Here is a 55,646-nt window from a genome sequence, read left to right on the forward strand (position 1 = left end):
GATCAGGACGAGGGTATTCGACGACATGCGGGTGGGGATCCGGGTGGGGCCGGAGCCGTGATCCGGCTCGGCGCGTCGTGAGGGTGCGGACGCTCAATTGCGGCGGAGCAGGCGCTCGAAATAATCGAGTTCCTCGCGGGGGCGGGTCGGGTCGCCGAGTTTGCGCCGCAGCTCTTCCATGATGCGCCGGGCGCGCTGGACCGCTGATTCATCGGCTGTCGGCACCCGGACACGTCCGTCGCTCATATCGCGGCCGCGCGTCGGACGTCCGAGGGGATCGTCGTCCCGTGCCCCGGCCTGGCCCTGCTGCCCCGGCTGCTGACCGCCGTCCTGCTGGCCTTCGCCCTGGCCCTCGGCCATGTCCTGCATCTGCTGCGCCATGCCGTCGGCGCCGCGCTTCAGGCCGTCGAGGGCGCGCCCCTGCGCGTCGACCGCCCCGCTCGAATCGCCGTCCTTCAGGGCGTTCTCGGCCTCGCGCATGGCTTCCTCGGCATCGGCGAGGCCTTGCTCGCCGCGCATGCCGTTCTCCTTCATGCGCTGCTGGAGATCCTCCAGCCGCTGCCGAAGCGCCTGCTGCCGCTCTCCGACATCGCCCTTCTGGCCCTGCTGCCCTTGGCCCTGCTGCCCCTGGCCCTGCTGTCCTTGGCCCTGTTGTCCTTGGCCTTGCTGACCCGGCTGTCTCTGGCCCTGCTGTCCGCGCTGGCCTTGCTGCGGCTGCCCGCGATTCTGCTGGCGCTGGCCGCCGCGCGGCTCTTCGCCGTCCTTGAAGGTCTCGTCGCGCAGGCCCTGCTGCTCGCGGGACATGGCGTCGAGATCGCGCATCTGCTTCTGCATCTCGCGGGACGCCTGATCCGACCGGTTTCCGCGTTCGGCCGTCTGCAGGTTCTCCAGGATGTTGCGCAGCTGTTCCATCAGGCGCTGTGCCTCGGCGGTGTCGCCGCGCTTCATCGCCTCCGCCATGTCCTGGATTATCTTATCGAGATCCTCGGGCGTGACGGTCTTCGACTGAGCATTGTTCTGCCCGCGATCGCTCTGCTCGCGAGGCTCGCGGCCCTGCTTCTGCGCCATCTCCGACAGGAACTTGTCGAGCGCCTGCTTCAGATCCTGGGTCAGGCGCTTGATTTCGTCGTCGGGCGCGTTGCGCTCCATCGCCTCCTTCAAGCGATCCTGGGCCTGGCGGAGCTGCTTCTCGGCATCCGAAAGGTCACCGTCCTCGATCTTCAGGGCCATCTCCCACAGGAGATCGGCCACCGCGATGAGATCGGCGTCCGTCCGGGCGCGGCGCAGCCGCTCGGTGGCCGTCCGCAGGCCCAGGAAGATGGCAGGCTGCGGCGTGTACGTGTCGGGCGCGACCAGGAGGGCGTCCAGGGCCCCCTGAACCCACCGGCGATCCGTATCGGGTGCCGTCACGAGGCGGCGACGTTCCTCGGCGAGCGCCCGCGCCAGCGGCTCGCGGAACGGGCGCGCCGGCAGGACGATCTCGGCATCCGGCGTCCGGCCTTCCTGACCGGCCTCGTCCTTGACGACGATGCGATAGCGGACTCGCGCCCCGGACCATGGGCTGTCGGTCAGGTCGACCAGGGTCTTGGTGTCGGACTCGCCGTTGGCGTCCCCGGGCAATGCCAGATTGATGTGGGGAACCGGGACCAGAGCACGGGCCGATTTCAGCGGCTCGATCACGGCCTCCGCCGAACTGAGCCCGTAATCGTCCTTCGCGCGGTAGGTCAGGTTGAAGGTACCGCGGCCGTTCACTTCGGGGCCGCCGACGGCCGTCACCTCCGGCGGCCGGTCGGGGATCGCGTCCACGGTGAGGCGTTGCCGGCCTGCGGGGGTCACGATCGTCAGTTCGGCGTCGCCAACGATGCGATAGCGCTCCTCGCGCAGGTCGGGCCGCGCCTCCTGGCCCGGGACGGGGACTAGGCCGGCATTGGGTGTCAGCGTCGTCTCGGACGCGGCCTTACCCTGACCGGCGATCCGCACGATCAGCTGCGCGTTGACGGGGGCGCGCAGGCGCTGATCGCTTCCGTCCATGGCGATCAGGAGGGGCGGAAGCCGCGTGTAGAGCGGCGGGTCGATCCAGCCGTCCACGCGGAAATTGGGGCTTTGCGCCGCGGGCTCCTGCCAGTCGAACGCCGCGCCAAGGCGCTGACGCCACTCGGGCCCGGCGACGAACAGGCTGGCGATGGCGGCGACCACGAGGCCGGCGCGAAGGGCAAACGGATCGTGCCGGACCATGCCGGGCCTCGGCAAACCGACCCGCAGGGCCGAGACCGCCTGCGCGGCCCGCCGTTGATGGAGGTCCCAGAGCGTCCGGCTTCCCGGATCGGCGGCACCCACGGCAAGGCTGTCCTGCGCCGCGGAGGCCGGTCCGTGACACAGGGCCGGATCGCGGGCCGCCGCCTCGCGATCGAGCCGTGCCAGGGCGACGCGCCGATCGGGCCGGGCGATATGGATCAGCGGCACGAGCGCGGCGACGAGGAGAAGTCCCAGGATGCCCAGACCGATCTGGCGCCAGATCGGCGTGAGATCGAGCCACAGCCCCGACCAGGACAGCATGAGGAAGATCAGTCCGACCCCGATCCCCCGCCAGAGGACAGGCCAGGCTTGCTCCCAGAGGGCTGCCGCCCGGGCGCGAGCCACCAGCCGGTCGAGCCGTGCGGAGACCGTTGTCGGGCCGTTCGCGCTGGTCTTGTTCTCGGTGCCGATCACGCCGACCGTTCCGCCTCACGCCGCAGGAGTGGCCCCAGGAACCACGCGAACCGGGCTCCCATCAGAAGACGGTAGCATGGTGGGCCGCGCGGGTCGGCGGGTCAAATCGGCGCGACGCTTCCCCGGTCTCGCGGTCAGTTGTGCGCCTGGATGAAGTTGCGCACCTGCGGGTAGATCTGCGACTCCCAGCGCCGCCCGGCGAAGACCCCGTAATGGCCGACGCCCGCCTGGAGGTGATGGGTCCGCATGTAGGGTGCGAGGTCCGAGCACAGATCATGGGCCGCCATGGTCTGGCCGACCGCGCAGATGTCGTCGCGCTCGCCCTCGACGGTCATCAGGGCGGTGCGGCGGATTGCCCGCAGGTCGATCGGTTCCCCCCGATAGCTCACCGCATTCCGAGCCAGGGCGTGATCCTGGAACACGGTCTTGACCGTTTCCAGGTAGAATTCGGCCGCGAGATCGAGCACGGCGAAATACTCGTCGTAGAAGGTCTCGATCGCCTCGGCTTTCTCGCGCTCGCCGTTGGCCATGTGCCAGAAGAGATCGGCGTGACCCTGGATATGGCGCTTGGCGTTCATCGCCATGAAGGCCGAGACCTGCATGAAGCCCGGATACACCTTGCGGCCGGCGCCCTTGTGGCGCGTCGGGACCGTCGCGATCAGGTTCTTCTCGAACCAGTCGATGGGCTTGGAGGTCGCGAGTGCGTTCACGCCCGTCGGGTTGATGCGGCAATCCACCGGGCCGGCCATCAGGGTCATGCTGCGCGGGGCGGCGGGATCCTTCGCCTGCGCCATCGCGGCTGCCGCCACGAGGGCCTGAACGGCGGGCTGGCAGACCGCCACCATGTGGGCGCCTTCACCCATCGTCTGCAGGAAGTGGATCAGGTGGCCCACGTAGTCGTCGAAACCGAACTGGCCTTCCGACAGCGGCACGTCGCGGGCATTGTGCCAGTCGGTGATGTAGACGTCGTGGTCGGGCAGCATGGTGCGCACGGTGGCGCGGAGCAGCGTGGCGAAATGGCCCGACATCGGCGCGACCATCAGCACCTTGGGCTGCTCGGTGTGAATGTCCTTCTTGAAGTGCAGCAGCGTCCCGAACGGCGTGACCTCGACCGGCTCCTCTGAGACCGGGACGCTCCGGTTCCCGACGTTGACCGTCTCGATGCCGTAGGGCGGCCGCGCGAAGGTCAGACCGGCGCGCATCATCATCCGGGCGCCGGCGGACATCCAGGTGACCGGCTCGCCCAACCCGATCCAGGGCGACCAGATGTCGTTCAGCAGCCGGCCCCATGCCCGGGTCTGGGCAGCGATGTCGGTCTGCAGGTCGAACGCGTCGTACAGCATCGGGCAGGCACTCGCTGGAGCCCTGCCCGGCACGCGGGCCATCGGGGCGGCAAAGGTGGCGGATGCCGGGGTTTGAATTGCATCAGCGTGGCCGTGCAGGATGGGTCCCGTTCCCGGAGGCGGCAACTGTCCGAACGGCGGATGCGAACAAGAAAAATCGTGACGTGGCTTTGATGCACCAGACCAAATCGCGGCCGGGCGCGACGGTACGGACACCGCCGACGCGCCCGGCCGCGTCAGGACGCGCGCCGGACGACCGTGCGGGGTTCGCCTTCGGTCCGGCGATGCTCGCAGGCGATCTTGAGATACCGGTCGCTGCCCCCCGGCAACCCGGCCTGGGCTGCCATCGTCTGGGCGTGCATCAGGCACTCCATCGGCGTGTGCGCCGGGGCGATGATGACGTCCAGCGCGGTGTCGCGGGAGCAATCCTGAGCCAGGAGCGTACCGGCACAGACCAAGGCAACAGAGAGCAGTTCCGACATGACGGACCTCAGCTTCGAGCGATCGAAAGGTCCGCGGGGTGCTCTGGCGTGCGAGCCGCCGCGTTGTCGTTGCCTGAGTGCTTCCTCCCGGTTGCCGGACCCTTCAAGCACGTCGTGTGCCAGTTGGGCGGACGGCCGAAGACTTGATCTGCGCGCCCTCAGTCGCGGGACGACAGCCAGTGCGTTTCCGGTTCGTCGGCGGGCAGGAGGGCCGCGACGGCGTCGAGATCGACGACGTACCGCTCGGTGAGACGCTGCCACATCTCGACCGGCGACGTGACCTGCGGCCGGAGCCCGTCGAGGGCACGGGCGAGCAGGGTCGTGGTCACCAGCGTCGGGCGCTGCAGGAGCGGATCAGCGTTCAACATCGATGTCGATCCTCTTCGGAGGACAACACTCTCAGCCGCACGTAGTTAACGGTCGGTTACGATCGCGGACGACGTCTTGCTCTAAGCTTGCCAGATCGCCGGGCCGCACCTCTAGTCTGGCTTGCCGCGCCGCGATCACAGTGCCGGCCGCGGCGCCCGGTCGGCCTACTCTTGCCGGCGGGCGGGCGGGGGTATCCCGGATCATGACCCGGGCCGGCCAGGGTCTGGGAGATCTGCCGAAGCCCCTCCGAGTTCACAAGCCCGACCCCATCCCTTATCAGGCGGGTGGATCGAGCCTGTCCCGGCCGACGAAGGGCCGCCGCGCAGGGCGCGCACGGCTCCGGTCGATTGTGCGAACGGAACATCATGGACGCCAAACCTGAAGCGATCGGCGCGACGCAGGGGCCGACGGCGCGACTTGTGCTCGCCTCCGCTTCGCCGCGCCGCCTCGCGCTGCTGCAGCAGATCGGCATCGAACCGGCGGCTCTCCTGCCGGCCGAGATCGACGAGACGCCCCGCAAGGCCGAGCCGCCCCGCGAACTGGCACGCCGCCTCGCCCGGACGAAGCTCGCGACGGCCGAGGCGGCGCTGCACCTCCAGGACACCACCACGCCCACTTGGCTTCTGTCGGCCGATACGGTTGTGGCGGTCGGGCGTCGGGTCCTGCCGAAGGCCGAGATCCCTGACGAGGCCGCGGATTGCCTGCGCCTGCTCTCCGGACGTCAGCATCGCGTCTACACGGCGGTGTGCGTCCTCTCGCCCCGCGGGCGCAGGGAGCGGATCGTGGAGACCCGCGTCCGATTCAAGCGGCTCTCGGGCCGCGATATCCAGGGCTACGTGGCGTCGGGCGAATGGCGCGGGAAAGCCGGCGGCTACGCGATCCAGGGCCTGGCGGGGGCGTTCGTCGTCAAACTGGTCGGCTCCTACAGCGCCGTGGTCGGGCTGCCCCTCTACGAGACCCTGAGCCTCCTCGACGGGGAGGGGTATCCCGTGCGGGCTGGCTGGGGCGCCCTGGCATGAGAAGCGAGCGCCGGCCGCCCTGTCCGATCTGTCGGCAACCGTCCACACCGGAATTCCAGCCGTTCTGTTCTCAGCGGTGTGCCGACGTCGATCTCGGACGGTGGCTCAACGAGCGCTACGCGATCCCCGAGGACCTCGATTCCGACGAGGTTCCGCCCGAGCCCGATCCGGAGCGATGAATTTTTCCGGCATTTCCGTCGTGTCGACGTCACGGCAAGGCTGGACAGGCCGCGAAGCACTGACTATACCCCGCGGCGTCCGAGGCCGACACCGGCGCGGACGACGCCCAGGTAGCTCAGTTGGTAGAGCATGCGACTGAAAATCGCAGTGTCGGTGGTTCGATTCCGCCCCTGGGCACCATCTTCCCGCTGAGCGCCCGTTCCGGCAACGGTTAGCGAAAACGGCGCCGCGTTACATTCTTGCCGATAGATCCAGACTGCAGTCCCGCGACGGCTTGGCTTTGGCTTTCGACGGCCGGCGATACATCGGGCAGGGCGACAGCGCGCCCTCGTCGGCTCGAACGCCGGCGGTCTGCCGACTGGCTCAGCGAGTCTCCGCATCCCGCAAATGCAGATAGGCCGGATCGAATCCGGCCGCGGCCTGCAGTCCCGGCCAGTCGTGGACGGTCAGGCGGCGGTCGCGCAGCGTGATCAGCCCGGCCGATTTGAGATCCCGGATCGTGCGATTGACGTGAACGGACGTGATGCCGAGGGCGTCTGCGAGTTCGGGCTGCGTCATGGGCAGCTCGCAGGTCCGATCCGGTGCAAGCCCGACCGCGCCAAGGCGGGTCACGAGTTCGCAGAACAGGTGGGCCATCCGCGCGTAGGCGTCGCGGCGACCGGTGTTGAGCATCCACTCTCGGACCAGAGCGGCATCGATGAGCGTGGCGCGCCAGAAGACCTCGGTAAGGCGCGGATGCGCACGCATCAGTCCGCGGACCGCCTCATGCGAAACGAAGCCGAGCCTGCAGGCGCTGACCGTGGCGATGTTGATGTCGAGCACCTCCAGATACAGGCTCTGGAAATCGGGCACATCGCCCGGGACGTGGTAGGTCATCACCTGCCGCTTGCCGGCCAGCGTCGACTTGTAAGTGCAAGCGATCCCGCTGAGCAGCGTGAAGCTTCGGGTCGGGCGGTCGCCCTCCCGAACGATGTCCTGATTGGGCTCGAACTGCGCCACCTGCATCGGCAGCGCGACGAGGGCGGCCCGCTCCGCATCGCTGAGCGTGAACAGGGCGACGGTCTCGATCCGGCGCAGGAAAGGTTGTCGGCTTGCTTGGTGCGGTGTCTCGAACATTGCGCCTCGGCCGTCCGGCGGCACCGGCCGGCATTTCGCAGTCGGCAATTCACCGTCTGCCATCCGCGGCAAGGATAGGGCCGACAGCCGGGCCCGGCCAGAGCGGCAGGGCCGCTCGCCCCCAGCCGCGGGGGTCGGGGTGGCGGCTGGGGCTGCGCGCCGGGCCTCGGTGAAACCCGGGACTGGAATTCTCCGCCCCATCCGCGCACAGAGATCAGGCGGCGCGGTCGCCGCACAGCCTGACGGAAAGCCCGATGAAGACGGCAGATCTCGCCCCGCACGCGCACCAGGTCCTGCGCGACGCGACCCTGCCCGAGCTGCCGAACCATTATCGCGGCAAGGTCCGGGACAATTACGACCTGCCCGACGGCCGGCGCATCCTCATCACCTCGGACCGGATCAGCGCCTTCGACCGGGCGCTCGCGGCGATCCCCTTCAAGGGCCAGGTCCTGACCCAGACCGCGCGCTACTGGTTCGAGCGGACGGCCGACATCTGCCCGAACCACGTCATCGCCTATCCTGACCCGAACGTGGTCGTGGGCCGGCGTCTGGAGATCCTGCCGGTGGAGGTGGTGGTTCGGGGCTACCTCGCCGGCACCACCTCCACGTCGGTCCTGACGCGCTACCGCGCCGGGGAGCGGGATATGTACGGTCACCGTTTCCCGGATGGCATGCGGCCGAACGAGCGTCTGCCGGAGGCGATCATCACGCCGACCACCAAGGCGTTCGACGGTGGCCACGATGAACCGCTGACCGAGACCGAGATTCTGGAACGCGGGCTGCTCACGTCCGAGCAGTGGCGCACCGTGTCCGACGCGGCGCTGGCGCTGTTCGCCCGCGGCACGGCGCTGGCGGCCGAGCGCGGTCTCATCCTGGCCGACACGAAATACGAGTTCGGCACCGATCCCGAAGGCCGGATCGTCCTCGCCGACGAGATCCATACGCCCGACAGCAGTCGATACTGGTTCGCGCAGAGCTATCCGGAGCGCTTCGCCGCGGGTTCAGCGCCGGAGAGCTTCGACAAGGATTTCGTGCGCAATTGGGTCGTCGCCCGCTGCGATCCGTACAAGGACCCGATTCCGGAGATTCCCGCGGAGGTCGTCCTGGAGACGGCCGCGGTCTACATCCGCGCCTACGAGACGATCACGGGGGCGCGCTTCATCCTGCCGGATCCGAGCGAGGAGCCCTTGGAGCGCATCCGGCGCAACATCGCCGCCTATCTCGCGGGCTCCCCGCAGTCCTGAGGGGAGGGCGGCGCGCGCGGCGCCGCACTCCGTCGAGAGGATCAGGCCGCGGCCGCGATCGGGGCCGGCGAGGGCGCATCCATGGCGCGCAGGTAGACGTCGAGGAGCGTCTCCTGCTCGTCGCGCTCATCCTTGTCCTGCTTGCGGATCTTCAGGATCTCCTTGAGCACCTTGACGTCGAGACCCTCGCCCTTGGCCTCGGCGAAGACCTCCTTCTTGGCCTCCATCAGGTCCTTGATCTCCTCCTCCAGCCGTTCCACGCGCTCGATGATCGAGCGGATGCGGTCGCCCGCGACGCCCACGGTGTCGGTCATGTCGGTCATGCATTCCCTCGTCGGATGACGGCGGCACCCTCGCCGGGACAGGGTAAGCGACCGGTTAAGGACGGCCCGGCGCGTGGACCCGGTCCTCGATCCAGCCGACGATCGCATCCGCCACCGCATCGCTGTTCGATTCCAGCATCATCATGTGGCCGTTGCCGTGGATGCCGTGCTCGGCGAGCGCTAGCCGGTCCGGTTTCGCGCCCGCCTGGGCCAGGAATGCAGCCGTGCAATCATCCATGGTGGCGCGGAACGAGGCTTCGGCGGTGACGAGCACGGCGGGCACGCGGGCGAGGTTCGGCAGCGTTCGAGCGGGCTCGGCCTGAAGCCAGCAACGGATCTTGTCGGGTGCGGCGGCGCGGTCGTCCTGAACGACCGTCAAATCGGCCGGGCTGCTCACGGGGGGCTCGAAATGCAGCGGCACCCGGGTGATGCCGTAGGGCCGGGCCCGCGCCTCCCCGACGCGCTCGTACCAATCGGCGCCGCCCTTGAAGCGGATGTCGAAGAAGGTCGGCCCGTTGGGCTCGACGGCGACATGCGCCTTCACGAGGTCGGGGCGCTGATCGGAAACCGCCCAGCCGAAGACGCCGGCCTGCGAATGCGTCAGCAGGATCGCGGGGCCGATCTTCTCCAGAAGGGCGATCAGGGCCGGATCGACCAGTTCCTCGCTCTTCAGCGCGCTGGCGATGTAGGGCACCTGGGACAGGTAGAACTGGTCGAAGGCGGCGTTGCCGCGCACCCCCGGGCCCCCCGGCCACTGGCTGTGCAGCTTCGCCTGCGGGTAGAGCGGGACGCGTTCCTGCCCGGTGAACACCGTCTCCAGATCCTCGACGGGCAGCCGGGCATAGGGTCCGTAGGTCTCCGGATCGCCGCCCGAGCGGCCACGCCCGACCTGATCCACAACGTAGACCGTGAAACCCTTGGCGGCGAAGCGGTCAGCCCAGCCAGGCCGTCCGTCCGGCGTGCCGAGGAAGTTGGTCCCGGTCTGGGCGGTGCCGTGCACCAGGACGATCGGATAGGGCTGCGTCACCCGCGCCGGTGCGCGATACTCCACGAACATCTGCCCGGAGGCCGTGGTCTTGCCTGCCGCCGTCGCGGAGCGGCCGCCGACGAAGAAATAGCCCGCGGGCTGTTTCGGCTTGAACGGCGTGTCGCCGGAGCCCCCCTCGGTGGCCTCGGATGCCGAAGCGGTTGCGAGGCAGAGCAGAGTCAGTGCCCCGGCGGCGGCCTTCCTGAGCATGGCGTCCTCCCGCGGACGTCTGGCGCGTCCGGCGGGAGGCATATCAGCGTGAAAGTCGGGCCCGGTCCAGCCGGACGGCCCACCGATCAGGCGTGTGCGAGGCCGCGCTTCTTCCCCAGCGCCTCCTCGACGGTGCCGGCGCCGTCGAGATAGCCGTGGACCTTGGGGTTCGGCATGATCAGCGAGGCCACGAAAGCGATCGCCATCAGGACGGTGACGTACCAGAAGAACGTGCTCTCCATCCCGTTGTCCTTGAACCACAGGGCGACGAACTCGGCGGTGCCGCCGAAGGTGGCGTTGGCCACCGCGTAGGAGAGGCCGACCCCGAGGGCGCGGATGTTGGTCGGGAACAGCTCCGCTTTCACGATGCCGCTGATGCCCGTGTAGAACGACACGACCGCGAGCCCGAGGGTGATCAGCGCGAAAGCCAGATAGGGATCCTTGTTGGTGCCGAGCGCCGTCATCAGCGGCACCACCATGAGAGTGCCGAGGCCGCTGTAGAGCAGCATGTTCGCCTTGCGGCCGATCTTGTCGGACAGCGCGCCGAAGATCGGCTGGATGATCATGTAGACGAAAAGCACCACCGTCATCGTCTGCGACGCCGAGGTCTTCGGCATGCCGGCGGTGTTGACGAGATACTTCTGCATATACGTCGTGAAGGTATAGAAGCTCAGGGAGCCGCCCGCCGTGTAGGCCACGACGACCAGGAACGCCCGCCAGTGCTTCGACAGCTCGGCGAAGGTGCCGGCGGTCTCCTTGTCACTGCTGTCCTTCGTCTCGGCCAGGGAGCGTCGCAGATAGAGTGCGACGACCGCCAGCCCGGCGCCGATGAAGAACGGGATGCGCCAGCCCCAGGCGGTCAGTTCCGGGCCGGTCATCACCGCCTGGAGCAGGACCAGGACCAGCGAGGCCAGGAGCTGGCCACCGATCAGCGTGACGTACTGGAAGGAGGCGAAGAAGCCGCGTCGGCCCTTGATCGCGACTTCGCTCATGTAGGTTGCAGAGGTGCCGTATTCGCCGCCGACGGACAGGCCTTGGAGCATGCGGGCGAGGAGCAGCAGCACCGGGGCCAGGGTACCGACATGCTCGTAGGTCGGCAGGATGCCGATCAGCAGCGAGCCGAAGCACATCAGCAGCACCGAGACGACCATCGAGGTCCGGCGTCCGACACGATCGGCGATGCGCCCGAACAGCCAGCCGCCGACCGGTCGCATGAAGAATCCGACCGCGAAGATGCCCGCGGTCTGGAGGAGCTGGCTGGTGGAATCGCCCTTCGGAAAGAAGGCCGGCGCGAAGTAGAGGGCGAAGAACGCGTAACAGTAGAAATCGTACCATTCGACGAGATTGCCCGAGGACGATCCGACGATGGCCCAGATGCGGCGCTTGCGGTCTGCGGCGTCATCGTGGGCGCTCGGTGCGATACCGATCGTATCGTCGCGCGAGGCGGACATGGCGTCTCCGTCGATCAATCTCGATGCCGGCCTGGGCCGGTCTCTACTTGGTGCGGCGCGACGTTACAGGTGACGGGCCTGATCGCAAGACCGTGAGCGGACTTAGCCGAGGACAGCGCGCGCGGGTGTCACCAGCCGCATGGCCACGACGCCGCGGGACGGAACGGTTCGCCCCGAGGCCCGTTGCGGGCCGGCATGGGCGTCGGGGATGGTCCGACGGCCGCAGGAGGAGAGGCCATGAAGCGCATTCTGAGAGACACGGTTGCGGCGGCCATCGTCGTGGCCGGAGCGGCAACGGCATTCGCGCAGGGCGGCCCAGGCGGCGGGGGCGGCCCAGGCGGCGGCGGACCCGGCGGTCCCGGTGGAGCTGCCGGCGCGGGCGCCGGTCCGGCCGGTGGCGGCGGCGCTGGCGGCGGCGCTGGCGGCGGAATGCGGGGCGGTGCCGGCGGCGCGGACGGCGGCGCGATGCGCGGGCCTGGCGGTGCCGAGGGCGGTCCGCGCGGCGCCGAGCCGGGTGGACCGGCGGGTCGCGGTGCCGAGGGACCGGGCCGCCCGGGTGGCGCCACCGAGCGCAACGGATCGTCCGATCGGGCTGGCCCGGCCGCGAAGCCCGATGCCGGTGATCGCGGTGATCGCGGTGACCGGGGCGAGCGTGGTGCCCGTGAACCCGGTGCCGGCGGCGAGCGCGGCAATCGCGACGCAACCGGCCCCGATCGGGGCGGCCGCGGTCCGGCTGGCGAGCGGGGCGGACGTGCCGGCGCCCGCGAGGGCGGCGCCGTTCGCGGTGCGGTCGGCCGCCTCGATACCCGGCAGCGGACCGAGTTCCGCAGCTCGATCACCCGCCTGGGCGTGTCGCCGCTCCGGGACGTGGCCTTCGGTCTCGCGGTCGGAACCGCGATCCCGCGGTCGGTGACCCTGCACCGGCTGCCGCCGGCGATCATCTCGATCGTGCCGGAATACGAGGGCTACGAGTTCATCCTCGTGCGCGACGACATCGTGATCATCGACCCCGACACCTACGAGATCGTGGACGTGATCCCGGCCTAACGCCTGGCCGCGCGTCGGTCGAAACGGCTCTTCCGGCCGCCGACACACCGGCGCAAGCAAAGCACACGATCATCACCGTCGATCCGGTCCGCGCCCGACAAGGCGCGGACCGGCTTTGCGCGGGAAATGGTGTCGCGCCCGATCGACGTCCTGATCCATGCCATCCACGATCTGATAAAAAGAACACAGACGCCACAGGTCGCGGTTTAGGTTTGAATTTGGCCTCGTCAGGCGCGACTCCTGAAGATCGGGGTGTGCATGTCGATTGAAATCGGTGGCTTTTCTGGAGCGGCACGCCAGGTACGCGTCGGGATATCGGGTCGCGCGACACTCCTGATTCTCGCGATCGTATCGGCGGCCCTCGTCGCCTGTTCGTCCTATCTGTACCTGTCCCAGTCCAGCACCCTGCAGGGCGACGTCGACGCCAACATGTCGAGCCTGAGCGGATCTGCCGCCCGTAGTGTCGGCAACTGGCTGCGCGGCAAGCTCGATCTGACGCAGATGATGGCTCAGCAGATCACCGCTGGCGGCCGTGAGTCGGACACGGATCGTGTGCTCGACGCGCCCATCATCCGCGACTCGTTCTACGTCAGCTTCTTCGGGCGTCCGGACGGGTTCTACACCAAGATGCCCAAGGCCGAGATTCCGCCGGGTTACGATCCGCGTCAGCGTCCGTGGTACAAGCAGGCCGCCGCGACGGACGGCCCGATCCTGACCGAGCCGTACATCTCCGCCAGTCGCGGTACCATCATCATCACGGCGGCGGCGCCGGTGAAGGATGCGGCGCACGGTCTCGGCGGCGTGGTCGGAAGCGATTTCGACGTCTCGGCTCTTGCCCGGATGATCACCGAGGTCGCGCCGGGTGACGGCGGTTGTGCCTATCTGGTGTCGGGCGCTGGCACGATCCTGATCCACCCGCGGGCCGCGTTCATCGGCAAGCCCCTGTCGGAGCTGATCGACGGTCCGGTTCCCGGCATCGGCGCCGGTCGGGCGGCGGACACGCGCGAGGCGGGACGGTCCGTCCGCACGGTCTTCGCGCGCGTCCCAAACCTGCCGCCGGCGCTCGACTGGTACATCGCGCTTTCGGTCGACCACGCCACCGCGTTCGCACCCATCACGCACCTCGCGCAGAACTTGGCCATCGCAACCGCGATCACGCTGCTTCTGCTGGCCGTCACTGTCAGCCGGATGATGGCCGCGACTGTCGCACATCCCCTAGACCGACTTGTGGAAGTCCTTCAGCGCATGAGCCTCGGCGACCTCGATACCGAGATCGCCGAGGCCAGGCGCCGGGACGAGATCGGGATGGTCGGGCGGGCGGTCGAGGGTATCAAGGCCGTTGTGGCGCAGAAGGCACGTGAGCAGGAAGAGACTCGGCGCTCGGCCGAGGCGGCGGCCGCAGCGGAGCGCAAGCGGGCCATGACGGCGCTCGCCGATGGTTTCGAAGAGGCCGTGGGCACGATCGTCGGTTCGGTGTCGTCCGCGGCGTCCGAGCTTCACGCCACCGCCCAAGCCCTGACAAACACCGCCACGCAGGCCGCGGCACGATCCAGCAGCGTCGCTGCGGCCGCCGACCAAGCCTCGACCAGCGTCCGCACCGTCGCGGTTGCGGCCGAGGAGCTCGGCGCGAGCGTGCGCGAGATCGCCGGGCAGGTCGCAGGCTCGTCACGCCTCGCCCGGACGGCCGTGGACGAGGCCGACGAGACGGGACACCGCGTGCAGGCGCTGTCGGAGGCGGTATCCCGGATCAGCGACGCCGCCGGGTTGATCGCCTCGATCGCCGCGCAGACCAACCTGCTGGCCCTCAACGCCACCATCGAGGCCGCGCGGGCCGGCGAGGCCGGGCTCGGCTTCGCCGTGGTGGCGGCCGAAGTGAAGGATCTGGCTGCGCAGACCGCCCGCGCCACCGAGGAGATCAACGATCATATCGCGCGCGTCCAGGGCTCCACCGGCGAAGCCACCCGGGCACTCGACGGTATCGTCACGCGGATCCGGGACATCAACGCGGTCGCCGCGGCCGTCGCCGCCTCGATCGAGGAGCAGGGGGCGGCCACGCAGGAGATCGTCCGCAACGTGACCCAGGCGTCAGACGGGACCGCGGACGTGACGGTGAATATCGCCGGGGTGGCCGGAGCCGCCGCGCAAACGGGCGAGGCCGCGCGACAGGTCCTGGGCTCCGCATCGGATCTGTCGCAGCACTCCGCGCGCCTCGGTGTCGAGGTCGCACGATTCCTGGATTCGGTTCGGGCGGCCTGAGGGCCGACAGGACCTACCGGCCACCGTCCAGAAGCTTCGACACCACCCGCGCCGTATAATCCACCATCGGCACGATGCGCGCGTAGTTGAGGCGGGTCGGACCGATGACCCCGACCACGCCGACGATCTTCTGCGATCCGTCGCGGAACGGCGCCGCGATCAGCGATGACCCCGAGAGGGAGAACAGCTTGTTCTCGGAGCCGATGAAGATACGCACGCCCTCGCCGCCCTCGGCACGGGCCAGCAGGTCGATGACGTCCTTCTGGGTCTCCAGGTCGTTGAACAGCAGGCGGATCCGCTCCAGATCCTCGACCGCGCGCAGGTCGTCGAGCAGGTTGGCCTGGCCGCGAACGATCAATTGGCGCGCTTCCGTCGGCCCCACCGGCGTGGCGAGCCCCGCATCGACGAGGCGTTCGGTGATCGCGTCGAGCTCGCGCTTCATGGCCTTGCGGCCGGCCTCGATCTCGGCGCGCAGCGACCCCAGGGTGCGGCCCTGCAGGCGCGCGTTGAGGAAGTTCGTGGCCTCCTGAAGCGCACCCGCCGGAAGTCCGGGCGGCAGATCGACGATGCGGTTCTCGACGGAGCCGTCATCCGAGACGAGGATGACGAGGGCGCGGGCCGGATCGAGCCGTACAAACTCGATGTGCTTCAGATTGACGTTGGCCTTCGTGGTCAGCACCACGCCGGCCCCCCGCGAGACGCCCGACAGCATGGTCGAGGCCTCGGCCAAGGCGGAATCGAACGTGTGGCCCGAGGCTGCGGCCCGCATCTGTGCCTCGATGCGCGCCTGCTCGTCCTGGCTGACGTCGCCGAGTTCCAGCATCGCGTCGACGAAGAACCGCAGCCCGAGTTCGGTCGGGAGGCGTCCGGCCGAGGTATGCGGCGCGAAGATCAGGCCGGAATGCTCCAGATCCGCCATCACGTTCCGGATCGAGGCCGGCGACAGCGCCATCGGGAGGATCCGAGCGAGATTCCGGGAGCCCACCGGCTCGCCGGTCGTGAGATAGCTCTCGACGATCTGCCGGAAGATCTCGCGGGCGCGCTCATTGAGGGCGGCGAGGGCCTGCATGGATTGGCCGTTGGCAAAGTTGGGACTGGGGTGTGTCACGCGGTCATCCTGTAGTCCGATCATGCGCAACCGACCCGCGCGGATCAATCCGTACGGCGATGCTTGCCCGTGATGTCGCGGCGGCCTAAGAGCCCGGCCCTCGACACTCTCGACAGAAGGGGCCCGCGATGCGGCCTTCCAAGCGTGCCGCCGACGAGTTGCGGCCCGTGAGCCTGGAGCGCGCGGTTTCGCGCTACGCAGAAGGCTCGTGCCTCGTCAGCTTCGGAAATACCCGGGTGCTCTGCACCGCGTCGCTCGAAGAGCGTTCGCCCCCGTGGCTGCGCGGCTCGGGCAAGGGCTGGGTCACGGCGGAGTACGCTATGCTCCCGCGTGCGACGCACGAACGCACCCGCCGCGAGGTTGGTTCCGGGAAGCCGTCGGGTCGAACGCAGGAAATCCAGCGGCTGATCGGCCGGTCCCTCCGGGCCGTCACGAACCTGCCGGCCATGGGCGAGCGTCAGGTGACGATCGATTGCGACGTCATCCAGGCCGATGGCGGCACCCGGACGGCGGCCATCACCGGCGCCTGGGTGGCGCTGCACGATTGCTTCGCCTGGATGCGGACGCGCTCGATCATCTCGGTCGATCCCCTGCGCGACCATGTCGCTGCCGTCTCGTGCGGCCTGTATAAGGGCATGCCGGTCCTCGATCTCGATTACGCCGAGGATTCCGCCGCCGAGACCGACGCCAATTTCGTGCTCACCGGGCGGGGCGGCATCGTGGAGGTGCAGGGCACCGCCGAGATGGAGCCCTTCACCCAGGAGCAGCTTCTCGAACTTCTCGGCCTCGCCCGCGCCGGCACCGAGCGGCTGGTCGCCCTGCAGAAGGAGGCCATCGCGTGAGCCGCCGCCTGACCGGGAAGGTGGTCATCGCCACGCACAATGCCGGCAAGCTCACCGAGATGCGCGAGCTGCTCGCGCCGTTCGGGGTCGAGGCGGTGTCGGCCGGCGAACTCGGACTGCCCGAGCCCGAGGAGACCGGCACGATGTTCGCCGAGAATGCCGCCATCAAGGCGAAGGCGGCGGCCGACGCCACCGGACTGCCCGCCTTCGCGGACGATTCCGGCCTGTGCGTCGACGCCCTCGACGGAGCGCCGGGCATCTTCTCGGCCCGCTGGGCCGGCCCGAACAAGGATTTCGCCGCCGCGATGGCGCGGATCTTCGCCGAGCTCGACGACCGTGGCGCGGCCGACCGCCGGGCCCGTTTCGTCTCGGCCCTGGTCCTGGCTTGGCCGGACGGCCACACCGAGCTGTTCGAAGGGCGGGTGTTCGGCGACCTCGTGGCGGCGCGGGGCACCGCCGGCTTCGGTTACGACCCGATCTTCCGGCCGGACGGGCACGCGCGCACCTTCGGCGAGATGAGCGCCGAGGAGAAGCACGGCGTCGACTGGCAGAAGGGTCAGGGGCTCTCGCACCGGGCCCGGGCCTTCGTGGCGTTGAGCCGGGCCTGTCTGGCCTCCGGTTCCTGATTGCCAAACGGCGCGGCCGCGCTCACATCCCGGTCATCATGGTATCGACCGGCCCGGACCATCCGACCCGCGACGTGGGTTTCGGAATCTACCTGCACTGGCCCTTCTGCGCGGCGAAGTGCCCGTATTGCGACTTCAACAGCCACGTCCGCCACGCGGGCGTGGACGAGCCGCGCTTCCTCGCGGCCTTCCGGGCCGAGATCGCCCACACGGCCGCCCGCACGCCGGGGCGGACCGTCACCAGCATCTTCCTCGGCGGCGGGACACCCTCGCTGATGCAGCCTGCCACCGTGGCGGGCCTGCTCGACGCCGTCGCGGAACACTGGCCGGTGGCTCAAGGCGCCGAGGTCACCCTCGAGGCCAATCCGTCGAGCGTCGAGGCCGGGCGCTTCCGGGGCTACCGCGCCGCCGGGGTCAACCGGGTTTCCCTCGGCATCCAGGCCCTCGACGACGCGTCGCTTCGGACCCTCGGGCGCCTGCACGACGCCGCACAAGCCCTGGAGGCGATCACGCTGGCGCAGTCGGCCTTCGAGCGGACCTCCTTCGACCTGATCTATGCCCGGCCCGGACAGACTCCGGCGCTGTGGCGGGCGGAGCTGAAAGCGGCGCTGGCGCGGACCGCAGAGCATCTCTCGCTCTACCAGCTCACCATCGAGCCGGGGACGCCGTTCTACGGCCTCGCCGCCGCCGGCAAACTGGTGACGCCGGACGACGAGGTCGGACGCGCCCTCTACGACGTCACCCAGGAACTCTGCGCAGAGGCCGGCCTGCCGGCTTATGAAATCTCGAACCACGCCCGGCCCGGGGCGGAGTCGCGGCACAACCTGCTCTATTGGCGCTACGGCGAGTATGCCGGCATCGGTCCTGGCGCGCACGGGCGGCTCGTGACGGCGGGGGGACGGGTCGGGACCGTCACCGAGCGGTCGCCGGAAGCCTGGCTGGCCCGGGTCGAGCGCGACGGACACGCCGTCGTCGAGACTGAAACGCTCACGGCCGCCGACCAGGCCGACGAGTTCCTGGTGATGGGGCTTCGCCTTCGCGAGGGCATCGATCCGGATCGCTACGCCGCCCTCAAGGGCCGGCCGCTGAACGGCAACCGCATCGGCATGCTGATCGGCGATGGCGTGCTGGAGCGGCTTCCCGGCGGCCGCATCGCCGCGACCGCGAAGGGGGCGCCGGTGCTCAATGCCCTGGTTGCCGAACTTGCGGCCTGATCAGATCCCGGGCTTTGCCAGCACCCGCGGCGCGGGGCTGACGGGTATCGCGGCATTGTTGCGGATCTCATAGACCGCCAGGGACCGCTCGCTCTGCCCGTCCGGCCGGAAGCGGAAGGTCCCGTCGATGCCGGCGAAGCCGGAGCCGTTCGTGAGGGTGGTCTCCGCGAAGCGCTGCGAGCCGTAGCGTCGGGACAGGGCGGCCGCGAGCATCACCGCATCATAGGCCAAGGATGCGACGCGCGGCGGAACGGTGCCGAACCGGGCTTGGTAGCGGCCGCTGAAATTCGAGAACCCGGTGCGGTCCGGCGAGGCGAAGCGGCCGCCCTGCAGGGCGGGAAGGGCGAAGAGCGACGGCTCGTTCCAGAGGGCGGTGCCGATGGGGCGTATCCGGGCGGGCGAGAAGCCCGCCTTGGTCAGCGCCGCGGCCACGCCCGGCAGCGCGTCGGCGGTTTCGGGGATGAACAGCGCGTCGGCGGTGGCACCCGGCCCTGCGATGACCCGGGTCAGCCGTTCCACCGCCGGACCCGGCGCGCCGGCCGGGTAGCGTTCGACGGCGGCGACCCGCGCGCCCTTCCGGGCAACGGCCTCCCGGAACTCCGCCTCCACGGCATTGCCGTAGGCCGTCTCGGGGATCAGAGCCGCGAAAGAGCGTCTTCCGCCGGCGACGGAATCCTCGACCACGCGGTCCACCTCCGGTTGCGGCAGGAAGCTCAGGAGGTAGACGCCCCGGCTGGCCACGGTCACGTCGGTCGAGAAGCCGACCACCGGCTTGCCCGCCGCTCTGGCCGCGGCCGCCGCCGTCTGAACATTGCCGGCGAAGAGCGGACCGAGCACGATCTCGGCCCCCTGGCGCAGCGCCTCCTGCGTCGCGTCCCGGGCGCCGTCCGGGCTGCCTCGGTCATCTTCCACCAGGAGCGTCAGGTCGGGTTGCTGTGCCTCGTCGTAGGCGAGTTGAGCCGCGTTGCGCATGGCGGCGCCCACCGTTGCCCCCTGGCCGGTCAGCGGCAGCACCAGGGCAACCTTGACGGCTCCGGAGCCGATGCGCCCGATGCCACCCGCCGCCGGCATCGGCGGCGCTGCGGGTGCGGGCGGCGGTGCCCCGGGAACGGCCGCCGGCGGCGTCAGCTCGGCCTGTGGCGCCGTCGCGCGCCGAGCGATGTCGGTGCCGAGGCAGCCGCCCAATGACAGCAGGACGGCGCACAGCGCAGCGGTCGGGGCGGTGACGCGCACGAGACGGTCCCGCATGCTCGTCGGGCGCGCCATCGCGCGGACTCCTCTCGGCAGGCACCGCAGCCTGACGATCGGAATCCGAATTGTAAACGCGGAGCGGCAGAGTTGCCCCCGGTCGGACGCCTTCACCGCGACGGGAGACGGCCGGTGTGGCAAGATCACCGATGATGACACGCCGATTCGATGCCCCGGGGCCCGCCGCCCCGACCCGAGCTCCGTCCCCGAAGCTCGCCCCCGATCGGCCGCGCAAAACCACCTTCACGGCCTTCGGTCTGGCGAGCGAGACCGAGCCCCTGTCGCCGGGCCTGCACATTGTGGCGACGCCCATCGGGAACCTGCGCGACATCACCATCCGGGCCCTGTCCACCCTGGCGGCCGCGGATGCGGTCCTGGCCGAGGACACCCGCGTCACCCGGAACCTGCTGGCGCATTACGGGATCACGACACCGCTGCTCGCCTATCACGAGCATTCCAACGATGCCGTGCGGGAGCGGATGATCGCGCGGCTGCGCGCCGGCGAAGCCCTGGCTCTCGTCTCGGATGCCGGGACGCCGCTGGTCTCGGATCCCGGCTACAAATTGGTCCAGGCCGCGATCGAGGCGGGGATCGCCATCACGCCGGTTCCGGGCCCGTCGGCGGTGATGACGGCCTTGGTCGCGGCAGGTCTGCCGACCGATCGTTTCTTCTTTGAGGGCTTCCTGCCGCAGAAGGCCGGCGCCCGGCGCAACCGCCTGGAGGCACTGGTCCAAGTTCCCGGCACGCTGGTCCTGTTCGAATCGCCGCATCGCCTGCCCGACATGCTGGCCGATGCCGCCGCGGTGCTCGGCCCGGAGCGCCCGGCCGCCGTGACACGGGAATTGACCAAGCTCTACGAAACCATCCGGCGCGATACCTTGGGCAGCCTGAGCGAGCGCTTCGCCCAGGAAGGACCGCCCAAGGGTGAGATCGTGGTGATCATCGGTGCGGCGACGACGCCGGAGCGAACGATTGATGCGGATGCCGCCCTCGACGCGCTGATCCTGTCGGCGCTGGAGCGGCACTCGATCAAGGATGCCGCCAGCCTCGTCGCTGACGAGACCGGACAGCCGCGGCGTCAGGTCTATTCGCGGGCGCTGGCTTTGGCGCGGGGCCAGGGATGAACGGGGCTGTGCCGGACCGGACCGGCCGGCGCCGCGCCGCCTATCGGCGCGGCCACCACGCCGAATGGCTGGCGCTGGCCGCACTGATGCTCAAGGGCTACTGGCCGATCGGCCGGCGCGTGAGCATGGCCGGGGGCGAGATCGACCTCGTCGTCCAGCGCTGGAACACCATCGTGTTCGTGGAGGTGAAGGCGCGTGCCAAGCGTGACGACGCGCGGGAAGCGATCGATGCCGCCAAGCGGCGGCGCTTCTCCCGCGCGGTCAGGGCGTGGATCGGGCGCAACGCGTGGTGTGCCGGTGCGACGTTCCGTGCCGACGCCGTTTTCGTCGGGGCCCGCGGGTGGCCGGCCCATGTCGAGCAGGTCTTCACGATCGAAGGGCTCTGAAGCCGCGGTCAGGAACCGCGGCGTCTCGCCTCACCCGACAGCCGCCGTGCTGGGGACGTGCCGGTTACCCGGCGTGCGTCAGGCGCGGGCGGCCCGGATCGCGCCGATCAGCGTGCGCTTGAGATCGGCTTGGCTGAAGGGCTTCTGGACGACGGGCCGGTCGCGGAACGGCTCGCGGATCCCCGCGCCGCCGTACCCGGTGGAGAAGACCAGCGGCAGGTCGCGCTTGGCGATGGCCTCGGCCACGGGATAGATCGGCTCGCCCGCCACGTTCACGTCGAGGATGGCGACCTCGAACGCTTCCTGCGACGCCATTTCCAGCGCGGAGGAGAGCCGTGCGGCCGGTCCGACTACGGCACAGCCGAAATCGAGGAGCATGTCCTCCAGAAGCATGGAGATCGCGGCCTCGTCCTCGACGACGAGAACGCGGACACCGTTGAGAACGTCGTCGTTGGAGTCAGCAATCACGCCGGGCCGTCTTCCCTTCGAACGCCCCGTTTCCGGGGATTATGCCGTGCGGTCGGTCGAGCCCCGCGCACCGCGACAGCAGCGCTCGTATGAACGAGCACGGCCCGAAGGATGGCCCGCGAGACAACCTGTGGCGTCGCCCGTATTCCGCAACGTGTCAAGCGTTCCCGGCCCGTTCCGATGGCACGACCGCGCGCTATGTTAACGCCTGATACATTTTTGTCCGCCCGGCAGCCGGGCGGATCGAAGCCGGGTGATCAGTCTTCCTTGAAGACGACCTCAGCACCGCGCGTGACATGCGCGGCAAGGTCGCGGGCATTCCAATTGGTCAGCCGGATGCACCCATGGGATTCGGTCTTGCCGACCTTCTCGGGCTCCGGCGTTCCGTGGATGCCGTAGCTCGGGATCGCCAGATCGATCCAGACCAGACCGACCGGGTTGTTGGGACCGGATTGGATGGTGAACTTGTGCTGCGCTTTCACGCCCTTGAATGCGTATTTCGGATTGTACGTGTAGTCGGGATTGAACGCGACGCCCTTCACCTTGGTGTCGCCGCTAGGCGCTGGCTTCTCGGAGCTGCCGATCGAGGCGGGGTAGTAGGCCAGCAGCTTTCCGTCGGCGCCGAAGGCCCGGACGTCGCGGCTCGCCTTGCCGACCTCGATGCGCTCGACCTTCGGACTTTCGGGGAGGTCCTTGGCCTTCGGCTTGTCGGTCCCCATCGGCTCCACGGCCGCGACGGCGATGACCGTGCCGGCCTTGTCCAGGGACTTGCCGGGATTGAGCTCGCTGACGAGGTCACGGCCCATGTGGAAGCGTTCTGCGAGCATCTCGCGGGCATTGGTGTACCCCAACGTCTTGAGCTCGGCCTGCTGCTCCATCTTGGGCGGGATCCGCTCGACATAGGGCCCCGAGGCGTCGGACTCGGTGATCGTATAGTCCGTGACGACGGGTTTATCGCTCGTCGCCTGGAGCTTGTCCCAAACCTCAGGATTCAGGCTCTGCGTCGCCGGAAGCCCCTGCGCCACAGCGTAGGCGGAGAGCGCGCGTTTATAGTTTTCGCCGGTCCGGCCGTCGATCGCGCCGGGATAGAAATGCGCCCGGTCGAGCAGCACCTGCGCCTTGACGATCAGCGGGTCGGGCTTCTCCGCGGACGCAGCGGCCCGGCGCGCCTTCGTGTTCGGCTTGGCATCCCGATCCTTGCCCGCTTCCGGGGGCGCCAGGGCGGCGGCGTTCACGGTGTCGGCGGTGAGCGCCGGCGACTGCGCCGCTTCGGTCTTCCGGTCTTTCTCGGGCTTGGCCGCCGCGCCTTGCACGACGAGACAGCTCGCCACGAGAGCCGCGCCAACGGGCCGCCAGGATTTTGGGATCATCGACGTCGCAATTCCGGAGAGCGGAGGCGCTCCCGTGCCAAAAAGCGCCGAGCCGGCCGGAACGTTCCACGCGAGGCTACTCGCACAGCCGGTGGCCCGCATTGCGCTCCCGCTGGTCCACATGAAGATGATTGGCGTGGGCGGCGTTCGAACCCGGCCCCAGGACCGTGCGGAAGAAGCCGCAGGCCTTGGTGCGCACCGCGCCCAGGAACTGCGCCTCCTCGGAGCCGTCCGGCATCGCCTTCACGGGGATGCTTGCGCGTCCGGCGAAGGCGAAGCCCATGATGTCGGCGGCATTGGCGAAGGCATGCTCGCTCAGCTTGGCATCGATGTCGTGATTCTGGCCTCGGCAGACATAGGAGCCGCCCAGTTCAAGGGCGGTCAGGGGATGCTTTAACGTCCGCTCGGCCTCGACCTGCACCTCGGTGACCCAGCGCGCCAGGGCTTCGGCGGCCCGGCAGGTCAATGTCGCGCCCTGCGGCAGCGCCACGCCGTCGGCGAATTTCGTCACCTTAAGCGGCAGCGGAGCGGTGCATTGCCCTTCCGCGATGGGCGCCAGCGGCTCGAAATCGACGCCGAGTCGCTTCAGGCGCGTCCGGCAGGCCGTATCGTCCGGCGGCGAGACCTTAAGGGCCAGGGCCGCCCCGCCGGACAGTTCCGGCGGGCGCTCGGGCGGCGCGGGTGGCGGCGTCGGGATCTCGGGTTTGGACGCCTCCTTCGCGGATTCCTTCGAGCCTTCCTTCGGGCTTTCCTTCGCGGATTCGGAGGCCTTTTCCCGGCCGGGATCCTTGACCGGCTCCTTCGCCGGCTCCGCGACGGCAGGCTTCAGTTCCGGAGGCCGGGCCGGCGGGGTCGGCGGCGCCGGCTCCGCAATGGGTGGCTTCAGCGTCTCAGGGCGTTCGGGCGGCAGGGGCGGGGGCGTCGGCACCGTGGCGGCGGGCGTTTCGGCGGCCCCGACCGGATCGGCGGCGAGCAGGCCGAGCGCCAATGCAAGGGCCACCCCGGCGCGCATGACGGACGGAGGGCGGATCGACAGAGTGCATCCCGGCATGGGGCCTCGAAGCGTGGGCGTTGGCCTCTACAACGGACGAGACGCCATTCGGATCGCGCCCATGTGGTTGACGGACCCGTCGAACGGGCCACTGTCTTTCCGATCGCGCCGGCAGACCCCATGTCGGCGCACCGGCGGCGCGGACAGACGCGGCGTCGCGTGGACGTATCGTTGAGGACCGCATGTCGGACGCAGCTGATGCCGGGCTCCCGAGCCTGCCGCAGGACAATCCCTTCCGCGAGGCGCATTGGAGCACCCCGCACGGCCTTCCGCCGTTCGAGCGGATCCAACCGCAGCACTACGGGCCGGCCTTCGCAGCGGCGCTAGAGGCCCACGCTTCCCAGATTCGCGTGATCGCGAGCCAGGACGCTCCGGCCACCTTCAGCAACACCGTGGAGGCCATGGAGCGGGCCGGCCTCGCCCTCGAGCGCGTCGCCGGCGTCTTCTACAATCTGACCGGCAGCCATACGAATCCGGAGCTTCAGGCCATCGAGCGCGAGATCGGCCCCAAGCTCGCCCGGCATGGAAGCGCCATCTACCTGAATCCCGAGCTCTGGTCCCGGATCTCGGCGATCGCGCCCGAGGGCCTGGAGCCGGAGGAGCGCCGGGTCCTCGACCGATACCGGATCCGCTTCCGGCGGTCGGGGGCCGATCTCGCGCCCGAGGACAAGGCCCGTATGGCGGAGATCGCGGCACGCCTGTCGGAACTCGGCACCCGGTTCAGCCAGAACCTCCTGGCCGACGAGAGCAGCTTCATCCTGCCGCTTCGAGGCGAGGAGGATCTGGCCGGCCTGCCGCCGTTCCTGCGGGCCGCCGCCGAGAGCGCCGCCAAGGAGCGCGGCCTCGACGGGCACGTCATCACTCTGTCGCGCTCGCTGATCGAGCCTTTCCTGGTCTTCTCGACCCGGCGCGACCTGCGCGAGCGCGCCTATGCGGCCTGGACCCGGCGCGGCGAGAACGGCGGCGAGACCGACAACCGTGCGATCCTCGCCGAGATCATCCGGTTGCGCGCGGAGCGGGCGCGGCTTCTCGGGTTCGCGAGCTTCGCCCATTTCGCCCTCGACGACACGATGGCGGCGAGTCCCGAAGCGGCGACCGGGCTCTTGCGCGACGTCTGGACGCCCGCCCGGGCGCGGGCGGCCGAAGAGCGGGACCGCCTCCAGGCGACGATCCAGGCCGAAGGCCACAACTTCGCGCTCCAGGCGCACGATTGGCGGCACTACGCCGAGAAGGTGCGTCGCGCCGAGCACGACCTCGACGAGAGTGAGATCAAGGCCTACCTGCCGTTGGAGCGGATGATCGAGGCGGCGTTCGACACGGCCTCGCGGCTGTTCGGCCTGACCTTCACGGAACTCTCCGACGTCCCCCGGTATCATCCCGATGTCCGGGTCTGGCGGGTCGGCAATCCCGACGGGTCCGAGGTGGGCCTCTTCCTCGGCGATTATTTCGCCCGGGCCTCGAAGCGGTCCGGCGCCTGGATGAGCGCCTTCCGCTCGCAGGAGCGCCTGAACGGCCCGATCACGCCGATCATCGTCAACGTGATGAACTTCGCCAAGGCGCCGGACGGCGAGAGCACGCTGCTGTCCTTCGACGACGCACGCACCCTGTTCCACGAATTCGGCCACGCCCTGCACGGTCTGCTATCGGACGTGACCTACCCGCTCCTGTCCGGGACGGCCGTGTCGCGGGACTTCGTCGAACTGCCCTCGCAGCTCTACGAACATTGGCTGGAGCAGCCGGAGGTCCTACGCGCCCACGCGCGGCATCATCGGACCGGCGAGCCGATGCCCGACGCCCTGCTGCAGAAGCTGCTGGCGGCACGGACCTTCAACCAGGGTTTCGCCACGGTGGAGTACACCGCCTCGGCCATCGTCGACATGACGCTGCATCTCTCGGCGGAGGGCGAGGCCGGGCTCGACGTCCCCGTCTTCGAGTCCGAAGCGTTGCGGCGGATCAGCATGCCCGCCGAGATCAGCATGCGGCACCGGACACCGCACTTCGCCCACATCTTCTCGGGGGACGGCTACGCGGCCGGGTACTACAGCTATCTCTGGTCGGAGGTGCTCGATGCGGACGCGTTCGACGCGTTCCGCGAAGCGGGCGACATCTTCGATCCGGAGACGGCCAAGCGGCTGCGGACCTTCGTGTACGGTGCCGGCAACCTGCGCGATCCGCGCGAGGCCTACACGGCCTTCCGAGGGCGGATGCCCAGTATCGAACCGCTGTTGAAGAAGCGTGGTCTGGCGGCCTGAGCCACGCGCCCACGGTAAGGGTTTCGTAAACAAACGTCCTTAACGAACGCTTGCAGCGCGAGGCCGCGTGCGGAGTTCGGGGCGATGACGAAGATCCAAGCCAAGCAGGCCGTTTCCGAGGGCATCTCGCCGGCGGATCTGCTCAAAGCTGTGGTGACCGGAAAGGCGGAAGTTGCCCCGGCGGCGACCGCGTCCGTGGAGCCTCCCGCGGGCAAGGGCTTCGCTCGTCCGTTCCTGTCGCGCCTCGATCATAAGCGGCTCGCGCTCCCAGGCGCGGCTTTGGCCGTCGGCGCAATTCTGGGCGGGAGCGTGATGGTGCTCTCCCGCCCGGCAGCCGTGCGGCCCGATGCGATTGCGGCTCTCGAAACCACGCTCGATGCCGGCCGGACCGAAACCGTTCGGCTGGCCGGCGACATCGCGCAGCTCCACACCGTCCTCGCCGACCTTCGCGCCTCAACCGACGCCGCGCGGAAAGAGGCCGCGACCCGCAGCAGCGCCCTCGGCGAGCGTCTGGCGCAGGTGGACAAGACTCTCAATGCCAAGGTCGCGGCGCTCGGCGAGCGCCTTGAGCAGGTCGAGCGCGAGCACACCGCCCGGCTCACCGGCCTTGCCGCGCAGCTTGAGCGCCGGACAGCCGCGACACCGGTCGCCGCGAAGGCAGAGCCGACCCAGACGGGAAGCATCGGCGAGCCCGCCCGCGCCAGCGAGGGGAAGCCCGAGGTCAAGGCGGCGGACGCCAAGGTGGGCGAGGCCAAGGCAGGCGAGGCTAAGACAGGCGAGGCCAAGATTGGCGAGACCAAGCCGAAACCGGCGGCCTTCGACAGGCCGCCGGTGATCGAAGGCTGGGCTCTGCGGGACGTCTACGAGGGCACGGCGGTTTTGGAGAACCGGCGCCGCCGCTTGGTCGAGGTCTCGCCCGGCGACATCCTTCCGGGCGTCGGTCGCGTGGAAGGCGTCGAGCGACACGGACGGGAATGGGTGGTCGTGACGCGCCAGGGTCTCGTCACGTCGCAGCCCTGGTAGGCTGACCGAATCCGAACAGCCTCAGCGGCTGGGACAGCCGGTCGGGGCCAGTTCGCCGGGCGCAATCGGGAAACGCGGCTCGATCGTCATCGGATCGGCCAAGGCCGCCGCGCGCTCCGCCCGTTGGCGCCCGTGCCTCAGAGCGCGGGTCTGCGCCGCGCGGGTCGGATGCAGGATGGCAGCGAGCAGGGTCTGCCCTTCAAACTCGCTGTCCAGGTTTTTGGCTTCGAAGACGGGCATGGCCGGCCTGCTTGAGAGCGGAACTGGACACTGCCAAAGGCGTCGATCCAGCCCGCATCCCTAATAACGGGGATCGCGTGGACAGGTTCCGTCAAGCTTTCGCCTCGAAACCTCTTTTTTACCTTCGTCCAGGCGGCACCCGAATGCAGTGCGACCGCGCACATCGATGGGCGTCAGACGAATTGGTTCAAGCCGGGGATCGAGCCGATGATCGGGCCCATCGCGTCCTCGCCCACCTTCTCGCGACCGAAAGCGAACAGCTCCTGGCCGAGGGGCTGCATCTGACCCATCGGGACACCGGCGGCCATCAGCTTCTGACCCAAAGCCATGACGCCGCCGCCGCCCATCATGCCGCCGAGCATGCCCATCAGACCGCCGCCGCCGCTCTCGCCGGCATTCGACTCGGCGATCAGGGACTCGGAGCCCGGCAGGGCAGCCAGGAGTTGACCGACCTCGGTCGCCGGCCCTTCCTTCTGCAGGAAGGCCAGGATGTGCCCGATGGCGGTCTGAGCGGTCGCGGCGTCGAGCCCGGTGCGGGTGGTGACGCGGGCGAGCAGTTCTTCCATGGTGATGATCTCTTCGGAACGCTTCCAGACGTCATTCGACTCTGAGGCGTCGGAAATCAAGCGCGCGGCCCAGCATCCTCGGGAAACTCTCCGGCTGCGCACGGAGGAGCGTCACCCCTCGACCGGATCGACGACGCCGACCGCCAAGCCCCGGGAACGACGTCCCCTGACCGCGGATCCACGGCCTGGAAGACGGAGGGGCTGCGGACCCCGCATCAACGGCGCGCTGCGTTACAGCGGGCCCGGTGACGCAGTGTCCGATCTCGCCAAGATCAGCGACATCCGGTAGACCCACCACCAATCTTGAACCGTTCCAGATCGCCGCGCGGCCGATCTTCAGGGAGTTGTCGCACCATGCGGGTCGGCCTGTTCGTGCCGTGCTACGTCGACGCCTTCGAGCCCGAGGTGGGGATCGCCACCCTCGAGCTGCTGGAGCGGCTCGGCTGCACTGTGGAATACCCTTACGATCAGACGTGCTGTGGTCAGCCGATGGCCAATACCGGTTGCCACGCCGAAGCCGCCGCCACCGAAGCGCTGTTCGTGAAGAACTTTTCCGGCTTCGACTATGTCGTCGCGCCATCGGGGTCCTGCGTCCACCAAGTCCGCGAGCATCTCACCGCGATCCCCCAGACCGACGCGGTGCGCCACGTCCGCGCCAGCACCTACGAGCTGGTGGAATTTCTGCACGACGTGCTGAAGGTCGAGGACCTGCCCTGGACGAACTTCCCTCATAAGGTCGCCTATCACACCAACTGCAACGCCTTGCGTGGCATCCATCACGCGCGGCCATCCGAGTTGGTGAAGCCCTACTATTCGAAGCCCCTCGACCTGCTGCGCCTCGTCAAGGGTGTCGAGCTCGTCGATCTCGCCCGGCCGGACGAGTGCTGCGGCTTCGGCGGGACCTTCTCGGTGTTCGAGCCCGCCGTCTCGGCCAAGATGGGCTACGACAAGGTGGCCGACCAGAATCGCGCCGGCGCCCAATATGTCGTCTCGGCGGATTCCTCCTGTCTCATGCACCAGAAGGGCTGCGCCGAGCGCCTGGGCCTGCCCCTCAAGTACATCCACATCGCCCAGGTGCTGAATGGAGCCACCGCATGAGCGCCGAGGATCTGAATCCCCGCGAGCGCGACGGCGTCATCCACCCGGAGGTGCGCGCCAGCCACGACGAGAGTGAACGCGCGCAGGACGGACGGCGCCTCCAGCACGCCGAGGCGGCCTCGAAGCCGATCCGCGCGCCCCAGGTCCGTGAGCCGCAGCCCCGCGGCGCGAAGATCCGGGGTGACCGTCCGATCAATCAGTCCGAGGCCGCCGAGCGCTTCCTCGCCGCGCCGCTGCACCAGGCTGCCCACGACGAGCGGCTGTGGGACCTGCGCAAGAAGCGCGACGTCTCGGCCCACGGCATTCCCGAATGGGAGGAGCTCCGCGAGCTCGCCTCGCAGATCAAGACGCACACGCTGAGCCATCTCGACCGCTATCTCGAGCAGTTCGAGGCAGCCGCGAAAGCCAACGGCGTCCATGTCCACTGGGCCAAGGACGGGGCCGACCACAACCGGATCGTCCTGGAGATCCTGCGGAGCCACGGCGCCAAGACGCTGGTGAAGTCGAAGTCGATGCTCACCGAGGAGTGCGGCTTCCGCCACCACATGGCGGCGAACGGGATCGAGGTGATCGAGACCGACCTCGGCGAGCGGATCCAGCAGCTCGACAACGAGGAGCCGAGCCACGTCGTCGCGCCGGCGGTCCACAAGACCCGGATGGACGTGGCCGAGGTCTTCGCCAAGACGCTCGGGACGGACCCGGACAACGACGACGCCCACTATCTCGCCGAGAGCCAGCGGGAGACGACCCGCCCCTATATCCTGAAGGCCGATGCAGGCATGACCGGCTGCAACTTCGCGATCGCGGAGACCGGCTCGGTCGTCACCTGCACCAACGAGGGCAATGCCGACCTCTCCGGCAACGTGCCGCCGCTGCAGATCCACTCAATCGGCATCGAGAAGATCATCCCGAAGGTCGAGCATCTCGGCGTCTTCATCCGCCTGCTGTCGCGCTCGGCGCTCGGCTCGCCGATCACCCAGTACACCTCGCATTTCCGCGCGCCGCGGGCGGGCACCGAGATGCATATGGTGCTGGTCGACAACGGCCGCTCCGAGCGCCTCGGCATGGAGGAGTTCTGGACATCCCTGAAATGCATCCGCTGCGGCGCCTGCATGAACACCTGCCCGGTCTACCGGCGCTCGGGCGGCCTCTCCTACGGGGCGACCTATTCGGGACCGATCGGGCTGATCATCGATCCGACCTTCAACAAGCGCAAATACTCGACGCTGCCGTTCTCCTCGACGATGAACGGCTCGTGCACCAACGTCTGCCCGGTGAAGATCAACATCCACGAGCAGATCTTCGCGTGGCGCAAGGTGCTGGTCGAGGAGCACCAGATCCCGGCGCTCAAGCAGGGCATGATGAAAGCCGCCGGCGCGGTCCTGTCGCGCCCGGCCGCCTACCGGGCCGCGATCGGCGCGGCGGACTCCGCCCTGAAGGTCCTGCCGCGTTTCGCCGTCTACAATCCGCTCAACACCTGGGGGAAGAAGCGCGAGATGCCCGACGCACCGCGCCAGACCTTCCACGCCTGGTACAAGCAGAACCGCATGAAGGACACGCGTCGATGAGCGCCCGCGACGCGATCCTGGACGGCATCCGCAGGAACCGGCCAGCCGGCGATTTCCCGCTGCCGGAGGTGCCGCTGTTCATGCCCCTCGTCGGCGACGACCATGTGGCCGAGTTCGGCGAGCGGCTGAAGCGGATGGGCGGCCGGGTGGCGGAGCCCGGCGCCGGTGATGTCTTCGCGGGGGTCCGCGAGCGACTCGATGCAGCCCAGGTGATTGCCTCCGCGGTACCGGAACTGACCGGCAACCGGGACCTTCGGAGCGTCCGCGCCCCGCAGGAGGTCGAGGACGTGGACGTGGCGGTGGTGCGCGCCGTGTTCGGCATCGCCGAGACGGGATCGGTGCTGTTCACGGAGGATCAGCTGATCGTCAACGCGGTCGCCTATCTCGCGCAGCACCTCGTCGTTCTGCTCGATCCCGCCGATATCGTGCCCAACGTGCAGGCCGCCTATCGCCGGCCGGAATTCGGCCGCTCGGCCTACGCGGTGCTGCACACCGGACCGTCGGCGACCGCCGACATCGAGGGCGTGCTGATCCACGGCGCGCAGGGCGTGCGCTCGCTCACGGTGCTGATGCTGCCGCGGCGCGCCTGATCCGGAACCCACGATCGGGCGCGCCCCTTGCTTGGGCGGCGGATAGGCCGTCATCCGGCAAGGAGATCCGATGCGCTACATCCTCGGTTGCAGCCTGTCCTACAATATCCTGTCGGACACCACCTTCATCTTCAATCTGGAGGTGGCGAAGCTGAAGAGCGTCGAGATCCTGACCGAGAGCCTGGTCCTGACGCCGAACCTCAAGCGCGACCTCTACACCACGCCCGACCACCAGAACCGCTATCTCGCGGTCAACGTGCCGACCGGCCAGTTCGCGCTGGAGTACAATGCCGAGGTCGATCTCACGGTGCATCGGGCCGATCCCGCGACGATCAACGAGACGCCGATCGGGCAATTGCCCCTCGACATCCTGCCCTTCCTGCTGCCGAGCCGGTTCGTGTCCTCGGACCGGCTGACGCCGTTCGCTCTGGCCGAATTCGGCGCGCTGCCCAAGGGCTATGCCCGCGTGAACCAGATCTGCAACTGGATCCACGACCACATCGCCTATCAGCCGGGCTCCAGCGACGGCGAGACCACCGCGCATGAGTCGCTGCTCAAGCGCGCCGGCGTATGCCGCGATTTCGCGCATCTCGGCGCCGCCTTCTGCCGGGCTCTCGGCATCCCGGCCCGGTTCGTGAGCTGCTACGCCCACGGGCTCGTTCCGAGCGACTTCCACGCCGTGTTCGAAGCCTATCTCGACGGCCGCTGGTGGCTGTTCGACGCCACACGGCAAGCCGACCTCGACGGGCTGGTGCGGATCGGCGTCGGACGCGATGCCGCCGAGATCGCCTTCTCGACGCCCTTCGGCAACATGCAGCCGGTCAACCAGCAGGTGCGGATTCAGCGCGCGGACGGGCAGGGCAGCCCGATGCCGCGCACGGTCGACGCCATCTCCACCGAGATCCCGGCGCCGCAGAGCGGAGCGGCCTGAGCCGCGACCCGCCTGGGATCAGGCCATCCCGTGATCCTGTGATCCCGTCCGGCCGTTCGCCGGCGGACGCCGTCACGGGATCGTCTTCCCGCATCCGAAAGCGTGCCCACCGGTGGGGTCGCCTGGACATACGCCCTGTCCCGGGCGGGCTATGGTGCGGTCCTGCAGGGCCCGCGTTCGAGCGAGCCGCGGATCCGGTCCCACGGGTTATTTCCCGATCCGCCCAGGTCTTTCCGGCGCAGACCGCGCACGGCGATAATGCTGCGCCGACGATCTCCGGCCGGTTTTGCCGCGGCGCGGCCGGATTCCTCTGCGGAGATCCGCGCTGATCCTGAAGACTAGACGGATCGAGGCGGATCACCGGGCGGTGCCGTCGCGATTGTCCTTCTTTTGGTCCTGGCGAGCGAAATGGCTGCAAGCGTGGCTGTGGCGGGGTCGCAACACCGTAAAACGATCCCGGCTCCGCCCCGAGACCTGCCTGTAAACGCCGCGATCCCGCCATAGTCCGGGCCCACCTCAAGATCCGCGGTAAACGGCAATCTCGACAACGATTTACCGATCGGAAACGAGGACTTCCCGAGCACGCGGATGAATATCCCGGCGCTTCGCGAACGGCGACGCGCCGCGGTTCAGCGCACCCTCGGGATCGGCTGTGCGAAGGCTTGGTCTGAAGTCATGGTGACGCGTTTGAACGACAAGTCGAAGCTGCCGAGCCGCCACGTCACAGAGGGGCCCGACCGCGCCCCGCACCGCTCCTATCTCTATGCCATGGGTCTGACGCGCGAGCAGATCCACCAGCCGCTGGTCGGCGTCGCCTCCTGCTGGAACGAGGCCGCGCCCTGCAACATCTCGCTGATGCGCCAAGCGCAGGCGGTGAAGAAGGGCGTCGCCGCCGCCAACGGCACGCCGCGCGAATTCTGCACCATCACGGTGACCGACGGGATCGCCATGGGCCATGGCGGCATGCGCGCGTCGCTGCCGTCCCGCGAGGTCATCGCCGATTCGGTCGAGCTGACCATGCGGGGCCATGCCTACGATGCCCTGGTGGGACTTGCCGGCTGCGACAAGTCCCTGCCGGGGATGATGATGGCCATGGTGCGCCTCAACGTCCCCTCGATCTTCATCTACGGGGGCTCGATCCTGCCGGGCTCGTTCCGCGGCAAGCCCGTGACCGTCCAGGATCTGTTCGAGGCCGTCGGCAAGGTCGCCGTCGGCGACATGAGCCTGGAGGATCTGGACGAGCTGGAGCAGGTCGCCTGTCCGTCGGCCGGCGCCTGCGGCGCGCAGTTCACCGCCAACACGATGGCAACCGTCTCCGAGGCGATCGGCCTCGCGCTGCCTTACTCGGCCGGCGCCCCGGCCCCGTACGAGATCCGCGACAAGTTCTGCGCCACCGCCGGCGAGAAGGTGATGGAGCTTCTCGCGAATCGGATCCGCCCGCGGGACATCGTCACCCGCAAGGCGCTGGAGAACGCCGCCACCGTGGTGGCCGCCTCCGGCGGCTCCACGAACGCCGCCCTGCACCTGCCGGCCATCGCGCATGAATGCGGCATCGAATTCACGCTGTTCGACGTGGCGGAGATCTTCCGCCGCACGCCCTACATCGCCGACCTGAAGCCCGGCGGGCGCTACGTCGCCAAGGACATGTTCGAGGTCGGCGGCATCCCGCTGCTGATGAAGACGCTCCTGGACCACGGCTTCATGCACGGCGACTGTCTGACGGTCACCGGCCGCACCATCGCCGAGAACATGGACCGGGTGACCTGGAACCCGGACCAGGACGTCGTCTACCCGGCCAACCGGCCGATCACCCCGACCGGGGGCGTCGTGGGCCTGAAGGGCAACCTCGCCCCCGAGGGCGCCATCGTGAAGGTCGCGGGCATCCCGGCCGAGAAGCAGGTCTTCACCGGCCCGGCCCGGGTGTTCGACGGCGAGGAGGCCTGCTTCGCGGCCGTGCAGTCGCGTAGCTACAAGGAAGGTGAGGTTCTCGTCATCCGCTACGAGGGGCCGCGGGGCGGTCCCGGCATGCGCGAGATGCTGTCGACCACCGCGGCGCTCTACGGGCAGGGCATGGGCGACAAGGTGGCGCTGATCACCGACGGGCGTTTCTCGGGCGCGACACGCGGCTTCTGCGTCGGCCATGTGGGACCCGAAGCCGCCGTGGGCGGTCCGATCGGCCTGATCCGCGACGGCGACGTCATCACCCTCAATGCCATCCAGGGCACGCTCAGCGTCGCTCTCTCGGACGAAGAACTCGCCGAGCGGCGGAAGGCCTGGACGCCGCGTCCGAACTCCGCGGCCTCCGGCTACCTCTGGAAATACGCGCAAGGCGTCGGCCCGGCGCTTTACGGCGCCGTGACCCATCCGGGAGGTGCCAAGGAGACGCAGAGCTATGCGGACGTCTAGGACTGACCTCAGCCGGCGCAGGGCGCCGGTCGGGGCCGATCCCGGTCGGTTCCGGTTCGCCCGCGGCCTCGCCGTCGCGACCTGGGCGCTCGCTTTGCTTGCGCTTCCGGTCGAGACCTCGCGTGCGCTGGACGCCAATGTCCGCACGCCCGTTCAGGTGCCGGTCGCCGACAAGAGCTATCGCTCGGCCAAGGACGCGCTCCGGGCCGGCATGCGGGAGTACAATGCCGGCGACAAGCAGGGCGCGGCCCGCGCCCTCGAATACGCGGCCGGCCAGGGCCACGCCCTGGCTCTGTGGAAGCTCGGCCGGATGTATGCCGACGGCGACGGCGTACCCCATGACGACTTGAAGGCGTTCGAGTTCTTCTCCCGGATCGCCGATGCCAGCACCGATGACGGACCCGACCCGCAGAACTCGGCGGTTCTGGGGAGCGCCTTCACGGCTCTGGGCACCTACTTCCTGGAAGGGATCAAGGGCACCTACGTGCGCCCGAATCCCGAACGTGCTTACGACATGTTCAACTACGCCGCGTCGTACTACGGAGATCCCAACGCGCAGTACAATCTCGCCCGGCTCTACCTCGACGGCACGGGCGTCGAGGCCGATCCGAAGCAGGCGGCGCGCTGGTTCAACCTCGCGGCCGAGAAGGGCCACCATCCGGCGCAGGCACTGCTCGGGGACATGCTGGTCAACGGTCTCGGCGGGATCCCGATCCAGCGGGTGAGGGGCCTGATGTGGCTCTCCCTCGCGCGGGAAGGGGCAGAAGCGCGGAAGGACGACTGGATCGTCGCGCTCTACGACAAGAACTGGGCGGCCGCGAGCGAGGACGACCGCGCCGAGGCGCAAACGCAACTGCAAACCGTGGGCTCGATCCGGCGGCGGCGCTGAGCGCCGCCGCCGGACCGCCCGGCCGGTTCAGCCCTTCTTGGCCTCGAGTGCGGCCTTGAACGACGGCCGCGCCAGCGTGGCGTCGACATAGGCCGCAAGCTTGGGCCAGCGGTCGGCATCGACCTTCGCCTGCGCCAAGTGCAGATTGTAGAAGCTGGTCGCGATGGAGATGTCGGCGATGCTGAACGCGTCACCGACCAGATACGGGCCCGAGATCTCGCGCTCCAGATAGTCGAACAGCGGCGGCAGGTCCGTGTCGAGCGCCTGGGCGACCGCACCTTCGTCGGTCGGCTGCTTCATCATGTTGGGTTTCAGCACCCGCTGGACGAAAGGCACGATCAGCTTCGCGAACAGTTCGGTGTCGCCGAACTTGTCGAACCAGACGGCGCGGCCGAGCGCCTTCGGTTCGGTCGGAACGAGGGCCGGCGTCGGGTGCTTCCGCTCCAGATACCAGAGGATCGCCGATGAATCGGCAAGGCGGAAACCGTCGTCCTCGATGGCTGGGATCTTCCCGAGCGGGCTCGCCGCCTGGAAGTCGGCATCCGGCGCGTGGAACATCACAGGCCTGTGCTCGTAGGCGATGCCCTTCTCGGCAAGCGAGACTAGGACCTTGCGGACGTAGGGCGAATAGCCGGTACCGTAGACGATCAAGCGTGGCTCCTGAGCTGAAAGACGGGCGGCGACCGGTCTGGTCGCTGCGCCCGCCAACATGGGTTATCTTTTCAGCCGGCCGTCAGTTCCACCGTCACCGGCACATGATCCGACGGCTTATCGAGCCCGCGCAGATGCTTCTGGACCGAGGCCGAGACCAGGCGGTCGCCGGCCTGGGGCGACAGCAGCACGTGATCGATGCGGATCCCGGCATTTCGCTGCCAGCAACCGGCCTGGTAATCCCAGAAGGTGTAGAGCCCATCGCGCGGGTCGCAGGCGCGCAGCGCATCGGTATAGCCCTCGGCGAGAAGCGCCCGGAACGCCGCGCGGGTCGTCCCGAGAAAGAGCGCGTCGGAGCGCCAAGCCTCCGGATCGGCCGCGTCGGCAGGTTCCGGGATGACGTTGTAGTCGCCCGCCAGCACCACCGCGATCTCGTCCTGCAGGAGTGCCCGGGCGTGGAGCCGCAGCCGCTCCATGAAGGCGAGCTTGTAGGCATATTTCGGGCTGTCCACCGGATTGCCGTTCGGCAGATAGATCGACGCCACGCGGACCGGGTGCGTCTCCGCGCCGGAGATGAGCGCCTCGATGTAGCGGGCCTGCTCGTCCGACGCATCGCCCGGAAGCCCGCGCCGGATCTCGGAGAGGGTGAGCGGTTCCCGGACGAGGAGCGCCACGCCGTTATAGGCCTTCTGGCCCAGCGTCTCGACCGCGTAGCCCGCCGCCTCGATGTCGGCCCGCGGGAAGGCCTCGTCCTGGCACTTGAGTTCCTGCAGGCAGACCACGTCGGGCCGAGCCTCCTCGAGGAAGGCGAGAAGATGCGGGAGCCGCTGCTTGATCGAATTGACGTTCCAGGTGGTGATCCGCATCGCCTCGCTTCCGGTCGCCGCCGGGCCGTCATCCGCGCTTCGCGTCGCGCTGACAAGGCCATCCCGGCGCAAGGACGGGGATCTAGGGTCGGCGGATGGACTGGTTCGAGCCGGTGAGAGCCTATTGCGAGCGCGGCGGTCCGCAATTCTGGGCCGAGCCGGCCAACGCCCTGTCGAACGCGGCTTTCCTCGTGGCGGCTGCCGCTGCCGCACGACGCGCCTCCGCAGCCGAGCCGCCGGACCGAGCCGGCCTCGCCCTATCCGCCCTGGTCGCGGTGGTGGGCATCGGCTCGTTCCTGTTTCACACGCTGGCGATCTACTGGTCGATGCTGGCCGACGTGATCCCGATCGCCCTGTTCATCTACGCGTATCTCGCGCTCGCCCTGCGGCGATTCCTGAGGCTGGCGCCGATCCGGGTCGCTGCGGCGACGGGGGGCTTCGCGCTCCTCGGCTTCGCCCTCACGCCCGTGCTCGACGGGCTTACCGGCCTCGACGTCGCGCGGCTCACCAACGGATCGGTCGACTACCTGCCCGCTCTGCTGGCGCTGTTCGGGATTGCGGGCGCGGTCACGCGTCGGCCGGAGGAGCGCTTTCTCGGGACCGGGCGGCGGCTCGCCGGGATCGGCCTCCTGTTCCTGATCTCGCTCGCCGCGCGGACCGCCGATCAGGCCGCCTGCACGCTTCTGCCGACCGGCACCCATCCGCTCTGGCACGTGCTGAACGCCGTCATCCTCTACGCCCTGGTGGCGACGGCGGTGCGGCACCGCGAGTCCGCCGGGTGAGCCGTCCGGCGATCCGGGGCCGTTTCCTTGCGGGCGGTGCGGAATTCTTGCAGAAGTGCGCCGCATCGGGCGCCCGGCCCATCACGGTCGCCCGGGTACGGAAGGGGTCATGACAGTGAGCTTTCGCCTCGGGATCGCCGGACTCGGGACCGTCGGTGCGGCCGTGGTCCGGATGGTCGAGCGCCGCCGCGCCGCCTTCACCGCCGCGGGCCTCGATCTCCGCGTCACGGCGGTGTCCTCGCGCGACCGCACCCGGGACCGCGGCCTCGACCTCGCCGGCATCGAATGGTTCGACGATCCGGTGGCGCTCGCCCGGTCCGGTTCCGTGGACTGCGTGGTCGAGCTGATCGGCGGCGCCGAAGGACCGGCCAAGGCGGTGGTCGAGGCGGCGCTGGATGCCGGCAAGCCGGTGGTGACCGCCAACAAGGCGCTGCTTGCCCGCCACGGTGCCGCCCTCGCCACGCGCGCCGAGGACAAGGGCGTAGCCCTCGCCTTCGAAGCGGCGGTGGCCGGCGGCATCCCGGTGATCAAGACCCTCCGCGAGGGCCTGCCGGGCAACACGATCTCCCGCGTCTACGGAATTCTCAACGGCACCTGCAACTACATCCTCAGCCGCATGGAGCGCGAGGGCCTGACCTTCGAGGCCTGCCTGAAGGATGCGCAGGCCCTGGGCTACGCCGAGGCCGATCCGACCTTCGACGTCGAAGGTTTCGACACGGCCCACAAGCTCGCGATTCTGACGAGCCTGGCCTTCGGGACCGCAGTCGACGCCGAGGGCGTGTCGGTGGAGGGCATCTCCCGGGTGCAGCCTCTCGACCTGCGCATGGCGGACGAGCTCGGCTACCGGATCAAGCTCCTCGGCGTCGCGCAGGCGGCCGAGGCCGGCATCGAGCAGCGGGTCCACCCGACGATGGTGCCGAAATCCTCCGCCATCGCGCAGGTCATGGGCGTGACCAACGCCGTGACGATCGACGCGGATGCGGTGGGCGAGCTGACGCTGATCGGTCCCGGTGCCGGCGGCGAGGCGACGGCCTCCGCGGTCGTGGCCGACATCGCCGACGTGGCGCGCGGCGTGATCCGCCCGACCTTCGGCAATCCGGCCGCCGCGATGCGCCCCAGTGAGCGCGTGGAGATGCAGCGGCACGAGGGCGGCTACTACATCCGCCTCACCGTCCATGATCGCCCGGGCGTCGCGGCGGGTGTCGCTCAGCGGATGGCCGAGCGGGAGATATCCCTGGAGAGCATCCTGCAACGCCGCATCGAGGGCGCGGAGACGGATCCGCACGGCCGCTCCGGACGGCCCGTGCCGCTGGTGCTGATCACCTATGCGGCGACCGAGGGTAACATCCGGGACGCCCTCGACGCGATCGGCGCCGACGGCCTGCTGGCGGAGCCGCCGCAGGTGATCCGGATCGAGCGCGAATAACAGTGCATGCCGGACGGTGATCCGCGAGGCCTTGATGCAGGATAGTGGGCGCCCGCGAACAGGGGTATAGGCTTGGCGGCCGTCATTCGACGGCGTCCACCCGGGATCCGACTTCAAGATCGGGCTCGGACAAAGGCAGGAAACCATGGCTGAGGCCCCCAAGTCGGCATCGCGCGGCGTCCCGCGCACGCTCGCCCTCGAACTCGCCCGGGTCACGGAGCGCGCCGCCATCGCCGCCGCGCGATTGCGCGGCCAGGGCGACGAGAAGGCGGCGGACCAGGCGGCGGTCGACGCGATGCGCGACGAGCTGAACAGCCTGCCCATCCGCGGAACCGTGGTGATCGGCGAGGGGGAGCGCGACCAGGCGCCGATGTTGTTCATCGGGGAGCAGCTCGGTCTCGGCGAGGGGCCGGAGGTCGACATCGCGGTGGATCCGCTGGAGGGAACGACCCTCTGCGCCAAGGACATGCCCGGGGCGATCGCGGTCATGGCGATGGCCGAGCGCGGCTCGCTCCTCGCGGCCCCCGACGTCTACATGCAGAAGATCGCCATCGGACCGGGCTATCCGCCGGGTCTCGTCGATCTCGACGCCAGTCCCACCGACAACATCGCTGCCCTGGCCCGGGCCAAGGGGGTCGAGCCGAAGCAGATCACGGCCCTGATCCTCGACCGGCCCCGGCACGCCGCCCTCGTGGCCGAGGTGCGGGCGGCCGGCGCGGCGGTCCGCCTGATCTCGGACGGCGACATCGCGGGGATCATCTTCACCGCGAGCCCCGAGGAGACGGGCATCGACCTTTATCTCGGAACCGGGGCGGCTCCCGAAGGCGTCCTGGCCGCCGCGGCGATGCGCTGCATCGGCGGCCAGATGCAGGGACGCCTGATCCTCGACACCCCCGACCGGCGGCGCCGGGCCGCCGAGATGGGCATCGAGGATCTCGACCGGAAATACGATCTGACCGACCTCGCGAGCGGCGACGTCATCGTGGCCGCCACGGGCATCACGGACGGGGCGCTTCTGCGGGGCGTCCGATTCCGACCGGACCGGATCCAGACCGAGACGCTGGTCTACCGTTCCGAGGCCGGCACGGTCCGGCGAATCCTCGGCGAGCACCGCCGCGGCTTAACCTGAAGCCGCAGGCCGCTGCCGCCGGTTCTACCGGCGGCGCGGCTGATCGCGGTTCAGCCGGGCATCAATTCAGCACGACCACCTTGGTGCCGACATTGACGCGGCTGAACAGGTCGATCGCGTCCTGGTTGATCATGCGGATGCAGCCCGACGACACGCTCTTGCCGATGGAGAAAGGCTCCAGAGTCCCGTGGATGCGGAACAGCGTGTCCTTGTTGCCCTGCCAGAGGTACATGGCCCGGGCGCCGAGGGGATTGCGCAGGCCGCCCGAGACGCCGAGGCCGCTCTGCAGCTTGTCGACCTCGCTCGCGAGCTTCGGGCTGCGGGCAATCATCTCCTTGGGCGGGTACCAATCCGGCCAGGCCTGCTTGGAATTGACCGTCGCGGTGCCCGACCACGAGAAGCCTTGCTTGCCGACACCGACGCCGTAGCGGCGGGCCCGGCCGTTGCCTTCCACCAGGGTCAGTTGGTGGGCCCGCGGGTCGACGATGATCGTCCCCGGCTCGTAGGGCCCGTGATAGGCGATCTCCTGGCGCAAGAAGGCCGGGTTCATTTTCTTGTAGTTGAACGCCTGCACCGGGAACACGTCGTCGGTGATCGGGCCATAGATCTTGGCGTAATCGATCGGCTCGTTGTCGGGCGCGCGCAGGATGGCCTTCGCCTTCGCGGCCTCCAGGGGCGAAAGACCTTCGGCGGGCGGTGCCCCGCCCGGACGGGCCGGGACGGTCGCGTCGGGGTCGAAGCTGGCGGCTGGAGGCGCGACGGGCGCCTGGACCGCCGGGGCGGGGCGCACGAAATCCGTGCGGCCCGTATAGGGCAGGTAGCGGCCGCCGCGACGCACATAGAGCGCACCGCTCTGATCCTGATAGAGCTGGCCGTCATCGCCGAACCCGTCGATGCCGGCATCGCCGACCGGGCCGCGGCCCTGGGCGTGAACGGTCGAGGCAAAGGCGAGGACTGTGAAGCCGGCCAGGAGAAGGCGACGGATCGAGGCGGACATGGATCGAAATTCCTCGGGAGGCGACACCGGGACTTGCCGCGGCGCGCAATCGAGCGGGCCTGCACGAAGTCGCGGCGGAGCTCGTCCCGGGGCTTAGCAAAACTCACGCTTTGCCGCCAAGTTGCCGACCGTGATCGAAGGCAATTTACTGGGTCTTCCGGACCGTTTCTCCGCCCCTGTGTTGCGCGCATGCAGCAACCATTACGAGCTGCGGCGCTCACCGATCCGTGATGGCGCCGTCCGGCCGCCCGTTTACTCGGCAGGCCTGCCTCGATGAACGGCAGCGGTTGGATCGATTCCGACCCGATCCCGGGCCCGCCCGTTTGGGGCGATCGGCGCGTCGCGCATCAAACCCGACGTGGCACGCATGCTGCATTGCTCGATCAGCCGCGCCTGCTGCGGCGGCGGAGCAACGGCGCTCCAAACAGCGGACGGTGTGAGTCCGGATCCCCGGCATGAGCGACCGCGCAGCGGTTCGCCTCCTTTCGACGAGCACCAGCTATGGCCAGCTTCAAAACGGTGATGAAGTCGGGTCACCCCCCGACGCTGTTCGCGGCATTCCTCTATTTCGACTTCTGCTTCGCCATCTGGGTCCTGAACGGCGCCATGGGCCCGTTCATCACCGAGACCTTCAAGCTCACGCCGGCCCAGACCGGCTTCATGATCTCCCTTCCGATCCTCGCCGGGGCGCTGATGCGCTTCCCGCTTGGGATCCTGGCCCAGTATATCGGCCGCAAGAATGCCGCGATCACCGAGATGAGCGTGATCATGCTGGCGATGGCCTACGGATATCTCTTCGTCTCGTCCTACAACGACGTGCTCGCCATGGGCGTCCTGCTGGGCATCGCCGGCGCGTCCTTCGGCGTTGCACTGTCCCTCGGATCGGGATGGTTCCCACCGGAGCACAAGGGCTTGGCGATGGGCATCGCGGGCGCCGGCAATTCTGGCACCGTGCTGGCCGTGCTGTTCGCCCCGCCGCTGGCGCAGGCCTATGGCTGGCAGACCACCTACGCCTTCGCCGGCATCGTCATGCTCCTGCCGCTGGCGATCATGATCGTGCTCGCCAAGGAGCCGCCGGATTGCGAGCACCAGTCGTTCAAGGAACACGTCTCCTGCCTCTTCACCAAGGATGGCTGGGCGTTCTCGCTGATTTACGTCATCACCTTCGGCGGCTTCATCGGCCTGTCGAACTTCCTGCCGACCTTCTTCTACGAGCAGTTCGCCGTGACGAAGGTCGAGGCCGGGCGCCTGACCATGCTGGCGGCCTTCATGGGCTCGGGGATTCGGATCGTCGGCGGCTACTTCGCCGATCGGATGGGCGGGATCGCCGTGCTGTCGGTGGTGCTGCTCGCGGCGATCGCCACGCTCCTGTCCCTGACGGCGACCCCGTCGCTGGCATTGACCACGATCCTGTTCATGCTGTGCTTCGCGGCGCTTGGGGCCGGCAACGGCGCCCTCTTCCAGCTCGTTCCCCTGCGGTGGCCCAACAACACCGCCGTCGCCGGCTCGATGATCGGCGAGATCGGGGCCCTCGGAGGCGCCATCCTTCCGAACGTCATGGGCCTGTCCAAGCAGTATACCGGGTCGTTCTCCATCGGCTTCATCGGCTACGCCGCCTTCACGGCGGTCGTGCTCGGCTGCCTCGCCCTCTGGCAGCGGAAGTGGGTCGGAAGCTGGGTCGGGCCTCGCGGCAAGGCCCTGGGCGCAGCGACCGAAGCCGAACAGAACCAGCTGCAGCCCGTCACGGCCTGACAGCCCGCGTCGCGAACGCGATCACCCAGAACGGGGGCCCAAGCGGCCCCCGTTTTCCGTTGGAGCGACCGGATCGATCGCGCGCCGGATACAAGTCGGCGGTTGCCTTCTGCCGCGCGACGCGTTTGAATAATGCATTATGAAAGAGCGTCCGGTCCATCAGCCGAGGCGCCCGGCGACCGCCAGCGGCGGCGCCCCGATGGGAGGAACGGTCGATGTCGAAGCGCATCAGCGCCACGAACGGCGTGCTCGGCCTGCTCTGCGTGATGTATTTCATCACCTATCTGGACCGGGTGAACATCGCGACCGCCGGCGCAGAGATCATGCGCGATTTCGGGATGTCGAAAACCGATTTCGGTCTGATTCTGTCGGCCTTCGCGTATCCCTACGCGATCTTCCAAGTGATCGGCGGGTCGGTCGGCGACAAGTTCGGCGCCCGGCGCACGCTGCTCGCCTGCGGCGTGATCTGGGCTGCCGCGACGATCCTGACCGGAATGGTCGGCGGCTTGGTGAGCCTGTTCCTGGCCCGGGTCCTGCTCGGCTTCGGCGAAGGTGCGACCTTCCCCACCGCCACCCGCGCAATGCAGAACTGGACCGCGCCCGGCCGCCGCGGCTTCGCCCAGGGCATCACCCACGCCTTCGCGCGCCTCGGCAACGCGGTGGCGCCGCCGATCGTCGCCTTCCTGATCTTCCATTTCGGGTGGCGGACCAGCTTCGTGATCCTCGGCGCCGTGAGCTTTATCTGGGTGGCGATCTGGTGGCTGTATTTCCGCGACGATCCCTCCGACCACCCGGCGATCACCCGGGCCGAACTCGACACGCTGCCGCCGCCCCGCAAGGTCGGGGCGAAGCAGAGCGTCCCGTGGGGCGCTCTGACCCGCCGCATGCTGCCGGTCACCATCACGTATTTCTGCTACGGCTGGACCCTGTGGCTGTTCCTCGGCTGGCTGCCGAGCTTCTTCAAGGAGAACTACAGCCTCGACCTGAAGAACTCGGCGCTGTTCGCTTCGGGCGTGTTCTTCGCCGGCGTGGTGGGCGACACGGTTGGCGGCATGATGAGCGACGCCATCCTGCACCGGACTGGCAAGGTGAAGCTCGCCCGCCTGTCGGTGATCGTCGTCGGGTTCCTCGGCGCCGCTGCGAGCCTCGCCGGCGTTTTCATGACGCGGGATCTGACCCTGGTGGCGCTGCTCCTGTCCTCGGGTTTCTTCTTCGCCGAGCTGGTCATCGGGCCGATCTGGTCCGTGCCAATGGATATCGCGCCGAAATATGCCGGCACCGCCAGCGGGTTGATGAATACCGGTTCGGCCGTGGCCGCGATCGTCTCGCCGATCGTCTTCGGCGTGATCGTCGACATGACGGGGAGCTGGACGCTGCCCTTCGTCGGTTCGATCGGCCTGTGCCTGCTCGGTGCGGCGCTGGCCTTCACGATGCACCCCGAGCGGGAATTCGTGGATCCCGCCCCGCCACTCGATGGTCGCGTGGGCTCCGTGGCGGCCGGGGAGTAGCGCGCGATGGCGGAAGCGATGAAACGGTCCGGTCCGCTCGCCGGGATGCGGGTGATCGAGCTCGCCCACATCATGGCCGGTCCGGTCTGCGGGCTGATGCTCGCCGACATGGGCGCGGAGGTGATCAAGGTCGAGAAGATGGACGGCGACGACACGCGTCGCACCGTTCCGCCGGCCCTGGAAGGCGAGAGCGCCGCCTACATGATGATGAACCGCGGCAAGCGCGGCATCAGTCTCGACCTGAAGGACCCGGACGGTGTCGCGGTCCTGCGCCGCCTGCTCAAGGGGGCCGACGCGCTGATCGAGAACTACCGCGGCGGCACGATGGAGCGCCTCGGGATCGGCTACGAGACGCTGCGCGAGGAGTTTCCCGAACTCGTCTACTGCTCCCTGTCCGGCTTCGGCCGCACCGGGCCCTATGCCGACCGGGCCGGATTCGACCTCGTGGCGCAGGGCATGAGCGGGCTCATGTCGGTCACCGGCGAAGGTCCGGGGCGGCCGCCGATGAAGTGCGGGCCTCCGGTCACCGACATCACCGCCGGCATCCTGGCCGCCATGGGCGTTCTGGCGGCCTATTCGAACCGGCTCCGGACGGGGCGGGGCCAGGCCGTCGACACGTCGCTGTTCGAAGCGGGCATTACCCACACCTACTGGCAATCGGCCATCGCCATGGCGACCGGGATCGCGCCGGGGCCGATGGGCTCGGCCCATCCGCTGAACGCACCCTACGAGGCGTTCGAGACCGCCGACGGCTGGATCACCATCGGCGCGGCCAACCAGACCAACTGGCTGCGCCTGCTGAAGGCGATCGGAGCCGACAGTCTCGCCGATGACCCGCGCTTCGCCATGAATCGCGACCGGATGGCCAACCGGCACGAACTCGCCGCGACCCTCGCACCGGTCTTCCGGGCGCACAGCTCGGCCGAATGGCTCGCCCGGCTCGAAGCCGGCGGCGTCCCGGCCGGGCCGGTGCTCGACGTCAATGCCATGCACCGGGATCCGCAGGCCCTCGCCCGCGAGATGGTGGTGGAGGTCGAACACCCGCGGGTCGGCCGCATGAAGACCCTCGGCCTGCCGGTGAAGTTCTCGGAGACCCCGGGGCGCGTGCATGGGCCGGCCCCGTTGCTTGGCGAGCATTCCCGGGCGATCCTGGCGGAGGCCGGATACGCCTCGGCCGAGATCGACGCGCTGATCGCGCGCGGCGTGGTCCGCGAGACCGCGGCCTGACCCCGCCACCCGGAGACCCCGCGCATGAGTGCCACGCCCGCCACCGACGAACTGCTGTTCACGACCGATGAGGCCGGCATCGCCCGCATCGTCCTGAATCGGCCGCAGGCCCGCAACGCGCTCACCTTCGCGATGTATCAGGGCCTGATCACCTGCTGCGAGGCGATCGCCGGCAATCCGGCCATCAAGGCGCTGGTCATCACCGGTGCCGGCGAGAAGGCTTTCGCGGCCGGCACCGACATCGCCCAGTTCCGCAGCTTCAGCACGGCGGAGGATGCGCTGGGCTACGAGCGGTTCATGGACAAGGTGCTGGGCTCCCTGGAGCGGCTGCGGGTTCCGACCATCGCGGCCATCGCGGGTGCGTGCACGGGCGGCGGCGCGGCCATCGCGGCGGCCTGCGACCTCCGCATCGCCACCCGCGATGCCCGCTTCGGCTTCCCCATCGCCCGGACGCTGGGCAATTGCCTGAGCCAGGGCAATCTGAAGCGGCTTTCCGGTCTGATCGGGCCGGCGCGGGTGAAGGACATCATCTTCACCGCCCGCCTGGTCGGGGCCGAGGAGGCGCTGGCCATCGGGCTGATCGGCGAGATGGTGGACGATTGCGCCGCGCTCACCGAGCGGGTCGATACCCTGGCGCAGCTCCTCGCCAACCACGCGCCGCTGACCATGCAGGCGACCAAGGAAGGACTCCGGCGGCTGGCGGAGGAGGAGGCGGTCGCCGAGGGCGCGCCACATCCCGGCGATGACCTGATCCTCATGTGCTACATGAGCCAGGATTTCCGCGAAGGCATGGAGGCCTTCCTGGGCAAGCGCTCGCCCAACTGGACCGGGCGCTGAGGGCAGCCCTCAGGTCGGCAGCGCGCAGACATCGACCCAGGCGGCGCCGGTCAGTTCGGCCATCCGCGCCGGCGCGATCCGCACGGAGCTGTGGGTGCCGCCGGCGGCCGGCACCACCTCGTCGAACGCTTGGAGCGAGACGTCGCAGTAGACGGGCAGGGGCGTGGCCAGGCCGAACGGGCAGACGCCGCCCACAGGGTGGCCGGTGACCGCTTCGACCTCGCCGAGATCGAGCATCCTCACCTTGCCGCCGAAGACGACCTTGGCCTTCCTGTTGTCGAGACGCGCGTCGCCACGGGTGACGACGAGAGCGACATGATCGCCCACGCGGATCGACAGGGTCTTGGCGATCTGCGCCGGAGCGACGCCATGGCCCTTGGCCGCCTCGGCGACGGTCGCGGTGCTGGCCTCGAGCTCGATGACCGCGATGTCGGGCGCCTTCTCGGCGAAGAAGGCGCGCACGGATGCGAGACTCATGATTCGTTCCGAAGCTTCGATCAGGGCAGTGCGGGAAGCCCGCTGCCATAGGCGCCCCGGCACGCTTCAGCCATCGCCTGGACGCGACCCGCCGGTGCGTGGGAGGCGGCGCTCGCGCGGCTGCACCCCGGCATGCGGCAGGCCCTTCCCCGGACGGAGAAGGGCCTGCCTTCGGGATCGATACGTCGGTCCGCCTACCGTGTGGTCGCCAGCAGCAGGTCCGGGAGCCACAGGGCGATGCCCGGGACGAGGCACAGGATCAGGATCGCCACCGCCATCAGGATCACGAAGGGCAACGTCCCCCAGATGATGTCCGACAGCGGGATGTCGGGGGCGATGTTCTTGATGACGAAGATGTTCAGGCCCACCGGCGGGTGGATTAGGCCCATCTCCATGGTGATGGTCATCACCACGCCGAACCACACGAGGTCGAAGCCGGCGGCCTTGAGCGGCGGCAGGATGATCGGCGCCGTCATCAGGATGATCGAGACCGGCGGCAGAAAGAAGCCCAGCGCGATCACCAACGCCAGGATGGTCAGCAGCAGCAGCCAGGGCGAGAGCTGCATCGCGACGATCGCGGCGGCGGCCGATTGCGAGATGTGCAGGTAGCTCATCACGTAGGCGTAGAGCAGCGACATGCCGATGATCAGCATCAGCATGGTCGATTCCCGCAGGGTCGCGGTCAGGATCGGCGTGACGTCGCGGAACCGCCAGACGCCGTAGATCGCGGCGATGAGCGCCAGCGCCATCAGGCCGCCGAGACCCGCGGTTTCCGAGGGCGTGGCGTAGCCGCCGTAGAGCGCCACCATCACGCCGGTGAGCAGTACCACGAAGGGCAGGACCCGCGGCAGCGTCGAGAAGCGCTGCGCCATGCTGTACTGATCGTCGGCCAGGATCGGCGAGGCCGGTCCGCCGCGCTCCATCACGGCCTTGGCCGCGGCGTATTCCGAGCGGAAGCGCACGATCGACCACGCCGCGAACAGGGCCACGAGCAGCAGCCCGGGTCCGATGCCGGCGAGGAACAGGCGTCCGAGCGACTGCTCGGCCGCCACCGCGTACAGGATCATGGTGATCGAGGGCGGCAGCAGGATTCCGAGCGTGCCGCCCGCCGCGATGATCCCGGCGGCGAAGCCCGGCGAGTAGCCGCGCTTGCGCATCTCCGGGATGCCGGCCGAGCCAATCGCCGAGCAGGTTGCCGGGCTCGAGCCCGCCATGGCGGCGAACAGCGCACAGGCGAACACGTTGGCGATGCCGAGACCGCCCGGGATGCGGTGCATCCAGGCGTGCATGGCCGAGTAGAGGTCCTGCCCGGCCTTGGACCGGCCGATGGCCGCACCCTTCAGGATGAAGAGCGGGATCGACAGCAGGGTGATGGAGGCCATCTCCTCGTAGACGTTCTGCGCCACCGTATCGAGGGAGGCGCCGGGCATGAACGCCACCATGAAGGCGAGCGCCACGAAGCCGAGGGCGAAGGCGATGGGGATGCCCGAGAGCATCGCACCCAGGGTCGCGCCCGCGTACAGGAAGCCGATCGCGGCCGTGCTCATCGTTCAACCTTCGCGGAAACGGTCTGACCCATCGGATCCGGTCCTCGAGGCGCAACCTCGGGCGCCCCGTGCATGTCGCGGTTGACGTCGGCCCCGAGCCCGATCTTGGGCTGTGCCCAGCCGGCGGCCCGCGGCCCGTAGGCCAGGCCCTCGGCGATCTGGAGGACGAACTGGATGCACAGCAGGCTCATCCCGACGGACATCAGCGTATAGGGGATCCAGAGGGGCGGCCCCCAGGTCGATTGCGAGACCTGCCCGTCGACCCAGGCCTCGTGATCCAGCGACCAGCTCTTCCAGGCGAAGAACAGGCAGAAGGCGAGGCTGACGATGTCGGCCAGCAGAAGGCGCACGCGGTTGGCGGTCGGCGGCAGGAGACCGGTCAGGGCCTCGATCGCGACGTGGCCGCGCTTGGCCTGGACGCCGGCGGCCGACAGGAAGGTGGCCCCGATGATCAGGAACACCGCCATCTCGTCCTGCCACTCCGTCGGTTCCTTCAGGAGATAGCGGACGACCACGCTGTGGGTCAGGACGAGGCAGGCCGCCACCAGGCAGAGGCCGCCGACCGCCAGGATCACTTGATTCAGCAGGCGCATCGTCCGGTCGAAGGCGCCGAGCAGGCCGGGCAAACGCGGCTCGGCCGCGCCCCGCGCCTCCGGAGCGGCCGTAGCCGCGTCGAAGCCGTGGCTCACGCGACCTGCTCCGCGAGCTTCAGCAGTTCCGCGCAGTTCGCGTTCTTGGCGGCGTAGTCCTTCCAGGCCGTGTTGCGGGCGAGGTCCCGCCACTGACCCAGCGACTTCTCGTCAACCTGGACGACCTTGGCCCCGGCCTTGGAGAAGATCTCCTCGACCCGGGTGTCATCCTCCTTGGCGCCGGCTTGGCCGAAGGCCTCCAGCTCGGTGCCCACCGCCATGATCAGGTCCTGCTGCTCCTTCGGCAGGCCCGCGAACACGATCTTCGACATCATGATCGGCTCGAGCATGAACCAGTAGGAGCGCTCGCGGCCCGAGGTGAGGGCCTTGGACAGCTCTTCCAGGCGGAAGGAGATCAGGCTGGTGGACGAGGTGATCACCGCATCGCAGGCTCCGGTCTGCATCGCCGCGTAGGATTCGTTCGACGGGATGGAGAGGGTGGCTGCGCCGGCCTCTTTCATCATCATGTCCATCTCGCGCGAACCGCCCCGGACCTTCATGCCCTTGGCGTCGGCCGGCGAAACGAGAGCGCGCTCGCGGCTCGCGACGCCGCCGGCCTGCCAGACCCACGAGACCAGGACGATCCCCTTGGCGTCGAGGATTTCCGAGAGCTTGCGCCCGACCGGCGCCGCCTTCCAGGCCACCGCCTGGGCATAGGACGTCACCAGCGCCGGCATCAGGCCGATATTCAGCTCCGGCACCTCGCCGCCGGCATAGGGGCTCGGATAGAGCGACATGTCGAGGGCGCCCTTGCGCATCGCGCCGAACTGGGCGTTCGTCTTCATCAGCGAGGAGCCGGGATAGACTTGGACGTCCAGGGCGCCCTTCGAGCGCTCGCCGACCATCTTGGCGAACTTCCGGCACATGCGGTCGCGGAAATCGCCCTCGTCGATGGTGCCGCCCGGGAACTGGTGGGACAGCTTCAGCGTGGTGGCGGCCTGGGCCGAGCCCAGCCCGAACCGCAGGACCGCCGGAGCCGCGAGCGTGGCCGCGATCAGCGAGCGACGAGTTGGCGTCATGGATTTCTCCCGCACCGCAAACAACGCGGCAAAGTTTTGTGCGCCGCAATAGTGGGGCGCTTCGTTGTATGCATGGAAAACCGCCTTGTATATTTTGTCAATGCTCCAGCATAATGTTCGCGTGCGTTGGACATCCGCCGGCCTCAACGGGCGGGACGACGCGCGGCCCGACGATCGGGGGAGGAACCAGGCGCATGAGCCACGCGCAACGGCTACGGCAGCGAATCGAGGACGAGATCGTGGCGGGCGAACTCGCGCTGGGATCGCGGCTCGATGAGAATCAGCTCGCGGCCCGTTTCGGGGTCTCGCGCACGCCGATCCGCGAGGCGCTGCTGCAGCTCGCCGTGACCGGACTCGTCCAAACGAAGCCCCGGCGCGGCGCCATCGTCAGCGCACCCGAGCCACACCTGCTGCTGGCCATGTTCGAGACGATGGCGGAAATCGAGGCGGCGTGCGGTCGCCTCGCCGCACGCCGCCTCGTGGCCGAGGATGCCGCCGCGCTGCGCGCCGCCCTCGAAGGCTGCCGCGGGGCTTTGTCGACGGAGGATACCGAGGCCTATTACGCCGAGAATTACGTGTTCCATACGGTGGTGTATCGGGCCAGCCGCAACGCCTTCCTGGCGGAGCAGGCGCTGTCACTGCACCGCCGTCTCGCGCCGTATCGGCGTCTGCAGCTGCGCGTGCGCCAGCGCCTGCCGCAATCGCTTGCCGAACACGAAGCGATCGTCGCTGCCATCATCGCCGGAGACGAAGTCGGGGCGGCCGAGGCGCTCCGGAGCCACGTCATCGTCCAGGGTGACCGGTTCACCGATCTGGTCGCGGGGTTGCGGGCGCAGAGCGCGGCCTGAAAGCTTCGACCTCTCCGGGTGCCTGACAATCATCCCGCGGCGCAGACCGCCCGCAGCGGGCCGCGAAGCCGGTGCGTCTTCATCGCCTCCTAACCGTGAAATCAGGTCGGACTGCGTAGGTGGTCCACCGGACTCGACCAGAAGTTGCAATCCCGGCATCCTTCACCCGGAACCCGGGAGGCACCATGCTGAAGGACGTTGTCAGGACTGCCGGCCGACGCGCGGGGGTGGATATCTTCCGGGCGAGCGGCGAAGCCTTCCGCTGGAGTCATACGGTCCACGATTACTACCCGGTCGTGCCGTCCGCGCGGTGGAAGCCGGGCCAGGCGCCGCACGGCCGGCTCAAAGCCGTCCTCGGCCAGAACCATGCGGCCTACGAGGCATTCCTCACCGCCCTGGAAGCGCAGGCCGACCTGCTCCACAGCGTCCCGCACGACGCCCACGCTGAGGGTTCGGCTGCACCGCACTGGAACAACACGTGGTTCACCGCCCTCGACGGCGCCGCCCTGCTGACGATGCTGGCCTGGAAGCGCCCTGAACGATACTTCGAGATCGGCTCCGGGTGCTCGACCTGCTTCGCGCGCCACGCGATCGACACGCTGAAGCTGCCGACGCGGATCACCTCCATCGATCCGATGCCACGCCGCGAGATCGACGCCCTGTGCGACTGGACCGTCCGCAGCCCGCTGGAATCCTGCGACCTGAAGATCTTCGAGGAACTGAAGGCCGGCGACATCCTGTTCTTCGATGGATCGCATCGGTCCTTCGCGAATTCCGACGTCACGGTGTTCTTTTTCGAGGTGATGCCGCGCCTCGCGCCGGGCGTGATCGTACAGATCCACGACATCTTCATTCCGGACGATTATCCGTCAGCCTGGAATTGCCGCCTGTACAACGAGCAGTATCTTCTGGCCGCGATGCTGCTGTGCGGCGCTCCGCCGTTCCGCGTGACCGTGCCGGTGATGTATATCTGTCAGGACCCGGCGATGAGCGCCCGGGTGAAGATGGTCTTTGCCGCCCGCGCGACCGGACCGGACATTCCGTTCCTCTACGCGAACGATTCCCGCACCCCGGGCGCGTCGTTCTGGTTCGAGATGACGGGGATGCCGGGCTGAGCCTTCAGGCAACCTCCGCCGCGCCGTAATTGGCGGCGATGACGGACTTCTTCCCGCGGATATGCTCGCGCATCAGGACGGCCAGGGCAGCGCCGTCCCGAGCACGGAGGAGTTCGATCATCCGTTCGTGCTCGGAGACCGCGCGGGCCCACTGATCCGGGGTCTGGTGCGCGGAATACCGCGACCTTTGGATCCGGCCGGACAGGCTCTCGTAGATATTCGCCAGAATGACGTTGCGACTGGCCGCCATGATGCCTTCGTGGATCCGGCGGTTGTGGCTGAAGTAGCCTGCCTCGTCGCCCGACTGCCAGGCCGCCACCATCGCGTCGTGGTCGACCGCGAGGGCGTCGATCTCGGCGTCGGTGATGGTGCGGCAGGCCAGGTCCCCGGCGGTCGCCTCGAGCCCGGCGATCACCTCCATCATTTCCTCGAGCTCGGTCTCCGAGATGCTGGCGACCCGCGCCCCGCGGTTCGGAAGCAGTTCGAGCAGCCCTTCCGTCGCCAGGATCTTGATCGCCTCGCGGAGCGGGGTCCGCGAGATCCCGAAGCGCTCCGTCAGCTCGCTCTCGTTGATCCGGGCCTTCGGCTCCATCTCCCCGGACCGGATCAGCTCCCGCATCCGGTCCGCGACCTCGTCGTGGAGGTAGCGGCGGCTGATGCCGATCCCGGGCTCGATCTTGTTCATGGTCCCCCGACACAAACCAGATCAGTGCGACCTGTTGTGTATGTGTAAGTCTCCGGCAATGGAGTGTCGAGGCACGAGGGCCCGATCGAGAACGCGAGCCACATGTTCCGCCTCGAGACCGAGGCCATCGTGAATCTGATGTCGGCAGCTCGTCCCGTCGGCGATCACGAGATCGTCCGGCCCGGCGGCGCGCAGGGTCGGGAACAGCGACAGCTCTGCCATGGCGAAGGATGTCTCGATGGATTCCGGCCGATAGCCGAAGGCGCCGGCCATGCCGCAGCAGCTCGATTCGACGACCCGTAGGTCGAGCCCCGGCACGGCCCGGAGCACCGTCTCCACCGAGCCCATCACGCCGAACGACTTCTGGTGGCAATGGCCGTGCAGGTGCGCGACGCGCCCGCCCTGGTCCGCGAACGGTAGCGCGATCCGGCCCGCCGTCAGGTCTGCGGCCAGCAGCTCCTCGAACAGGACGGACTGCCGCGCCAGAAGCGCCGAATCCGCACCGGGGAGGAGCGCTGTGAACTCGTCCCGGAACGTGAGCAGGCAGGATGGTTCCAGGCCGACGACCCGCGCGCCCGCGCGGACGAAGGGCAGAAGCGCGTCGAGGGTTCGGCGCGCCTCCAGCCGGGCCCGGTCCGTCTGGCCGGCGGAGAGCCACGTCCGGCCGCAGCAGAGCGGGCGCCGGCCGCGGGCCGGATAGACCCGATGCAGCCGGTAGCCCGCGGCCAGCAGCACGCGCTCGGCCGCCTCGAGATTCTCCCGCTCGAAGGCGCGGTTGAAGGTGTCGCCGAAGAGGATCACGTCGCGGAAATCGCCCGCGACGTCGTGGGTATGCGCGGGTTCGCCCTGCTCGCTCCAGGGCCGACGCCAGCGCGGCAACGAGCGCCTGGCCGACAGGCCGGCGACGCGCTCCGACAGGGCCGCGAGGGCCGGGTACCGGTCGCGCAGGTTGAGGATCGGCGCGAGCTTCGCGGCCGCCCCGGCATAGAGCGGCATCATGGCGATGAGCCGCTCGCGGAGCGGCAGCCCGTGGCGGGCGTGGTAATGGTGCAGGAACTCGATCTTCATCTTGGCCATGTCCACGCCGGTCGGGCATTCCCGGCGGCAGGCCTTGCAGGAGACGCAGAGATCGAGAGTCCGATTCATCTCCGGGCTGGTGAAGGCCTCCTTGCCGAGCTGGCCCGAGATGGCGAGCCGCAGGGAATTGGCGCGGCCGCGCGTGAGGTGCTGTTCCTCCCCCGTCACCCGGTAGGACGGGCACATGGCGCCGCCGGCGAGCTTCCGGCAGGTGCCGTTGTTGTTGCACATCTCGACGGCGGAGCCGAAGCCGCCCCAATCCGACCAGTCGAGCGCCGGCTTCATCGGCTCCGTCACCGTGTAGTCGGGCTTGAAGCGGAACAGAGACCGGTCATCCATCGCGAGCGGGCGCACGATCTTGCCGGGGTTGAGGCGGTTCTCGGGATCGAACGCGTCCTTCACATCCTCGAAGGCGCGCGTCAGGACCGAGCCGAACAGCGGCTCGATGTATTCCGAGCGTGAGATGCCGTCGCCATGCTCGCCGGAATACGAGCCCTTGTAGCGGCGCACCAGCTCGGAGGTCTCCTCCGCGATCGCGCGCATCCGGCGGACGTCGCCAGCCTCCTTCATGTCGAGGATCGGGCGAACGTGCAGGCAGCCCACCGAAGCGTGGGCGTACCACGTGCCGCGGGTGCCGTGCTTGGCGAAGACCGCCGTGACCGCGTCTGTGTAATCGGCGAGGTGCTCCAGCGGGACGGCGCAATCCTCGATGAAGGAGACCGGCTTGGCGTCGCCCTTCATGGACATCATGATGTTGAGGCAGGCCTCGCGAACCTCCCACACCGATTTCTGGCGGGCGGGCTCGACCACCTCCACGACGGCGTCCGGGAAGCCGTGATCGGCCATGCAGGCGTCGAGGCGCTTCAGGTCGCGCGTCACGGCGGCGAGGTCGTCGCCGGCGAATTCGGTGAGCAGCAGGCAGTTCGGCTGTCCGCGGGTGATGTCGGCCAGCGTCGTGCGGAACAGCGGGATATCGGCGCCGAGCACGAGGACGTTGTTGTCGACGAGCTCGACCGCCACCGGGTCCAGGCCGACGATGTGCCGGGTCGTCTCCATGGCGGCCCGGAAGGATGGGAAGTGGCACACGCCCATCACCCGGTGCGTCGGCAGGCGCGAGAGCTTCAGCGTCACCGCCGTGGTCGCGGCCAGCGTGCCCTCGGATCCGACGAGCAGGTGCGCGAGGTTCGGCTGCGCTTCGATCAGCGCGTCGAGGTTGTAGCCGCCGACGCGGCGCTGGA

General features: G+C 68.9%; 53 protein-coding genes and 1 tRNA gene (2 of these 54 running past the window's edge). 28 read left to right on the plus strand and 26 right to left on the minus strand.

Going from position 1 to position 55,646, the window contains the following annotated elements:
• The 5 genes from ABIC70_RS09800 to ABIC70_RS09820 all read right to left on the minus strand — a co-directional run.
• Positions 1-27 carry the 5' portion of a twin transmembrane helix small protein gene (locus ABIC70_RS09800; protein WP_053609901.1) on the minus strand. 159 nt of this gene lie to the left of the window's left edge, so the window shows 27 of its 186 coding nt (coding positions 1-27); its start codon is at positions 25-27; its stop codon lies off the left edge, out of view.
• A gap of 66 nt (positions 28-93) precedes the next feature.
• On the minus strand, positions 94-2,706 hold the full coding sequence (locus ABIC70_RS09805; protein ID WP_502915991.1) for a TIGR02302 family protein: 2,613 nt from the start codon (positions 2,704-2,706) through the stop codon (positions 94-96).
• A 137-nt stretch (positions 2,707-2,843) separates the two neighbouring features.
• On the minus strand, positions 2,844-4,052 hold the full coding sequence (locus ABIC70_RS09810; RefSeq protein ID WP_043380107.1) for a polyhydroxyalkanoate depolymerase: 1,209 nt from the start codon (positions 4,050-4,052) through the stop codon (positions 2,844-2,846).
• Positions 4,053-4,288: 236 nt separating this feature from the next.
• Positions 4,289-4,534, minus strand: a complete 246-nt coding sequence (locus ABIC70_RS09815; RefSeq protein WP_043347682.1) for a hypothetical protein — start codon at positions 4,532-4,534, stop codon at positions 4,289-4,291.
• 158 nt (positions 4,535-4,692) lie between these two features.
• Positions 4,693-4,902, minus strand: coding sequence for a hypothetical protein (locus tag ABIC70_RS09820; protein ID WP_354439605.1), 210 nt, complete (start codon positions 4,900-4,902; stop codon positions 4,693-4,695).
• 366 nt (positions 4,903-5,268) lie between these two features.
• On the opposite strand from ABIC70_RS09820, the gene ABIC70_RS09825 reads away from it, so the two are divergent.
• From ABIC70_RS09825 to ABIC70_RS09835, 3 genes are all read left to right on the plus strand, one after another.
• The gene (locus tag ABIC70_RS09825) at positions 5,269-5,922 is read left to right on the plus strand and encodes a Maf-like protein (protein WP_043380104.1); all 654 of its coding nucleotides are present in this window, start codon (positions 5,269-5,271) and stop codon (positions 5,920-5,922) included.
• Entirely contained in the window at positions 5,919-6,101 is a 183-nt protein-coding gene (locus ABIC70_RS09830; RefSeq protein WP_075380462.1) for a DNA gyrase inhibitor YacG, read from the plus strand. Before ABIC70_RS09825 ends, ABIC70_RS09830 begins: the two co-directional genes overlap by 4 nt.
• A 105-nt stretch (positions 6,102-6,206) precedes the next feature.
• Positions 6,207-6,282: transfer RNA gene (locus tag ABIC70_RS09835), tRNA-Phe, on the plus strand.
• Between the two features lie 183 nt (positions 6,283-6,465).
• Here ABIC70_RS09835 and ABIC70_RS09840 read toward each other — a convergent pair.
• Complete coding sequence (locus ABIC70_RS09840) at positions 6,466-7,218, minus strand: Crp/Fnr family transcriptional regulator (RefSeq protein WP_043347678.1); 753 nt, start codon at positions 7,216-7,218, stop codon at positions 6,466-6,468.
• A 254-nt stretch (positions 7,219-7,472) separates the two neighbouring features.
• Here ABIC70_RS09840 and ABIC70_RS09845 point away from each other — a divergent pair, with 254 nt between their 5' ends.
• Positions 7,473-8,462 (plus strand): phosphoribosylaminoimidazolesuccinocarboxamide synthase, encoded by a 990-nt coding sequence (locus tag ABIC70_RS09845; protein WP_043380101.1) that lies wholly within the window; start codon positions 7,473-7,475, stop codon positions 8,460-8,462.
• Between the two features lie 41 nt (positions 8,463-8,503).
• On the opposite strand, the gene ABIC70_RS09850 is transcribed toward ABIC70_RS09845, so the two are convergent.
• The 4 genes from ABIC70_RS09850 to ABIC70_RS09865 form a co-directional block, all read right to left on the minus strand.
• Positions 8,504-8,785: a DUF2312 domain-containing protein gene (locus ABIC70_RS09850; protein WP_020091862.1), complete on the minus strand. Its 282-nt coding sequence runs from the start codon at positions 8,783-8,785 to the stop codon at positions 8,504-8,506.
• Positions 8,786-8,840: 55 nt separating this feature from the next.
• Complete coding sequence (locus ABIC70_RS09855) at positions 8,841-10,022, minus strand: alpha/beta hydrolase (RefSeq protein ID WP_354439606.1); 1,182 nt, start codon at positions 10,020-10,022, stop codon at positions 8,841-8,843.
• 86 nt (positions 10,023-10,108) lie between these two features.
• Complete coding sequence (locus tag ABIC70_RS09860) at positions 10,109-11,473, minus strand: MFS family transporter (RefSeq protein ID WP_043758154.1); 1,365 nt, start codon at positions 11,471-11,473, stop codon at positions 10,109-10,111.
• Positions 11,474-11,575: 102 nt separating this feature from the next.
• Entirely contained in the window at positions 11,576-12,394 is an 819-nt protein-coding gene (locus tag ABIC70_RS09865) for a hypothetical protein (protein ID WP_354439608.1), read from the minus strand.
• On the opposite strand from ABIC70_RS09865, the gene ABIC70_RS09870 reads away from it, so the two are divergent.
• Together ABIC70_RS09870 and ABIC70_RS09875 are read left to right on the plus strand one after the other, a co-directional pair.
• Positions 12,383-12,520 (plus strand): DUF1236 domain-containing protein, encoded by a 138-nt coding sequence (locus tag ABIC70_RS09870; RefSeq protein WP_335633083.1) that lies wholly within the window; start codon positions 12,383-12,385, stop codon positions 12,518-12,520. The genes ABIC70_RS09865 and ABIC70_RS09870 overlap by 12 nt on opposite strands.
• Before the next feature lie 258 nt (positions 12,521-12,778).
• Complete coding sequence (locus ABIC70_RS09875; RefSeq protein ID WP_354439610.1) at positions 12,779-14,776, plus strand: methyl-accepting chemotaxis protein; 1,998 nt, start codon at positions 12,779-12,781, stop codon at positions 14,774-14,776.
• A gap of 13 nt (positions 14,777-14,789) precedes the next feature.
• Here ABIC70_RS09875 and hrcA read toward each other — a convergent pair whose 3' ends face one another.
• Positions 14,790-15,845, minus strand: coding sequence for a heat-inducible transcriptional repressor HrcA (gene hrcA, locus ABIC70_RS09880; RefSeq protein WP_085987606.1), 1,056 nt, complete (start codon positions 15,843-15,845; stop codon positions 14,790-14,792).
• Between the two features lie 167 nt (positions 15,846-16,012).
• Between hrcA and rph the strand changes: the two genes are divergently transcribed.
• From rph to hemW, 3 genes are read left to right on the plus strand one after another with little or no spacing between them, the layout of a single operon-like run.
• A complete protein-coding gene (rph, locus tag ABIC70_RS09885) occupies positions 16,013-16,726 on the plus strand; it encodes a ribonuclease PH (RefSeq protein ID WP_043380092.1) in 714 nt (237 codons plus the stop codon).
• Positions 16,723-17,352: an RdgB/HAM1 family non-canonical purine NTP pyrophosphatase gene (rdgB, locus tag ABIC70_RS09890; protein WP_354439612.1), complete on the plus strand. Its 630-nt coding sequence runs from the start codon at positions 16,723-16,725 to the stop codon at positions 17,350-17,352. The genes rph and rdgB overlap by 4 nt, the downstream gene beginning before the upstream one ends.
• A 38-nt stretch (positions 17,353-17,390) precedes the next feature.
• Positions 17,391-18,566 (plus strand): radical SAM family heme chaperone HemW, encoded by a 1,176-nt coding sequence (gene hemW, locus ABIC70_RS09895; protein WP_354439614.1) that lies wholly within the window; start codon positions 17,391-17,393, stop codon positions 18,564-18,566.
• Here hemW and ABIC70_RS09900 read toward each other — a convergent pair whose 3' ends face one another.
• On the minus strand, positions 18,567-19,832 hold the full coding sequence (locus ABIC70_RS09900; RefSeq protein ID WP_354439616.1) for a penicillin-binding protein activator: 1,266 nt from the start codon (positions 19,830-19,832) through the stop codon (positions 18,567-18,569). It lies immediately after the preceding gene.
• 134 nt (positions 19,833-19,966) lie between these two features.
• On the opposite strand from ABIC70_RS09900, the gene rsmI reads away from it, so the two are divergent.
• Positions 19,967-20,938: a 16S rRNA (cytidine(1402)-2'-O)-methyltransferase gene (rsmI, locus tag ABIC70_RS09905; RefSeq protein WP_287089442.1), complete on the plus strand. Its 972-nt coding sequence runs from the start codon at positions 19,967-19,969 to the stop codon at positions 20,936-20,938.
• Positions 20,935-21,324: a YraN family protein gene (locus ABIC70_RS09910; RefSeq protein WP_043345830.1), complete on the plus strand. Its 390-nt coding sequence runs from the start codon at positions 20,935-20,937 to the stop codon at positions 21,322-21,324. The genes rsmI and ABIC70_RS09910 overlap by 4 nt, the downstream gene beginning before the upstream one ends.
• Before the next feature lie 78 nt (positions 21,325-21,402).
• Here the strand turns inward: ABIC70_RS09910 and ABIC70_RS09915 are convergent, their stop codons facing one another.
• The 3 genes from ABIC70_RS09915 to ABIC70_RS09925 form a co-directional block, all read right to left on the minus strand.
• The gene (locus ABIC70_RS09915; protein WP_043345829.1) at positions 21,403-21,792 is read right to left on the minus strand and encodes a response regulator; all 390 of its coding nucleotides are present in this window, start codon (positions 21,790-21,792) and stop codon (positions 21,403-21,405) included.
• Between the two features lie 257 nt (positions 21,793-22,049).
• Entirely contained in the window at positions 22,050-23,162 is a 1,113-nt protein-coding gene (locus ABIC70_RS09920) for a L,D-transpeptidase family protein (protein ID WP_354439619.1), read from the minus strand.
• A 76-nt stretch (positions 23,163-23,238) separates the two neighbouring features.
• Positions 23,239-24,213, minus strand: coding sequence for an extensin family protein (locus ABIC70_RS09925; RefSeq protein WP_354439621.1), 975 nt, complete (start codon positions 24,211-24,213; stop codon positions 23,239-23,241).
• 182 nt (positions 24,214-24,395) lie between these two features.
• Between ABIC70_RS09925 and ABIC70_RS09930 the strand changes: the two genes are divergently transcribed.
• Together ABIC70_RS09930 and ABIC70_RS09935 are read left to right on the plus strand one after the other, a co-directional pair.
• Positions 24,396-26,465, plus strand: coding sequence for a M3 family metallopeptidase (locus tag ABIC70_RS09930; RefSeq protein ID WP_354439623.1), 2,070 nt, complete (start codon positions 24,396-24,398; stop codon positions 26,463-26,465).
• Positions 26,466-26,549: 84 nt separating this feature from the next.
• Positions 26,550-27,488, plus strand: a complete 939-nt coding sequence (locus ABIC70_RS09935) for a hypothetical protein (RefSeq protein WP_354439625.1) — start codon at positions 26,550-26,552, stop codon at positions 27,486-27,488.
• A 21-nt stretch (positions 27,489-27,509) separates the two neighbouring features.
• Here ABIC70_RS09935 and ABIC70_RS09940 read toward each other — a convergent pair whose 3' ends face one another.
• Together ABIC70_RS09940 and ABIC70_RS09945 are read right to left on the minus strand one after the other, a co-directional pair.
• The gene (locus tag ABIC70_RS09940) at positions 27,510-27,728 is read right to left on the minus strand and encodes a hypothetical protein (protein WP_043345819.1); all 219 of its coding nucleotides are present in this window, start codon (positions 27,726-27,728) and stop codon (positions 27,510-27,512) included.
• 173 nt (positions 27,729-27,901) lie between these two features.
• Positions 27,902-28,294, minus strand: coding sequence for a DUF2267 domain-containing protein (locus tag ABIC70_RS09945; RefSeq protein WP_043345824.1), 393 nt, complete (start codon positions 28,292-28,294; stop codon positions 27,902-27,904).
• Positions 28,295-28,648: 354 nt separating this feature from the next.
• On the opposite strand from ABIC70_RS09945, the gene ABIC70_RS09950 reads away from it, so the two are divergent.
• The 6 genes from ABIC70_RS09950 to ABIC70_RS09975 all read left to right on the plus strand — a co-directional run bounded on the left by ABIC70_RS09950 (position 28,649) and on the right by ABIC70_RS09975 (position 35,776).
• On the plus strand, positions 28,649-29,392 hold the full coding sequence (locus ABIC70_RS09950) for a (Fe-S)-binding protein (RefSeq protein WP_043380077.1): 744 nt from the start codon (positions 28,649-28,651) through the stop codon (positions 29,390-29,392).
• Positions 29,389-30,960 carry a lactate utilization protein B gene (locus ABIC70_RS09955; protein WP_043380074.1) on the plus strand — a complete coding sequence of 524 codons (1,572 nt, stop codon included), beginning with the start codon at positions 29,389-29,391 and terminating at the stop codon, positions 30,958-30,960. Before ABIC70_RS09950 ends, ABIC70_RS09955 begins: the two co-directional genes overlap by 4 nt.
• Entirely contained in the window at positions 30,957-31,550 is a 594-nt protein-coding gene (locus ABIC70_RS09960) for a LutC/YkgG family protein (RefSeq protein WP_354439628.1), read from the plus strand. Before ABIC70_RS09955 ends, ABIC70_RS09960 begins: the two co-directional genes overlap by 4 nt.
• A 70-nt stretch (positions 31,551-31,620) precedes the next feature.
• Positions 31,621-32,481 carry a transglutaminase-like domain-containing protein gene (locus ABIC70_RS09965; RefSeq protein WP_043345809.1) on the plus strand — a complete coding sequence of 287 codons (861 nt, stop codon included), beginning with the start codon at positions 31,621-31,623 and terminating at the stop codon, positions 32,479-32,481.
• A 675-nt stretch (positions 32,482-33,156) separates the two neighbouring features.
• On the plus strand, positions 33,157-34,887 hold the full coding sequence (gene ilvD, locus ABIC70_RS09970; RefSeq protein WP_354439630.1) for a dihydroxy-acid dehydratase: 1,731 nt from the start codon (positions 33,157-33,159) through the stop codon (positions 34,885-34,887).
• The gene (locus ABIC70_RS09975; protein ID WP_043345803.1) at positions 34,874-35,776 is read left to right on the plus strand and encodes a tetratricopeptide repeat protein; all 903 of its coding nucleotides are present in this window, start codon (positions 34,874-34,876) and stop codon (positions 35,774-35,776) included. The genes ilvD and ABIC70_RS09975 overlap by 14 nt, the downstream gene beginning before the upstream one ends.
• Positions 35,777-35,803: 27 nt before the next feature.
• Here the strand turns inward: ABIC70_RS09975 and ABIC70_RS09980 are convergent, their stop codons facing one another.
• On the minus strand, positions 35,804-36,427 hold the full coding sequence (locus ABIC70_RS09980) for a glutathione S-transferase family protein (RefSeq protein WP_043380068.1): 624 nt from the start codon (positions 36,425-36,427) through the stop codon (positions 35,804-35,806).
• Between the two features lie 71 nt (positions 36,428-36,498).
• On the minus strand, positions 36,499-37,293 hold the full coding sequence (gene xth / locus ABIC70_RS09985; RefSeq protein WP_274927087.1) for an exodeoxyribonuclease III: 795 nt from the start codon (positions 37,291-37,293) through the stop codon (positions 36,499-36,501).
• Positions 37,294-37,388: 95 nt separating this feature from the next.
• On the opposite strand from xth, the gene ABIC70_RS09990 reads away from it, so the two are divergent.
• From ABIC70_RS09990 to glpX, 3 genes are all read left to right on the plus strand, one after another.
• Entirely contained in the window at positions 37,389-38,075 is a 687-nt protein-coding gene (locus tag ABIC70_RS09990) for a ceramidase domain-containing protein (RefSeq protein WP_274927088.1), read from the plus strand.
• A 109-nt stretch (positions 38,076-38,184) separates the two neighbouring features.
• Positions 38,185-39,501, plus strand: coding sequence for a homoserine dehydrogenase (locus tag ABIC70_RS09995; RefSeq protein WP_354439634.1), 1,317 nt, complete (start codon positions 38,185-38,187; stop codon positions 39,499-39,501).
• A gap of 145 nt (positions 39,502-39,646) precedes the next feature.
• Entirely contained in the window at positions 39,647-40,630 is a 984-nt protein-coding gene (gene glpX, locus ABIC70_RS10000; RefSeq protein WP_354439635.1) for a class II fructose-bisphosphatase, read from the plus strand.
• A 61-nt stretch (positions 40,631-40,691) separates the two neighbouring features.
• Here glpX and ABIC70_RS10005 read toward each other — a convergent pair whose 3' ends face one another.
• Positions 40,692-41,627, minus strand: coding sequence for a L,D-transpeptidase (locus tag ABIC70_RS10005; RefSeq protein WP_043758118.1), 936 nt, complete (start codon positions 41,625-41,627; stop codon positions 40,692-40,694).
• Between the two features lie 501 nt (positions 41,628-42,128).
• On the opposite strand from ABIC70_RS10005, the gene ABIC70_RS10010 reads away from it, so the two are divergent.
• The 4 genes from ABIC70_RS10010 to ABIC70_RS10025 all read left to right on the plus strand — a co-directional run bounded on the left by ABIC70_RS10010 (position 42,129) and on the right by ABIC70_RS10025 (position 46,951).
• Positions 42,129-43,379, plus strand: a complete 1,251-nt coding sequence (locus tag ABIC70_RS10010; protein WP_279898138.1) for a nitrate/nitrite transporter — start codon at positions 42,129-42,131, stop codon at positions 43,377-43,379.
• Between the two features lie 215 nt (positions 43,380-43,594).
• On the plus strand, positions 43,595-44,887 hold the full coding sequence (locus ABIC70_RS10015; protein WP_043380055.1) for an MFS transporter: 1,293 nt from the start codon (positions 43,595-43,597) through the stop codon (positions 44,885-44,887).
• Positions 44,888-44,893: 6 nt separating this feature from the next.
• The gene (locus ABIC70_RS10020) at positions 44,894-46,114 is read left to right on the plus strand and encodes a CaiB/BaiF CoA transferase family protein (RefSeq protein ID WP_075380445.1); all 1,221 of its coding nucleotides are present in this window, start codon (positions 44,894-44,896) and stop codon (positions 46,112-46,114) included.
• Positions 46,115-46,138: 24 nt separating this feature from the next.
• A complete protein-coding gene (locus ABIC70_RS10025; RefSeq protein WP_354439636.1) occupies positions 46,139-46,951 on the plus strand; it encodes an enoyl-CoA hydratase/isomerase family protein in 813 nt (270 codons plus the stop codon).
• Between the two features lie 9 nt (positions 46,952-46,960).
• Here the strand turns inward: ABIC70_RS10025 and ABIC70_RS10030 are convergent, their stop codons facing one another.
• From ABIC70_RS10030 to dctP, 4 genes are all read right to left on the minus strand, one after another.
• Positions 46,961-47,428, minus strand: a complete 468-nt coding sequence (locus tag ABIC70_RS10030) for a YbaK/EbsC family protein (protein ID WP_354439638.1) — start codon at positions 47,426-47,428, stop codon at positions 46,961-46,963.
• Positions 47,429-47,622: 194 nt separating this feature from the next.
• Complete coding sequence (locus tag ABIC70_RS10035) at positions 47,623-48,975, minus strand: TRAP transporter large permease (RefSeq protein ID WP_043356157.1); 1,353 nt, start codon at positions 48,973-48,975, stop codon at positions 47,623-47,625.
• The gene (locus ABIC70_RS10040) at positions 48,972-49,664 is read right to left on the minus strand and encodes a TRAP transporter small permease (RefSeq protein ID WP_354439639.1); all 693 of its coding nucleotides are present in this window, start codon (positions 49,662-49,664) and stop codon (positions 48,972-48,974) included. Before ABIC70_RS10040 ends, ABIC70_RS10035 begins: the two co-directional genes overlap by 4 nt.
• Positions 49,661-50,683, minus strand: a complete 1,023-nt coding sequence (gene dctP, locus ABIC70_RS10045) for a TRAP transporter substrate-binding protein DctP (protein ID WP_354439640.1) — start codon at positions 50,681-50,683, stop codon at positions 49,661-49,663. Before dctP ends, ABIC70_RS10040 begins: the two co-directional genes overlap by 4 nt.
• 194 nt (positions 50,684-50,877) lie before the next feature.
• On the opposite strand from dctP, the gene ABIC70_RS10050 reads away from it, so the two are divergent.
• Both ABIC70_RS10050 and ABIC70_RS10055 read left to right on the plus strand, forming a co-directional pair.
• Positions 50,878-51,531 carry a GntR family transcriptional regulator gene (locus tag ABIC70_RS10050; protein WP_043353293.1) on the plus strand — a complete coding sequence of 218 codons (654 nt, stop codon included), beginning with the start codon at positions 50,878-50,880 and terminating at the stop codon, positions 51,529-51,531.
• A gap of 185 nt (positions 51,532-51,716) precedes the next feature.
• Positions 51,717-52,646 carry a class I SAM-dependent methyltransferase gene (locus tag ABIC70_RS10055; RefSeq protein ID WP_354439641.1) on the plus strand — a complete coding sequence of 310 codons (930 nt, stop codon included), beginning with the start codon at positions 51,717-51,719 and terminating at the stop codon, positions 52,644-52,646.
• Between the two features lie 4 nt (positions 52,647-52,650).
• On the opposite strand, the gene ABIC70_RS10060 is transcribed toward ABIC70_RS10055, so the two are convergent.
• Positions 52,651-53,331 (minus strand): GntR family transcriptional regulator, encoded by a 681-nt coding sequence (locus tag ABIC70_RS10060; protein ID WP_043353288.1) that lies wholly within the window; start codon positions 53,329-53,331, stop codon positions 52,651-52,653.
• 21 nt (positions 53,332-53,352) lie between these two features.
• Positions 53,353-55,646, minus strand: the 3' portion of a protein-coding gene (locus ABIC70_RS10065) for an FAD-binding and (Fe-S)-binding domain-containing protein (RefSeq protein ID WP_354439642.1). 694 nt of this gene lie beyond the right edge of the window; the window shows 2,294 of its 2,988 coding nt (coding positions 695-2,988); its start codon lies off the right edge, out of view; the stop codon is at positions 53,353-53,355.

Source organism: Methylobacterium sp. 1973 (assembly GCF_040545035.1).
Taxonomy (GTDB): domain Bacteria; phylum Pseudomonadota; class Alphaproteobacteria; order Rhizobiales; family Beijerinckiaceae; genus Methylobacterium; species Methylobacterium fujisawaense.

Bases quoted from the DNA above. Each gene is read 5' to 3' on its own strand.
- xth (WP_274927087.1), bottom strand. From the start codon at position 37,293: ATGCGGATCACCACCTGGAACGTCAATTCGATCAAGCAGCGGCTCCCG.
- ABIC70_RS10020 (WP_075380445.1), top strand. From the start codon at position 44,894: ATGGCGGAAGCGATGAAACGGTCCGGTCCGCTCGCCGGGATGCGGGTG.
- rph (WP_043380092.1), top strand. From the start codon at position 16,013: ATGCGGCCTTCCAAGCGTGCCGCCGACGAGTTGCGGCCCGTGAGCCTG.
- ilvD (WP_354439630.1), top strand. From the start codon at position 33,157: ATGGTGACGCGTTTGAACGACAAGTCGAAGCTGCCGAGCCGCCACGTC.
- ABIC70_RS09975 (WP_043345803.1), top strand. From the start codon at position 34,874: ATGCGGACGTCTAGGACTGACCTCAGCCGGCGCAGGGCGCCGGTCGGG.
- ABIC70_RS10010 (WP_279898138.1), top strand. From the start codon at position 42,129: ATGGCCAGCTTCAAAACGGTGATGAAGTCGGGTCACCCCCCGACGCTG.
- ABIC70_RS10055 (WP_354439641.1), top strand. From the start codon at position 51,717: ATGCTGAAGGACGTTGTCAGGACTGCCGGCCGACGCGCGGGGGTGGAT.
- dctP (WP_354439640.1), bottom strand. From the start codon at position 50,683: ATGACGCCAACTCGTCGCTCGCTGATCGCGGCCACGCTCGCGGCTCCG.
- ABIC70_RS09820 (WP_354439605.1), bottom strand. From the start codon at position 4,902: ATGTTGAACGCTGATCCGCTCCTGCAGCGCCCGACGCTGGTGACCACG.
- ABIC70_RS10015 (WP_043380055.1), top strand. From the start codon at position 43,595: ATGTCGAAGCGCATCAGCGCCACGAACGGCGTGCTCGGCCTGCTCTGC.
- ABIC70_RS10025 (WP_354439636.1), top strand. From the start codon at position 46,139: ATGAGTGCCACGCCCGCCACCGACGAACTGCTGTTCACGACCGATGAG.
- ABIC70_RS09930 (WP_354439623.1), top strand. From the start codon at position 24,396: ATGTCGGACGCAGCTGATGCCGGGCTCCCGAGCCTGCCGCAGGACAAT.
- ABIC70_RS09940 (WP_043345819.1), bottom strand. From the start codon at position 27,728: ATGCCCGTCTTCGAAGCCAAAAACCTGGACAGCGAGTTTGAAGGGCAG.
- ABIC70_RS10005 (WP_043758118.1), bottom strand. From the start codon at position 41,627: ATGTCCGCCTCGATCCGTCGCCTTCTCCTGGCCGGCTTCACAGTCCTC.
- ABIC70_RS09960 (WP_354439628.1), top strand. From the start codon at position 30,957: ATGAGCGCCCGCGACGCGATCCTGGACGGCATCCGCAGGAACCGGCCA.
- ABIC70_RS09845 (WP_043380101.1), top strand. From the start codon at position 7,473: ATGAAGACGGCAGATCTCGCCCCGCACGCGCACCAGGTCCTGCGCGAC.
- ABIC70_RS09850 (WP_020091862.1), bottom strand. From the start codon at position 8,785: ATGACCGACATGACCGACACCGTGGGCGTCGCGGGCGACCGCATCCGC.
- ABIC70_RS10030 (WP_354439638.1), bottom strand. From the start codon at position 47,428: ATGAGTCTCGCATCCGTGCGCGCCTTCTTCGCCGAGAAGGCGCCCGAC.
- ABIC70_RS09875 (WP_354439610.1), top strand. From the start codon at position 12,779: ATGTCGATTGAAATCGGTGGCTTTTCTGGAGCGGCACGCCAGGTACGC.
- ABIC70_RS09810 (WP_043380107.1), bottom strand. From the start codon at position 4,052: ATGCTGTACGACGCGTTCGACCTGCAGACCGACATCGCTGCCCAGACC.
- ABIC70_RS10035 (WP_043356157.1), bottom strand. From the start codon at position 48,975: ATGAGCACGGCCGCGATCGGCTTCCTGTACGCGGGCGCGACCCTGGGT.
- ABIC70_RS09990 (WP_274927088.1), top strand. From the start codon at position 37,389: ATGGACTGGTTCGAGCCGGTGAGAGCCTATTGCGAGCGCGGCGGTCCG.
- ABIC70_RS09920 (WP_354439619.1), bottom strand. From the start codon at position 23,162: ATGATCCCAAAATCCTGGCGGCCCGTTGGCGCGGCTCTCGTGGCGAGC.
- hrcA (WP_085987606.1), bottom strand. From the start codon at position 15,845: ATGCAGGCCCTCGCCGCCCTCAATGAGCGCGCCCGCGAGATCTTCCGG.
- ABIC70_RS09965 (WP_043345809.1), top strand. From the start codon at position 31,621: ATGCGCTACATCCTCGGTTGCAGCCTGTCCTACAATATCCTGTCGGAC.
- ABIC70_RS09995 (WP_354439634.1), top strand. From the start codon at position 38,185: ATGACAGTGAGCTTTCGCCTCGGGATCGCCGGACTCGGGACCGTCGGT.
- ABIC70_RS09855 (WP_354439606.1), bottom strand. From the start codon at position 10,022: ATGCTCAGGAAGGCCGCCGCCGGGGCACTGACTCTGCTCTGCCTCGCA.
- ABIC70_RS09910 (WP_043345830.1), top strand. From the start codon at position 20,935: ATGAACGGGGCTGTGCCGGACCGGACCGGCCGGCGCCGCGCCGCCTAT.
- ABIC70_RS09950 (WP_043380077.1), top strand. From the start codon at position 28,649: ATGCGGGTCGGCCTGTTCGTGCCGTGCTACGTCGACGCCTTCGAGCCC.
- ABIC70_RS10060 (WP_043353288.1), bottom strand. From the start codon at position 53,331: ATGAACAAGATCGAGCCCGGGATCGGCATCAGCCGCCGCTACCTCCAC.
- ABIC70_RS09830 (WP_075380462.1), top strand. From the start codon at position 5,919: ATGAGAAGCGAGCGCCGGCCGCCCTGTCCGATCTGTCGGCAACCGTCC.
- ABIC70_RS09900 (WP_354439616.1), bottom strand. From the start codon at position 19,832: ATGGCGCGCCCGACGAGCATGCGGGACCGTCTCGTGCGCGTCACCGCC.
- ABIC70_RS09935 (WP_354439625.1), top strand. From the start codon at position 26,550: ATGACGAAGATCCAAGCCAAGCAGGCCGTTTCCGAGGGCATCTCGCCG.
- ABIC70_RS09925 (WP_354439621.1), bottom strand. From the start codon at position 24,213: ATGCCGGGATGCACTCTGTCGATCCGCCCTCCGTCCGTCATGCGCGCC.
- glpX (WP_354439635.1), top strand. From the start codon at position 39,647: ATGGCTGAGGCCCCCAAGTCGGCATCGCGCGGCGTCCCGCGCACGCTC.
- ABIC70_RS09825 (WP_043380104.1), top strand. From the start codon at position 5,269: ATGGACGCCAAACCTGAAGCGATCGGCGCGACGCAGGGGCCGACGGCG.
- ABIC70_RS09860 (WP_043758154.1), bottom strand. From the start codon at position 11,473: ATGTCCGCCTCGCGCGACGATACGATCGGTATCGCACCGAGCGCCCAC.
- rsmI (WP_287089442.1), top strand. From the start codon at position 19,967: ATGACACGCCGATTCGATGCCCCGGGGCCCGCCGCCCCGACCCGAGCT.
- hemW (WP_354439614.1), top strand. From the start codon at position 17,391: ATGGTATCGACCGGCCCGGACCATCCGACCCGCGACGTGGGTTTCGGA.
- ABIC70_RS09955 (WP_043380074.1), top strand. From the start codon at position 29,389: ATGAGCGCCGAGGATCTGAATCCCCGCGAGCGCGACGGCGTCATCCAC.
- ABIC70_RS09945 (WP_043345824.1), bottom strand. From the start codon at position 28,294: ATGGAAGAACTGCTCGCCCGCGTCACCACCCGCACCGGGCTCGACGCC.
- ABIC70_RS10050 (WP_043353293.1), top strand. From the start codon at position 50,878: ATGAGCCACGCGCAACGGCTACGGCAGCGAATCGAGGACGAGATCGTG.
- ABIC70_RS09815 (WP_043347682.1), bottom strand. From the start codon at position 4,534: ATGTCGGAACTGCTCTCTGTTGCCTTGGTCTGTGCCGGTACGCTCCTG.
- ABIC70_RS09840 (WP_043347678.1), bottom strand. From the start codon at position 7,218: ATGTTCGAGACACCGCACCAAGCAAGCCGACAACCTTTCCTGCGCCGG.